The organism is Sphingobacterium psychroaquaticum, assembly GCF_004421025.1.
Classification (GTDB): Bacteria; Bacteroidota; Bacteroidia; order Sphingobacteriales; family Sphingobacteriaceae; genus Sphingobacterium; species Sphingobacterium psychroaquaticum.
Map to the genome: position 1 here is coordinate 1 of NZ_CP038029.1, position 57,671 is coordinate 57,671.

Genomic DNA, 57,671 nt, shown 5'->3' on the forward strand with positions numbered 1-57,671 from the left:
GTTTTTTAACTCGGAATTTTTTGTCATCTTCGTCTTGAGAGAAAGTTATAAACAATTTTTTTGTCGAATATTGGTTTTCAAGTTATTAACAATTTAGGAATGGAAAAAACGTGTACAAGTGTTTGGAATAGCTGTCTGCAGATAATCAAAGACAATATACCGGCGCAGAGTTTCAAGACCTGGTTTGAGCCAGTAAAAGCAGTCGGTCTTAATGGAAGCGTTTTAACTATTCAGGTACCTTCAGTTTTCTTTTACGAATGGCTTGAAGAACATTATGTTGGAATATTACGTAAAACGATAAAGAAATTTTTAGGTGAACAAGGGCGTTTAGAGTATAATATCATTGTCGATAAATCATCAGCAAATACACCATATACTACTAATATTCCATCTAACGGAAATGGTGCAGAAGGAAAAAAACAGTCGATCCCTGTACCTGTAGCATTAAATAAAAATATCAAGAATCCATTTGTGATTCCTGGGTTGAAGAAGTTGCAAGTAGATCCACAGTTGAACCATCATTATACATTTGAAAACTTTATTGAAGGAGAATGTAACAGGTTAGCGCGATCTGCAGGTTTTGCTGTAGCAAATAAGCCCGGAGGGACATCGTTCAACCCGTTGATGATTTATGGTGATGTAGGATTGGGAAAGACACACCTTGCGCAGGCAATAGGTAATGAAATTAAAAAGAATCTATCGGATAAGTTGGTGATCTATGTTTCTTGTGAGAAATTCTGTCAGCAGTTTGTAGATTCTTTGAAGAACAACACCATTAATGATTTTGTGAACTTCTATCAAGCGATGGATGTGATCATAATGGACGACGTGCACAACTTCGCTGGAAAAGAAAAGACACAGGATATCTTTTTCCATATTTTTAACCACCTGCATCAGTCTGGAAAACAAATTATCTTAACATCGGATAAAGCGCCTAAAGATTTATCAGGATTGGAAGAACGCCTTCTTAGTCGTTTTAAATGGGGCTTATCGGCAGATATCCAAGCACCAGATTTGGAAACAAGAATGGCTATCCTTAAAAAGAAGATGTATTCTGATGGTATTGAACTACCCGAAAATGTGGTGGAGTATGTGGCGACACAAATCGACAATAGCGTTCGTGAATTAGAGGGGGCAATGGTGTCTTTATTGGCACAATCGACCTTGAACAAGAAGGATATTGATTTGAACCTGGCTAAGTCCATGCTGAAGAACTTTGTGAAAAATACACACAAAGAGATATCGATGGAATATATACAGAAATTGGTTTGTGAATATTTTGAAGTTCCTGTCGAGATGGTTAAATCTAAGGTGCGCAAAAGAGAAATCGTTCAAGCACGTCAGATATCCATGTATCTTGCAAAGAATCATACGAAATCGTCTTTAAAATCTATTGGGAACTTCTTTGGCGGAAGGGATCACTCCACAGTTATCTATGCGTGTCAAACAGTAGAAGACTTAATAGAGACAGATAAAAAATTTAAAACCTACGTACAGGATATACAAAAGAAACTTAAGACTTCTTAAGCAACAGCTGTTGCTTAAATTTTTGAATGTGTAAAGAGCGAAATCATATTGATTTCGCTCTTTTTTATTGTCGATCTTAATCTTCTTCGTTTCCTTTTGAACAAAGTCACACTGGTTGCCTGTTGCCTTCCTGCTCGCGCGAGCCTTCGGCTCGTGTGCTCTTAGATAGTAAATAGTGATAAGTCCGAGCTTGAAGCTCGAACTAACGTGGAGGCCCCTCTTGATTTCCTTGCTGGCGCGAGCCTTTGGCTCGTGTCCTTTCGTAGGAAGGTAAAAGGTACGAGCTTCAAGCTTGCCTACCGCAGGCCGGGTTGAATTAACATAGAAAACCTAAGGCATAAAAAAGGCGGAATCAAATGCTGATTCCGCCGATTTTACTTACTAAATGTTCCTACGGGTAGATGATATTTTTATCAAATTTACAATGTAGAAGATTCTTCTTGTTGTTGTTCCTGTTCTTCAGTTTGTGCTGGAGCTGCTGGAGCCTCTTCTTTTGGTCTTTCAGATACAATCTTTGCAAAGATCTCTCTTTGTTCGTCAGAAAGCTTCTCTGCTACTTGTGTATCTACATTAGCTTGTACTTTAGTTAAAGCTTCTACACAAGCTTCAGGAGAAAGGGTTGCATCAGCACGTAATGTTGCTTTTGCTGTTTCGCCTTGGAGTACCAAATCAAACACGGTTTTTTGTTGATCTTCGGTCAATGTTAATTTTTCAGTCAACGTAACGGTTTCCTGTTTTGCTTTTTCTTCAGGTTTTACTTCTTGTGCAAATGTTAAAGTAGCGGCAAATAATAAACTGATTCCTGTTAAAAATAATTTTTTCATGACTTTGAATTTTAAATGTTAAACCTTTTTGTAATAAATTCTTTACACTAATAACTCTGAAATAGATCAGTTTATTGTTTTTATTGTATCAAGTATGTTACATTTTAACATTCCTTAACAGAATGATTTTCTATAAATCTGTTTGTTTTTATTGTTAAATAATTGATTTTAAGATTGTTAATATTGTATTGTTTATTTATTCTGTTTTTTAGCCTATTGATACAATTAGAAGAGACTTGATACAAGAAAGGGAGGTCCTGTGTGTTAGACAGGACCTCCCTATAGCGTGTTTACTTTTTTATAAGCTCAATAAAGATCTTACTGGCGAGCTTCTGGACGACGACGTTCCCCTGGTTTCTCTAGCTTATCATACTTTTCTTTCTGTTCGTTAGTAAGAAACGATTTGATTTTCGCTTCATGTTCTGCACGATAAGCCTGCATTTCTTTTCGCATTGCTTCGCGATCTTTATTTTCTTTAGAACGATCAAATCGATTTTTTTGTTGTTCGGCTTGTCGTAATGTGTAATTGTAGATAGAGTCTTGCTGGCTCTGACTCAGGTTTAATTCTTTGTGTAACCTTTCTACGGTGTTCTTGGCGCGCGTGGCAGGCGTTATATCACGCATTCCTCCAGCAGGTCTTTGTTGCGCATAGCTGATGCTAATCCCTAGGAATAAGATCGTAGCTAAGATTTTGAAATTTCTCATAATCAATACTATTTATGTTTATACAAATCTATGTTATATAAACGTAAGTATTTCATAGTCATTGTGTTATTTAGTGTATATTAACATCAATTTATACTAATTAACACTTCAGTCTGTTACGAAAGATCGGAGGATAAGCGTATTAAATACATCGCTTTGGTTAAAAGCAATTTCTTGTGTAATGGGGATATAATAAATAGGATATGCGAGGATGAAGGACTGTGGTAGTCGTTGCATATCTTTCTCTGTTGTCAATATGATTTTCTTCGAATTCAGGATGTTATTAAAAGTACGAACAACACGATTAATATCCGTATCCGTAAAGGCGTGGTGATCTGGAAAGGAGATATGCTCCATTTGTATACAACGTGGTTTCAGATACGCATATAAAGGTATAGGGTTGGCTATTCCGGTTAATAGGAGAACAGCCGTATCTTGTAATAGACTTGTATCAAAGAACTGCTGGTTTTTGTCGATGATGGATTGATAAGCTATCCGTGAGAAAAAAACAGGTGCTTTTGTATATTTTAAGAAACGGGTTTCGATAGCAAATCTTTCCTCACTATGTATGACCTCTGGGCTTTTTGTGACGACGATAACGTCTGCTCTTCGACTTTCCTGTAAGAGATCCCTGAAATTACCTGTAGGAAGGCTTAAAATAGGTTCCTGCAGCGATTGATAATCGAAAAGAAGAATGGAGAAGCTTGGGGTTAATTTACGATGTTGGAAGGCATCGTCTAAAAGTATGGCATCATGTTTATCCTTTAGTTTTTCAACACCTATACATCGATTTTCTGAGACAGCAACGGTATTATCTGGAAACTTACGTTTAATTTGTAACGGTTCATCCCCAACATCACGCGCATCAGATGTAGATTCGACATAGTAAAAACCTTTGGTCCGACGGCCATAGCCGCGACTGAGGACAGCAACACGATATTTGTCCTTTACGAGACGAAGAACATATTCTGTCATGGGGCTTTTTCCTGTACCTCCAACGGCAAGGTTGCCAATAACGATTACTGGAAGATTGTAGCTTGTACTTTTGAGTATACCATAGTCATATAAGCGATTTCTGAACCAAACGATTACGGTATATAAGAGGGTAATAGGGAGTAAGAACCAGCGTAGGATCTTCATAAGCATTAGGGCTTTTTAATAAGCTTAATACCTATGTCAGCAATATGTTTTAATGGATTTTCCCGCATGTTCTGTTCCACGGAAAAATGGTATAGACCGGTATCCGGGAAGGTAAAATCTTTTTTGACCAAGACTTCGTTACTATATAGGCTTCCTGCATTCTTACCCATCCAACGGCCATCAAGTTCCGCAAATTTTACTTCATACCGATAGGCGGTATCCTGTACTTTTGGACCTTTCTCATGGAGAAGAAAGAATAGGTTGGAGTAATTATAATCACCCGTATGACGCACATGGATGTAAACATCATAATGGGCTTTGTTGTCATCAATCTTAACATCGAAGGTGGGCATACTATTGTATGCCCACGAACGGTTAAGAATGGGTTTATTTACTTCATAAAAGTTCTGCTGCTCACACGCGGTAGCGAAAAGTAGAAGAAAAGAAAATGCTGTAAATACGATCTTTCTCATACGGAAATTGCTTTGTTTTGTGTCCTAACTTTTGGGACCATTATTGTCCGTAGATTTTCCTTTATTTTTATTCTTATTGCGATTGAAGCGTTTTTTCGGTTTGTTTTCGCCGTTTTGTTTTTCTTCTGTATTTTTCGCAACAGGAGCGCCACCCGTATTTACAGGAGCTTTTTCGTTCTTAGTTGTTTCTGCTTTTACCGGTGCCGGTTTTTTATTTTCAGTTGCTCCGGCAGGAGTATCCTTACGTCCTTTTGTCGATTTCTTACGTTTCTTCTTCTTGTTTTTATCGTCTAGGCGGGTCAAAGAATCCTGTCCTACCACATTTTCGTAATCGTGTGAAATAGGCTTTTGTACTTCTTCGATCTCGATGGTCGTGAACAGCTGGGCCGGTTTTTTGCCGTTTCTATTCATCTCGGAATATTCCTTAACTGTCGTTACTTCCAAAGGAATCCAATTTTCGGCACCAGGAAACGAATACCACATGATTTTTTTGAAAATATCCGTTTTCTGTAGATACGCGACACCGCTCTCGGTCTCGATACGATCCACATTGTTTGGTATATTTTTCAATGCATCCATATAGCTATCCAACTCGAAGTTGAGACAACATTTTAGCTTACCACATTGTCCAGCTAATTTAAGTGTATTGAGCGATAAGTTTTGATAACGTGCAGCGGAAGTAGAAACCGTCTTAAAGTCGGTCAGCCACGTGGAACAACAAAGCTCACGCCCACATGAACCAATACCGCCCAAGCGGCTCGCTTCTTGGCGCATCCCGATCTGTCGCATTTCAATACGAATCCGGAATGCTTCGGCCATCCGTTTGATCAACTCCCGAAAATCTACACGCCCTTCAGCAGTATAGTAGAAAGTCGCCTTTGTTTTATCACCTTGATAATCGACATCCGATATCTTCATGGATAAACCGAGCTCCAAAGCCAAATTCCTGGCACGGTGCATCGTTTCCCATTCTAAATCTTTTGCTGCATTAAATTTGACAAAATCAGATTCGCTTGCTTTGCGATAAACTTTCTTGAGAACACTCTCCGGGTCTACATTATTTTTCTTCAGTTGTAAGCGAACCAACTCTCCGGTAAGCGATACGTGGCCAATGTCATACCCTCCCGTAGAAGGTTCAACAGCCACCATTTCGCCCATCTCCAAGTATAGGTTGTCTGTATTGATATAAAAATCTTTACGAGAGCCTTTGAAGCGAATCTCTACAATGTTGAATGGTTTATAATTTGAAGGCAAATCCATATCGGAAAGCCAATCGTATACATCTAATTTATTACATCCGCTGGTCATGCATGAGCCATTATTCTGGCATCCTGCAGGTGTTGTTCCTACGGTATTGCTACCACAACCTCCTCCGGACGAGCAACTGCCACATCCCATATTTTTTTCGTTATATATATTGAGTCCCTTGCGGGATCGTTTTGTACTTAAATATTAATACTAATTGCAAAGATAAATCTAAAAATAATATTTTAGGGTTAGCGTTGCGTTCTACTTTATAATGTGTCTTTTCCAAGAGTTCGATCGCTGCCTCCAGCTGCTCCAGCTGAAAATTGTCACTAAACTTCTTGACAAAGTCTAATTCTTGTCCCTGTATGAGGACCAAATCGTGAAGCCCTTGTTGTAAGAGCACAATTTGGCGCAACATATTGATGGCATAAATTAGGAAATTTTTTTGATTTTCACGGCCTAATTTTGAGAGGTCTTCTTCACTGGTTCTAATCAGTTGTAAGCCCGCATCTGTAACAACGAAACGGAGCCAATTAATCAATAAATTGAAGTATGGATTCGTGTCTTCTTCAAGTAAATCTATAGCCGTTTGAATATTGCCGTCTGCGATGAAGGCAATTTCATGTGCACGCTCTTCGGAAAGGCCTTTATCTGCGATGAGGAAGCTTTTGACATCCTGATGCCCCAGTTTAAAGATCTTAACCAATTGGGTGCGCGATATAATGGTATTGAGTATTTTATCCTGATTTTCCGCCACTAATAAAAAAAGTGTTTTGGCTGGTGGTTCTTCGATAAGCTTTAGTAAAGCGTTTCCTTGTACATCAAGATATTCGGGAAGCCACATAATCAAAACTTTGTATTCCGCCTCGAAAGATTTGAGGCTTAGTTTTTTGATGATGTCATGCGCTTCAGCGATATTTATATTTGCTTGTTTATTGCCGGCGTCTAATTGGTTTCGCCAGTTTGTAAGGCCTAGATAGGGGTTTTCCAGAAATGCTTTACGCCATTCTTCAACATAAACTGTTGCCACATCTTTCTCGCCACTAGCAAAGAAAGGATAAGAAAAATGAAGATCCGGATGGATAAGTTTTTGGTACTTTAAGCAAGCGCTACACTGTCCGCAACTGTCTGTTGGCGAAGGATTCTCACAGTTGATATATTGCGCATAGGCTAAGGCAAGGGCGAGGCTTCCCGACCCCTCCGGACCCAAGAAAAGCTGTGCATGGCTTACGCGGTTATCCTGAACGGTTTGTAGAAGATGATCCTTGACCTGTTGATGGCCTATTATTTCTTTAAAGTGCATAGTTAATTTGTACAAACATACGAATTAATTGAGTTGTGATAAGAATTAACAGCCCTCCAGTTTATAAAATGTAGATTCTTTTCTGTAATATTGCATATAAAAATCTATAAAATTCAGGAAATGAGATTTATTGTATCCACGTCAATTTTATTAAAACAATTACAGGCAATTAGCGGTGCTTCAAGCAGCAGTACTGTACTCCCGATTCTAGAGAATTTCTTATTCGAGATCAAAGATAATTTGTTGACCATCTCGGCAACAGACCTTCAGACGAGTATGGTAACCTCCTTACAAATTGAAGCGAAAGAAGAAGGACGAGTGGCCATGCCTTCGAAAATTTTAATCGAGACACTAAAAACTCTTCCTGATCAACCCGTTGCTTTCTCGGTTGATACCAAAACCTTAGCAATAGAAATTAGTGCCGGAGATGGTAAATACAAATTAAGTGGCGAAAATGCAGACGATTTCCCGAAGATACCGGTGGTAGATAATGGGTCGACCGTTAGTATAGGCACATCTGTATTATCGGAAGCAATCAATAAGACGATTTTTGCCGTTAGTAACGACGAGCTAAGACCAGCGATGTCAGGTGTATTGGTTCAGTTGGCAGAGCAGTCGGTTACGTTTGTAGCAACCGATGCCCATAAATTGGTAAGATACCGCAGAACGGATATTGGATCGGATAAACCAACGTCTTTGATCCTACCTAAAAAAGCACTTAACTTATTGAAGTCGTCCTTGCCTTCTGATGATAGCAGCGTTTCGATCGAGTACAACAACACAAATGCTTTTTTCAAGTTTGGAAATATTCATTTAATCTGTCGTTTGATCGATGAGCGTTATCCCGATTATGAAGCCGTTATTCCGCAAGTTAACCCGAATAAATTGACGGTTGATAGACTTCTTTTTTTAAATACACTTCGTCGCGTGGTAATCTTCGCAAACAAAACAACACACCAAGTGCGGTTGAAGATTTCTGGAAGTGAATTACATATTTCGGCGGAAGATCTGGACTTCTCTAACGAAGCACACGAACGGTTGAGTTGTCAGTTTGAAGGTCAGGATATGGAGATTGGATTTAACGCTAAGTTTTTGGTAGAGATGCTGAATAATTTAGATTCTTCGGAGGTTGTGATTGAAATGAGTACACCAAATAGAGCAGGCCTTTTAATTCCGGCAATTAAGGAAGAAAACGAGGATGTTTTGATGTTGGTGATGCCTGTTATGTTAAATAATATTTAAGAGCCCGCGTTTTGGAGTGGATATATAGCCTTATTGATTTTGTTTTGCATATTGATAAGCATTTGGTAGAAATAGTAAATAACTATCAAACGTGGACGTACCTTATTCTTTTTCTGATCATTTTCGTAGAAACAGGTGTGGTGGTTATGCCTTTCTTGCCGGGGGATTCATTGCTTTTTGCTGCAGGGATGCTTGCGGCGCAACCTAATGATTTGAATATATGGTTAATGGTTTTTCTATTGCTTATAGCTGCAATTACGGGAGACTCACTCAACTATTCTATCGGAAAACGATTTGGAATGGGGATAACCCGATTCAAAATTTTTGGTAAGCAGGTGGTTAAACCGGAGCAGATCGAAAAGACACACGCTTTTTATGAGAAATATGGGAGTAAAACAATTGTTATTGCGCGTTTTGTGCCGATTGTAAGAACGTTAGCTCCTTTTGTAGGTGGAATAGGTAAAATGCATTACGGCACTTTTTTAACCTATAATGTCGTGGGAGCTTTCCTTTGGGTCGTAGGTATTACATTCGCAGGGTATTTCTTGGGAAATATTCCTTTAATAAGAGACAATTTCTCTAAAGTCGTCCTATTGATTATCGTTATTTCCGTTTTGCCGATTGTTTTCGAGGTCGTAAAGGAAAAGCTAAAAAGTAAAAAAGAAAACGCTTAGATTTTAAACGATAGCGTGTTATATAAAATTAGAGGAGAAACCCATGATAAAAGGTTTCTCCTTTTTCTTTTTTGGTTCAATTTGTGTTATTGAAAAATATGCAAAATCTTTACATGACGTCCATTTTTAAAGCATGATGATACGACCGCTCTATATTTTTCTTTTTTTTATTCTTCCCCTTACATGCGTGGCGCAACGTAAGGGTATTCATGTAAATAAGGCCGAAGCACAGGCTGCCTTTGAATATTTAAAAAGCGTTCGGGAGAACCCGGCTAAATTTATGAAAAGTTTGGGTGTTCGCTTTGACGCTAAACAGGTATCCAAACTGAAATTGAACTGGAACGAACAATTGGCGGAAACAGCAGAATTTCGGGCCTATGACATGGCTAATAGAGGGTATTTTGACCATGTAACACCAGAGGGAATTGGTCCTAACTATTATATAAATAAATACGGATATACATTAAATGGTGACTGGTTAAAGAAAATTTCAACGAATAATTTTGAATCTATAGCGGCAAATCATGCTTCGGCAGTAGATGGAATTAAAGCATTTATTATTGGTAAAGGCTCGCCTGGTTTTATGCATCGTAAGCATGTATTGGGTATGGATAAGTGGAACGGCTCGCTGTATGATATTGGAATTGGTTTTGTACAGCTGGAAAAAGGCAATCCTTATAAAAGCTATTTATGTGTAATTATTGCTAAACACGACTGGTAAGACACTTTATGAAAGGTTTTTATTAAATTTCGAGTTTTACTTTTGTAAATTTTCTACCTTTGCATATGATAAAATCAATGACAGGGTATGGTATTGGTTCTCAGGAAAATGGGAAAGTAAAATATACCGTTGAATTAAAATCCCTGAACTCTAAATTTCTCGAACTTAGTTTACGGCTTCCCAAAGCTGTGTCGGATAAAGAATTGGCGCTACGTTCGGAGGCTGGTAAGCTGATTGAACGAGGCAAAGTGAATATGATGGTTACGGTTGAGTATGCTGATCAGACTGCTAAGGCCTCCACAATCAATGCGGAACTTCTTGGTAAATATTATAAACAATTACAGGAAATAGCAACACAATTGGGGGATACGGATGCTTCTTTATTTGCCTTAGCATTAGATATGCCTGAAGTGGTAACAGCAAAAGATGATACCGTGGATGAGGAAGAAGGACGTGTTTTAATGGATGCTTTCTATGCTGCAATTGCGAAGTTCAATAAGTTTAGAGAAGATGAAGGCGAAATCTTAAAAAACGATGTTGAAGGTCGTGTAAATATGATTTTGACTTATCTTACTGAGGTGGAGAGTGTGGAAGGAAGTCGGATACCGTTGATTCGTGAAAGACTATCTCACTATTTGGATGAAGCTGTAGGAAAAGAAAATGTAGATATGAATCGATTCGAACAGGAGATTATCTATTATATTGATAAGCTAGATGTAACGGAAGAAAAAGTTCGCTTACGCAGTCATTGTAATTATTTTATCAAAGCATTGAGCGCTTCAGATTCTAACGGAAAGAAATTAGGTTTTATCTCGCAAGAGATGGGGCGTGAAATTAATACGTTGGGTTCGAAGGCGAATGATGCCGGAATACAACAGATTGTTGTACGGATGAAAGAGGAGCTCGAGAAAATCAAAGAACAACTGTTAAACGTTTTATAGCTAATGGGTGGTAAACTAATTATATTCTCTGCCCCATCTGGCGCAGGAAAAACGACTATTGTTAAACGCTTGTTAGAAAAGCACAGTGATAAATTGGCCTTTTCTATTTCGGCGAGCACCCGGGAACCACGGACAGGCGAGGTTGATGGAAAGGATTATTATTTTGTGTCGAAGGAAGATTTCTTACACAAGATTGCAAAACAAGAGTTTATTGAGTTTGAGGAGGTTTACGCGGGAACATTCTATGGTACTTTGCGTAAAGAGGTAGAACGCATTTGGGCAATGGGCAAATCGGTTATCTTTGATATCGATGTGGTAGGCGGGTTACGCTTGAAGTCTAAATTCCCAGAAGAGGCGTTGGCGATTTTCGTTAATCCGCCATCATTTGACGTGTTGAAAGAGCGCTTACGAGGTCGAGGTACAGATTCCGAAGAGAAGCTGCAGGAACGTTTTGCAAAAGCAGAACTAGAACTCAGCTACGCGGATAAGTTTGATGTAGTCCTCAATAATTTTGAACTAGAAGTGGCCTGTGCTGAAGCAGAGGAAATGGTTTTGACATTTTTAGAAAAATAATGGCAAATAAAGTCGGTCTTTTTTTTGGGTCCTTTAACCCAATACATATTGGTCATCTTATTATTGCAAACTACATGGCCAATTATACAACATTGGACGAGGTGTGGTTTGTGGTATCTCCTCAAAATCCATTTAAGGAGAAAAAGAGCTTGGGCAATATGTATGACCGATTGGAGATGGTTAATTTAGCGATTCATGAAAGTGAATCGCTGCGCAGCTCCAATATCGAATTTTCCTTACCTCAACCTTCGTATACGATCGATACGCTGATACACCTAGCGGAAAAATACCCGAATAAATCATTTTCTCTTATTATGGGAGAAGATAATCTTGCGGGGCTTCCCAAATGGAAAAATTACGAAGTCATCTTGCGAGATTATCCAATATATGTATATCCGAGACCAGGATACGATGGTGGCGTACTAAAAGAGCATCCATCGATTACTATGACAGAAACGCCATTAATGGAGCTGTCATCCACCTTTATTCGTCAATCGGTTAAAGAAGGAAAAAATATTCATTTCTTTACGCCGGACAAGGTTATCGAGTTTATTGATAAAAAAGGATTATATCAGTAATTGCTCGAAAAGAATTCCCTTTTTTGTAAAAACCATTATTTCAGCTAGATTTGAGGTTTAGCTATGAAAATCATGAATCCGTTACAACAGCTGAACCAACCCACAGGACGGTTTATACACCATAATGATCGGCCATATTTGTTTTTTGGGGGAACAGCTTATTTAAGCTTGTTGGTGGAACCCAATTATATTGATATATATAAGGAAGGGATTGATCGGTATGGTTTGAATAATGGTACCTCGCGCAGTAATAATATACAATTAGGTATTTATGCGGAAGCGGAAGCTAATATGGCCGCACGATTTGGTTTCGAAGAGGCAACGTTACTATCGAGTGGGTATCTCGCCGCTCAATTAGCTGTTCGGCAATTGCAGGCTAAAGGTGAAATGATTTATGCACCAGGAACACATCCCGCCTTATGGTTGAATGGCGCAACGACGACAGAGGAGAAGACTTTTGAGGACTGGGCGCAGGATACGGTATCTTATATCAATCGTTCTACAGCGAATAGTTTTGTTGTCATAGCGAATAGCATGGATAATTTGCGGCCAACACAATATGATTTTTCTGCTTTTCGGGAAATAGACTCCAGAAATAAGGTATACCTTTTATTAGATGATTCGCATGGAATCGGCGTGCGAGAGGCGAATCGTTGTTTTGTTGATATACGAGATATACAAGAAAATATGCCGGTAGAATTGATTGTGGTGGCGTCCTTAGCGAAGGGAATGGGAACAGATGCTGGAATTTTGCTTTCATCGAAGGAGATGGCTTCATTTTTTAAGCAATCTCCGTTTTTTATGGGAGCATCGCCGGCGAGCCCAGCAGCAATGTACGCCTTGGTTTATGGTGAAGCTATATATAAAGCACAGGTCGAAAAGATGCAAAAGAACGTTACATATATGCAAGAGAACGTGGGTGAAGGCATTAACCATATTGATCGTTTTCCTGTGTTTACCGTAAACAAGCTAGGGGCATTTGAGAAGCTGTTGGCAAAGGAAATTTTGATCTCAAGTTTCCCATATCCATTACCCACGGATCAACCGCTGAATCGAATTGTAGTGGCTGCACATCACACGGAAAATGATATGAATGTGCTGAAGACCGCCTTGTTATCCGTCTAGTAAAATGTTGAGAATTAGTTATCTAGTTAATTACATCGAGCGAGTGTCATAAGCACACATTTGGTTATTCTTGGATAAGATGTTGATACAGAAAAGTTTCGCTTTGGTCATCTTTGGTAAAAAAACATAAATAAATTTTTAAACATCATAAAAAAAAGATACTTTTGCATCCCCAAACAACACATGCGTTAAGGGTTGAGAAATAAATAATTACAGTAAAAATAGATATGACTAAAGCAGAAATTATTGCGGAGATCTCTAACAAAACAGGCTTAGAGAAGGTAGATGTTCAAGAAACAGTTGAGGCATTTTTCAAAGTTGTAAAAAATGCAATGATTAGCGGCGAGAATGTGTACGTTAGAGGTTTTGGTAGCTTCGTGGTTAAGAAAAGAGCAGAGAAAACAGCTCGTAACATTTCAAAAAACACAGCTATAATTATCCCGGCGCACTTTGTACCAAGCTTCAAACCAGCAAAAGTTTTTGTTGAGAAAGTAAAACAAGGGAACAAATAAAACTAAAAAACTATGTTAAATACCAAGCAAATTGTCGTTGTAGTGTTAGTGGTGGCTCTTATGGGTGTATTATTGGCACGGCCTATCAAAGGCTTGGTAAATGAAAATAAAGAAAGCGCGACTTCAGCAACCGCGGAAGCTTCGTCTACCTATAACTTTAAGAGCGTTTCTGATGTTTCCAAACAAGGCGTAGATGCCGGTTTGACGCAGGAGATCACTGCTTTAGAAGAAAAGGTTGCTAAGGCGGATGGTGAGGAAAAGATTTCTTTGTTAGGGCAATTAGCCCAAAAATGGGATGATTTAGCTAAATATGCTCCTCAGGGATTTATTTATGAGGAAATGGCAAAAATTTCTCCTAAATTTGAATATTGGTTGAAGTCTGGCGACGCTTTTCGCTCTGCATACACAAATTTGCAGGATACAGCGATGGCAAAGGAATTGAATCGATTGGCTATTCAATCGTATGAAAAGGCTACAGCGCTAGACGAAAACAACTTGGATGCAAAGACAGGTTTAGGGGCAGCAATGGTAACAGGAACAAACAACCCGATGTCGGGAATCGCGATCTTGAGAGAAGTTGTAGCAAAGGACCCTAAAAATATTCAGGCAAACAAAACACTGGGATTGTTTTCTTTACAGTCTCGTCAATTCGATAAAGCTGTTGACCGTTTTAAAACAGTTGTCGAATTGAAGCCTGATGCTGAATCATATTTTTATTTAGCGACAGGATACGAAAACATGGGGTTAAAGAATGAAGCAATTGCTGCTTTTCAGAAAAGTAAGGAATTGGCATCTGACCCGACGCTTTCACAGTTCATCGACAGACGTGTAGAAGAACTAAGCAAGTAATTAACTTATTTTTTATAATCATTTAAAAACATTAAAGCTATGCCAAGCGGAAAAAAAAGAAAAAGACATAAAATGGCTACGCACAAGCGTAAAAAACGTTTAAGAAAAAATAGACACAAGAAGAAATAAGCTTGTTTGTCTTTTAGGCTTTAGCCACTAAAGACTACATACAATCTATGGTTTTACTACGGTAGAATCATAGATTGTATTTTTTCATTAACGAGTTTTTATGTTGTATCAGGTTTGTAATTGCTTTACAAATCTTAAATGTGTAGCTGTTGGTAAAGGAACTAATTATCGATTCAACTCCCGAAAAAGGAGTGACTATTGCTTTACTACAGGACAAACAGCTTGTTGAGCTGAACAGGGAACAGGCCGATAATAATTTTGCCGTAGGTGATATTTATCTGGGTAGAATCAAAAAGATTATGCCAGGCCTGAATGCCGCTTTCGTAGACGTTGGATACGAAAAAGATGCGTTCTTACATTATTTGGATTTAGGACCTCAGGTTCAGTCATTACTCAAGCTCACGCGAATAGTAAAGAATGGCAGCTATCAGGAGATGCTGCTCAGTAGTTTAAAGCTTGAAAAGGACATCGATAAAGCAGGAAAAATTTCGGACATCTTAAGCCGTAATTTGCTTTTACCGGTACAAATTGCCAAAGAGCCCATTTCTACCAAAGGACCCCGATTAAGTTCGGATTTGTCTATTGCAGGTAGATTTGTTGTATTGGTGCCGTTTTCAAGTACGGTTTCCATATCCAAGAGAATTAAAGGCAATGCTGAACGTACACGCCTCAAGAAGATTGTAGAAAGTATTAAACCTGCAAACTTTGGTGTGATTATACGTACGGTATCCGAAGGAAAGGGAGTCGAAGAATTACAAAAAGACTTGCTAGACTTAATCTCGAAATGGGAACTGTTTACCAAACGCCTTAGGACTGCTGAACCGCCTCAAAAAGTATTGGGCGAAATGGATAGAGCTTCTACCATTTTACGCGATATTTTGACGGACGAGTTCACGCATATACATGTCAATGATAATGCCTTGTATGAAGAAGTAAAATCTTACGTACAGGAAATTTCTCCCGATTTGGAAAAAATTGTAAAGCTCTATAAACACAAAGAGCCTATTTTTGATCACTTCGGCATTGAAAAACAAATTAAGGCGTCTTTCGGCAAGACGGTGAATTTGCAAGGTGGTGCTTATCTTGTGATTGAGCATACCGAAGCACTCCATGTAGTGGATGTGAACAGCGGAAACCGAATTGCTAGTAAAGAAAACCAAGAGGAAAATGCGCTTCTGGTAAACAAAGAAGCAGCAAAAGAAATCGCAAGGCAATTGCGCCTGCGTGATATGGGAGGTATTGTTGTAATCGATTTTATCGATATGCACAAACCGGCCAATCGGAAAGAGCTTTATGGTTATCTAAAGGAATGTATGGCGAATGATCGCGCAAAACATACCATATTGCCACCAAGTAAATTTGGATTGGTACAGATAACCAGACAACGCGTAAGACCAGAGATGAGTGTGGTGACAAGTGAAAAATGTCCCGCATGTGAAGGAACTGGCGAAATACGATCCAGCATTGTTTTGCTAGATGATATTGAAAACAATTTGAGCTTTATTCTTCAAGAGCAAAATGAAAAAGATGTAACGCTTTGTGTACATCCATATATCGCGGCTTACATTAAGTCGGGATTGATCTCGAGAAGACTTAAATGGTTTTTCAAATATGGGAAATGGATTAAGATTAAAACTGTCTCCTCGTATTACCTCACACAATTTCGATTCTTTAATAGCAAAGAGGAAGAAATTAAGTTATAAAATTGAAAAGGGATAGCGACGGCTATCCCTTTTTTGATTTTATGTGTTGAAGAATTTCAGCGACTTGATCACTCGTGTCGATACTGTCCAGCCAATGGATATGGACACCATCTTTTTCCATCTTTCGGAAGAATGTCATTTGCCTCTTAGCATAACGATGTATTTCTGTTTCTAATTTCGTTTTAAAATAAATCTCGTCGATTTCACCAGCAAGGAATAATGAACCGTATTTATACTCTAATCCATAATATTGTAGATCTGTATGCGTGACGCCTTGTTCAAGGAGCGATTCTATTTCATCAAGGAGGCCTTGTTCTATGCGCTGTGAAAGCCGAATCGAGATATTTTCTCTTCGTTTTTCTAATGCTGGATTCAGTCCAAAAACGAGGTATGGATAGGGAGGCGTTGTGCTCTTTTGCAGAGGTTCCGGGTTTTGATGCAACCAGGAAAGAATTTCTATAGCACGAATTAGTCTTTTGTGCGAGCTTTTGTCAATTGTATAATCAGAAGGAATAGTAAAGTTATGAAGCAAATCTATAAGCTCTTCTTTCGATTGTTTTAGTAGCGTTTCACGTAAAACAAGATCTATCGGAACATCAATATAAGGTTGTGATTGAAAAAGAGCCTGAAAATACATTCCGGTGCCACCACAGGCAATCACTTGCTTCTTTCGAGAGATGATGTCGGTGTATGCCCTTTCAAAATCGGTCGTAAATTGCCAAACATTGTATTTTTCACCAGGGTTTAAGATATCGATAAGGTGATAGGGAATGGATCCGTACTCCCGGAGATCCTTACCCGTACCAATATCCATTTGTTTATACACTTGCCTAGAGTCTACACTGATGATCTCCCCCACGAGATGTTCGGCAAGGGCAACGGCTAGTTTTGTTTTGCCGGATGCTGTAGGCCCCAATATTGTTAATAACAAATCGGGCGGAAGATCAACCTCCGCCCGATTTGGTAATATGTTATTTGACGTTGTTATCACAACACAAATTTAGTCCATTTTTCATTGCTTTCATTACTCTGTACTACATTTTGAACAAATGCCATACCGCGGACACCATCATCGACAGAAGGGAAGTCTAGTTGCTCTGGCGTAGGTACACGACCTTCTTTTTTAGCGCTTACCGTTGCTGCGAAATTGCGATAGATATTGGCAAATGATTCAAGTAAACCTTCAGGATGTCCTGCCGGAACTCGTGTATTGTGCGTCGCAAATGAGCTTAATGTAAATGGTGCAGCATATGCATTTCCAGTACGGTATATCTGGCGCGGTTGGTCGAGCATTTTGATGATCAAATTGTTCGGATCTTCATTGGCCCACTCCAATCCTCCCTCTTCACCATAGATGCGGATGCGAACTGCATTTTCCTCTCCGGCGGAAATCTGTGAGGCCATTAACACCCCTTTAGCACCTTGCTCAAAACGAAGTAAAACAGAACCGTCGTCATCTAGTTGACGTCCCTCGACAAAAGTAGTTAGGTCAGCACATAGTTCCGTAATTCGTAGTCCCGATACATATTCTGCTAGGTGTGCCGCATGTGTACCAATATCACCCATAACCAACGACAATCCTGATTTTTTCGGGTCGGCACGCCATGCTGCTCCAGCATTGCCTTCACGTTCTGATAAACGACTTAACCACCCTTGCGGATATTCGACGACAATTTTTCTGATTTTACCGAAATGACCGGCTTTAATCATAGCTTTCGCCTGCTTGATCATCGGATAGCCCGAGTAAGTGTGTGTCAAGCACAATGTACGACCAGTCTTCTCAACGATTTCTTTTAGCTCCTTTGCTTCATCAAGGCTTACCGTCATCGGCTTTTCAATGACAACGTCAAAGCCGTTTTCTAAAGCCATTTTTGCAGGAGCAAAATGTAAAAAATTAGGTGTTACAATGGTCAAAAAATCCATACGCTCTCCTTCTGGAAGTTGCGACTCTTTTTCAATCATTTGTCCATACGATTCGTAAACACGACTTGGGTCTACAAAAAGTTCTTCACCCGATTCTTTTGATATTTGGGGATCGATACTGAAAGCCCCACAAACTAATTCTATTTTGCCATCCATAAAGGCAGCAATACGATGTACGGCACCAATAAAGGCATCCTTGCCTCCACCGACCATGCCCATCCTTAATTTTCGCTTCATGTTAATCTGTTAAGTTTAAGGTTTTTTTTTGATGGTTAAATATACGGAACCGTTCCCGATTTTCATAATGTTAATACCAGCTTGGTACTACCACTATTGTATTTACTGTATTCTCCTTTTATGGGCAAAGTAGATGTGGCGGTTTGCTGGGATATATTCTGAAAGTGTAATGCCTGTGGAGGAAGAGTTCCTGTAGGAAGAAAGCCGATGGTCTTTAAACTGGAGTCTTGGGACCAGTCGTTGTCCACATAGGTCATAATATCTCCAGGCGTAAAATCTTTTGCAAAGGCACGAATTAATCGCGATAACCCACCAACCACACGAAGTCCCGATTTGTGACAAAACCGGATAAGCTCAAAAGAACGGTAGTTAGTCGGTTTATCCTTCATTTTACGGCCACCACTAAAAACAGCAAGGGAAACGAGATCTCCGCGGTAAAAAAGACCGTATCTATATTTTCCAGGAAAGGCAGTGTTAAGATGGTGCTCTTCTAAAAATTGCATACTTATGCGCTTATCCACCCGGGCAATAACAGTTTCTCGGGCATAAATAGTTTGTCCCTTACTGTACAGCGAGGCGATACGCTGAAGGACTTTTTCTTCGTTTTTCCTTAAATACTCCTCATCAAGGTGGATAACCCGAGCACTCGTTACTGTTTTTAAACGATTTTTTGCAGCAGGACTGTAGATCACGATACTAACATCTAAATCTTCTGAGGTTAAAATGGTAAACGCCAGGGTTTGATGTGTCACGAATATCGTATCGAGAAGCAGAGCGAGTTGTTGCGAAAATGCTGTGTTATGATTTTGTTCATCCATCCACCACAAAGTTAGTACATTCTAAATAGGTATAAATTTTTATTAATACCTTTGCACGGAAATTCATCATTTAGGACGTAGAAAGGATTAACTTTTCTTGTTTAATAGAGTCTAAATGAAAGAATACTTAATAATATTGTAAGCGTATGAAGTTACCTATTGTAGCGTATGGAGATCCTGTTTTAAGAAAGAAAGCAGAAGAGATAGAAGAGGATTATCCGAATTTAAAGCAATTGATTGATGATATGTTTGAAACGATGTATGGCGCCCATGGTGTTGGTTTAGCTGCACCGCAGATTGGTTTGTCGATTCGTTTGTTTGTTATCGATGGCTCTCCCTTTGCGGAGGATGATGAGGATGGTGAAGGAGATGCTACATTAAAGGATTTTAAGAAGGTGTTTATTAATCCGATCATCGTAGAAGAAAGTGGCGAGAAATGGGGATTCAGTGAAGGGTGTTTGAGTATACCAGATATCTCAGAAGAAGTGATGCGCCCATCGAATGTCGTAATCAACTATCTGGATGAGAATTTTGAAGAACAAGAAATCTCTTTGTCAGGATTGGCCGCGCGTATTGTACAACACGAATACGATCATATTGATGGAAAGTTGTTTACGGATAAACTTGGTCCTTTGAAGAAAGCTATGCTAAAGGGAAAGCTCGACTCTATATCTAAAGGAATGGTTCGGGTGGGATATAAGATGAGGTTTCCAAATCAGAAAAAAGGGAGGTAAGTAGATTACTTCCCTTTTTTGTTAACCACCAACAACCGGCAGTGAAAACTTATATTTTACCGCGAGTATACGGATGATAAATATTACAGAAGCGGAAAGGAATGTGTTTACACCAGGGTCTACATTTAGTGACCCTAACGCTACATATAAGATCGCGCCAGAGAGACAGGCGGTAGCATAAATTTCCTTACGAAATATTAACGGCGTCTCATTCATTAAGGTGTCCCGAATTACACCGCCCATTACAGAAGAGAACATGCCCAAAATCACTGCGGCAGGAACCGAACTGTCGTGTAATAAGGATTTTTGAACACCCACGATACAAAAAAAGCCGATACCGATGGCATCAAAGAATGTGAGCGTTCGTGCTAAACGATCGAGTCTTTTGTTCGCAACAATAGATATAAAAACACCAATTAGAATAGCAATAAGATAATTTCCATCATCGACCCAAATCGGCCGTAGGTTTAAAAAGACATCGCGTAGGGAACCACCCCCAATGGCCGTGACAAAGCCCGTGAAAGTTGCCCCAAATACATCAATACCCTTTCGGTTGGCAGCCATTGCTCCAGATATGGCAAATACCATAGTTCCCAATAAGTCGATCGAGTAGATTATATCCATATGTATAGTTGCTACATTACAATATTACAAAAAAAAGAGAGTATCAGTATTGATACCCTCTAATTAAACAGGCATATAGCATGGAATTACTGAATGCTGTTTTTATCTTAGTTAATGTTATTTTTCGCTGGTGCGATCTTTCTTTTTTGGAGGAACAGGAAGGCCGTCCATATTGATGTTAAAGTTCTTAAGATCCAAAGATTCTAGCACATCTGTAGTGATTGTAATACTCTTTGCAGTAATGTCATTTATTTTCGCCTCCCATTCCGGAGAATTATAGTAAATTTCTATTTTTTTTGCGGCTGCTTCGGCTTGGCGCGCCGCATTTTCTTCTATCTTGGTCACTTTGCTTTTCCATTCCGGACTGCTGTAGTAGAATGAAATGTGTTTAGCTGCCGCTTCAGCGTGACGCGTTGCGTTTTCTTCTATTTTGGCTATTTTCGCTTTCCATTCCGGAGAATTGTAGTATGCTTCAATTTCTTTTCCCCGAGCTTTGACATCACGTGCTTTTTCTTCTATTTTAGCTATTTTCGCTTTCCATTCCGGAGAGTTGTAGTACGCTTCAATTTCTCTTCCCCGAGCCTCGGCGTCACGTGCTTTTTCTTCTATCTTGGTTATTTTTGCTTTCCACTCGGGTGAGTTATAGTAGGCTTCGATTTTCTGTGCCTGGCTATCGGTCAGTTTATTTAGACGTTCCGCTAGTTCGGGCGAGATAATATGAAGGCTGTCGTTTTTTATGATTTTTTCTTTAGTTGTGTCTTGCACGAAAACCTCCGTACGAGTTGTATTTGTCGTGGTATCTGCGGACAGAATAGTATCATTCGATTTTACGGTAGTACTATCATTGCAACATTCTTTCAATAAATCCGTATGTGGATTTTTCTCCGGGGCAATCCAAGCGATTGTTGTGAAAGCTAAGGTACTGAGTCCTAGAGCAACGAGATGTTGTCTAATATTGGTATATTTCTTTTCCATTTTTGTAATGCGTTTAATACGGTGTAATAAATGTTGTTGCTGTTTACCCGTTGCCGCCATAGCATAAGAGGCAGCAATTGGTTCTTTTAACGTTTGTAGCGAAAAAAGTGCTTGCGCATACGTGATAGGAGAGGAGATGTGTGTAACAACAACATCATCACAAGCATGTTCACGCTCTGTTTGTATATGTTTCGTTAACAACCATACGAAGGGGTTGAAAAACAAAAGGGTTTCGATAACGACATTTACCAGGTTGTATAAGTAGTCATTTCTTTTAATATGTGCCAGTTCGTGTAATAAAATCGCTTCTACTTGTTGTAGGTCCATTTGATTTGCTAACGCAAAAGGAAAAAGGACAATAGGCTTAAAATGCCCGATCGTGAGTGGAACAGATATTTTAGTAGAGAGAAATAAACCAACATCTTTCTGGATAGAAAGCGAACTTTTGATTTTTTCAAAGGCGATGGTCCAAGCGATAGGCGTGTCCGATAAACCTTTACGACGAAGATAGGTCATCCTGGAATAGCCGTTCGAAAAAACAACTAACTGGATCAACAGTCCGATTATATACAAAGAGGTAAACCAAGGAAACAAGATCTCAAAAGTGTGTCGGACATTTTGGCTATCTGTAAGGTATGGAGCAAGAGCGATGTAGGTCTCTAAATCCTCCTTTTTCATGAATAAGGCCGGGATATTGATGTAGTACAAAAAGGTGCTTATGAACAACCCTAAAAGAATAACCTGACCAAGAAATGAAGCATTATACTTGTGTCGTGCGGATAGGTTAGGGGTCATCATGAAGGTTATACGTAAGATCGTATAAAGTGCCGCCCCCTGCCAGAGCGAGTGTAAGATTGACCACCCGATGGCCGTCGTGAAATTGTTTAAGAGCTGTTCCATAGCTTACGAATTTTCAAGGTTCTCTAAATACTGTTTGATTGCATTTAGCTCCTCTTTGCTTGTTCGATTATTTCCTAATGCTTGCATCACTAATCTAGATGTTGATCCATTATATACGGTGTCGATCATTTTGTCCAAAAAATTATGCTGCGTTTGTTCTTCGTTTATAAGCGCTTTATATATATGTGTTTTGGCGCTAGTATCCCGGTCCACCATTTTTTTGTCTAGCATTATCTGCATAAGCTTTAAAATCGTGGTATAACCAACGGCTTTGCTATCCAGGCACTCATATACTTCTCTAACACTACAGTGCCCCTTTTTCCAAAGAACCTGTAGGATTTCCATTTCACTATCTGTTGGTTTCATATTCATCTACGAATGTTTTCGTATTCAAATCTACGAAGCTTTTCGTAATATCAAAATTTTTTTAACTTTTTTTCTTTATTTCATCTTAGATATTCTAAAAAGGAGTAGAGAATGGTTCATTGATAGAATGCGTTTAGATAGTAGTTGGTAAGGATTAGTTTGTGATTGGTAGTTTATAGAGAGGAGAGTATGTTGTTGATGGTTTATAGTTGATAGGGATTAATTTGTGATTGGTAGGGGGTAGATTATAGTTGGTGGTCGTCATCCCGGCGCTAGGAGGGATCTAAGTACTATATCAAAAAAGAACCTATTCAGATGCATTTAATCATACATAGAGAGTGGACTTGTTGCTAATAAGATTGACAATCCGCTGGCGCGAGCTTTTAGCTCGTGTCCCAATCAAAAAGCCGAGCTATAAGTGCCTGCGGTAGGCAGGTTCGAACTAGCGAGGTGTGTCATTGACATGAGGTAGTCTGCGATAAGCAGGTTTGTAACGCGCGCATAACAAGTGATCGTCATCCCGACGCTAGGAGGGATCCACGGACTATATCAAAAAAGAACCTATTCAGATGCATTTAATCATACATAGAGAGTGGACTTGTTGCTAATAAGATTGACAATCCGCTGGCGCGAGCTTTTAGCTCGTGTCCCAATCAAAAAGCCGAGCTATAAGTGCCTGCGGTAGGCAGGTTCGAACTAGCGAGGTGTGTCATTGACATGAGGTAGTCTGCGATAAGCAGGTTTGTAACGCGCGCATAACAAGTGATCGTCATCCCGACGCTAGGAGGGATCCACGGACTATATCATTAAGAACTATCCAGATGCATTTAATTATACATAAAGACTAGACTTGCTACGAATAAGATTGCCAATTCGCTGGCGCGAGCTTTTAGCTCGTGTCCAAATCAAAAAGCCGAGCTACAAGTGCCTGCGGTAGGCAGGTTCGAACTAGCGAGCTGTGTCATTGCCATGAGGCTATCTGCTATAGACAGGTTTGTAACGCGCGCATAACAAGTGGTCGTCATCCCGACGCTAAGAGGGGTCCACGGACTATATCAATAAGAACGATCCAGATCTATTAATCAGACATAAAGATTATACTTGCTGTGAATAAGATTGCCAATTCGCTGGCGCGAGCTTTTAGCTCGTGTCCCAATCAAAAGGCCGAGCTACAAGCGCCTGCGGTAGGCAGGTTCGAACGAGCGAGGTGTGTCATTGCCATGAGGCAGTCTGCGATAAGCAGGTTTGTAACGCGCGCATAACAAGTGATCGTCATCCCGACGCTAGGAGGGATCTAAGTACTATATCAATAAGAACGATGTAGATCTATTAATCATACCTAAAGACTAGACTAGTTGCTGATAAGATTGCCACAGCTTCGTAATGGTGTGGTAAAACTGATTGTCCTCGCGCGCAGGCACAACGCGACAACCCTTATTAGGATCCTTTTAATATTTCTCCAACCTTTTGTCCTTATTCTTTTCTAAATACTCTCTTCCTTTAAAACTATTATCCATGAACGTCCCCCTATATTCCCATGCCCCTTTCTACAATCATAAACTACGATCTACGAACCATACTCTACGAACTACTTTCTACAAACTACCTACTACGAACCACCAACTACAAAAATATCCACCACGCTTACAGCGCGTTATGCAGCATCTCAAAAAAAGACCCAACAAAGTCTTGGAAGGAATAGGTAAAGTTTTCTACCTTTGCACCACTCCGCAAGGGAGGAACGATTGAAATAGAGGTCAAAAACGAGGTTACCGAGCACATAGAGCGAGGTTTTACCGAATTTTTGGAAAGCGGGAAGGTCAAAATAAAAATCATTTTTATTTTGGTAATCCAAAAAGCTTTTCTACCTTTGCAGTCCCAACCGATAGGAAGGGTATCCCAACCGAAACTTACCGACTCCGGTAAGCCGAAAACAAGGAACACAAACAAGATAGGTCAAGCCTGAAAAGGCAAGATATAGAAGCCAAAGCGCGACGCGGCGGCGAGAGCAGTTCTTTAAGAAAATGATATCATGTAGCGTAACGAGTAGTTGAATTTTTGTTCAGCGAAAGTTAACAAAAAACAAAATCAACCTTAGTCAATTCGGATTAGATATTAATACAAGACAATTCTAATTATTTTGATAAATAGTTAGGTGTCGAACAATTCATTTTTACAATGGAGAGTTTGATCCTGGCTCAGGATGAACGCTAGCGGCAGGCCTAATACATGCAAGTCGAACGGGATCCAGGGTGAAGCTTGCTTCATTCTGGTGAGAGTGGCGCACGGGTGCGTAACGCGTGAGCAACCTACCCATATCAGGGGGATAGCCCGGCGAAAGTCGGATTAACACCGCATAACAATGTTTGATCGCATGGTCGGACATTTAAATATTTATAGGATATGGATGGGCTCGCGTGACATTAGCTAGTTGGTAAGGTAACGGCTTACCAAGGCGACGATGTCTAGGGGCTCTGAGAGGAGAATCCCCCACACTGGTACTGAGACACGGACCAGACTCCTACGGGAGGCAGCAGTAAGGAATATTGGTCAATGGAGGGAACTCTGAACCAGCCATGCCGCGTGCAGGATGACTGCCCTATGGGTTGTAAACTGCTTTTGTCGAGGAATAAACCTACTTACGTGTAAGTAGCTGAATGTACTCGAAGAATAAGGATCGGCTAACTCCGTGCCAGCAGCCGCGGTAATACGGAGGATCCGAGCGTTATCCGGATTTATTGGGTTTAAAGGGTGCGTAGGCGGCCCATTAAGTCAGGAGTGAAAGACGGCAGCTCAACTGTCGCAGTGCTCTTGATACTGATGGGCTTGAATGTCGCTGAAGATGGCGGAATGAGACAAGTAGCGGTGAAATGCATAGATATGTCTCAGAACTCCGATTGCGAAGGCAGCTATCTAAACGATAATTGACGCTGATGCACGAAAGCGTGGGGATCAAACAGGATTAGATACCCTGGTAGTCCACGCCCTAAACGATGATAACTCGATGTTTGCGATATACAGTAAGCGTCCCAGCGAAAGCGTTAAGTTATCCACCTGGGGAGTACGCCCGCAAGGGTGAAACTCAAAGGAATTGACGGGGGCCCGCACAAGCGGAGGAGCATGTGGTTTAATTCGATGATACGCGAGGAACCTTACCCGGGCTTGAAAGTTAGTGACGGATGCAGAGACGCATCCTTCCTTCGGGACACGAAACTAGGTGCTGCATGGCTGTCGTCAGCTCGTGCCGTGAGGTGTTGGGTTAAGTCCCGCAACGAGCGCAACCCCTATGTTTAGTTGCCAGCATGTAATGGTGGGGACTCTAAACAGACTGCCTGCGCAAGCAGTGAGGAAGGCGGGGACGACGTCAAGTCATCATGGCCCTTACGTCCGGGGCTACACACGTGCTACAATGGATGGTACAGCGGGCAGCTACACAGCAATGTGATGCTAATCTCTAAAAGCCATTCACAGTTCGGATCGGGGTCTGCAACTCGACCCCGTGAAGTTGGATTCGCTAGTAATCGCGTATCAGCAATGACGCGGTGAATACGTTCCCGGGCCTTGTACACACCGCCCGTCAAGCCATGAAAGTTGGGGGTGCCTAAAGCATGTAACCGCAAGGAGCGTGTTAGGGCAAAACCGATAATTGGGGCTAAGTCGTAACAAGGTAGCCGTACCGGAAGGTGCGGCTGGAATACCTCCTTTCTAGAGTATCCGGAATGATGCTCGTTACGCCACACATGATTCATAGGAAAGAAACACATTAAGAAGAAAGTGCCCATCCCTAAGGGGTTTCGGTCACCGAGAGAAAGATGAGAAGTAATAGCTAGTCCCGTAGCTCAGTTGGTTAGAGCACTACACTGATAATGTAGGGGTCAGCAGTTCAAATCTGCTCGGGACTACCATCACACGGGGAATTAGCTCAGCTGGCTAGAGCACCTGCCTTGCACGCAGGGGGTCAACGGTTCGAATCCGTTATTCTCCACTATCTTTGGACGCTGTTTGTACATATATAGTATATAGGTACAGATGGACTGTTCGAAAAGAAAAGTTCTTTGACATATTGGAAGAAAGAAGACACAAGAGAAAACAACAGTAGTGTCCGTTATTAACTAATCGTAGAGGTTAGCTAGGGCGGCACGAAAAGCAACTCATGCTTAGCAAAAGGAGCATGGGTGAAGAAAGTAAATAAGGGCACACGGGGGATGCCTAGGCTCTCAGAGGCGATGAAGGACGTGATAAGCTGCGATAAGCTTCGGGGATTGGCAAATGCGATTTGATCCGAAGATTTCCGAATGGGGCAACCTAACATACTGAAGGTATGTTGTATAATACGCGAACGCGCCGAACTGAAACATCTAAGTAAGCGTAGGAGAAGAAAATAATAATGATTTCCCAAGTAGTGGCGAGCGAACGGGAAAGAGCCCAAACCGGTATTGTTACGGCAATACCGGGGTTGTAGGACCACGATATTGTATTGTCGCTATGAACTGGAAGCAGGTGGGAAACTGCGCGATATGGGTGACAGCCCCGTACAGGTAAAGAATGACAGCATAGTGGTATCCTGAGTACCGCGGGACCGGAGAAATCCTGTGGGAATCCACCAGCACCATCTGGTAAGGCTAAATACTCCTGAGAGACCGATAGTGAACCAGTACCGTGAGGGAAAGGTGAAAAGAACCTCGAACAGAGGAGTGAAAAGAACCTGAAACCGTGTGCTTACAAGCGGTCGGAGCTGGCAGGTCCAGTGACGGCGTGCCTTTTGCATAATGAGCCTACGAGTTACTCTTTACTGGCAAGGTTAAGTGGTTCAGCCACGCAGCCGAAGCGAAAGCGAGTCTGAATAGGGCGCATAGTCAGTAGAGGTAGACGCGAAACCTTGTGATCTACCCTTGGGCAGGTTGAAGTTGCAGTAACATGTAATGGAGGACCGAACCGATAAACGTTGAAAAGTTTCCGGATGACCTGAGGGTAGGGGTGAAAGGCCAATCAAACTGGGAAATAGCTCGTACTCCCCGAAATGTTTTTAGGAACAGCGTGGATATAAAGTCTAGCAGAGGTAGAGCTACCGATTGGGTGCGGGGGAGTCAAATCCTACCAAATCCAGACGAACTCCGAATGCTGTTAGATATGATCTGCAGTGAGGCTTTGGGTGCTAAGGTCCAAGGCCGAGAGGGAAAGAACCCAGACCATCAGCTAAGGTCCCCAAATGTAGTCTAAGTTGAACTAACGAGGTCCGGTTGCCCAGACAGCTAGGATGTTGGCTTGGAAGCAGCCATTCATTTAAAGAGTGCGTAACAGCTCACTAGTCGAGCGGCCGGGCGTGGATAATAAACGGGCATCAAGATTACTACCGAAGCTATGGATTTGTAACATTGGTTACATCTGGTAGGGGAGCATTCTATGGTGGGTGAAGCAGCATGGTAATGTGCTGTGGACAGCATAGAAAAGCAAATGTAGGCATAAGTAACGATAAGGCGGGTGAGAAACCCGCCCACCGAAAGACTAAGGTTTCCTGATCAACGCTAATCGGATCAGGGTTAGTCGGGGCCTAAGGCGCATCCGAAAGGAGGTAGCCGATGGACAACTGGTTAATATTCCAGTACTTTTTATAACTGCGATGTGGTGACGGAGTAGTGACACTGCCGCGAACTGACGGAATAGTTCGTTGAAAGGCGTAGGTATAGGGACGGTAGGCAAATCCGCCGACCCTGCTGAAACCCAATAGTACAGCAAAGCTTCGGTGGCGCTGATAGAGCAGGTAAACAGACTTCCAAGAAAACCCGCTAAGCTTCAGGTTATAAAAACCCGTACCGTAAACCGACACAGGTAGTCGAGGAGAGAATCCTAAGGTGCTCGAGTGAATCATGGCTAAGGAACTCGGCAAAATGGCCCTGTAACTTCGGGAGAAGGGGCGCTTCCTCTAGAGATAGAGAAGCCGCAGTGAAAAGGCCCAGGCGACTGTTTAGCAAAAACATATGGCTTTGCGAAATCGAAAGATGAAGTATAAGGCCTGACACCTGCCCGGTGCTGGAAGGTTAAGAGGGGATGTCATCGCAAGAGAAGCATTGAATCGAAGCCCCAGTAAACGGCGGCCGTAACTATAACGGTCCTAAGGTAGCGAAATTCCTTGTCGGGTAAGTTCCGACCTGCACGAATGGTGTAACGATCTGGGCGCTGTCTCAGCCATGAGCTCGGTGAAATTGTGGTATCGGTGAAGACGCCGGTTACCCGCAACGGGACGGAAAGACCCCATGCACCTTCACTATAGCTTAACATTGGAATTGGGTACAGGATGTGTAGGATAGGCGGGAGATGTTGAAGCGGCTTCGCTAGGAGTCGTGGAATCAACCTTGAAATACCGCCCTTTCTGTATTCGGTTTCTAACTCGATCTTATCGAGGACATTGTTTGGTGGGTAGTTTGACTGGGGTGGTCGCCTCCAAAAAGGTAACGGAGGCTTTCAAAGGTAAGCTCAGTACGCTTGGTAACCGTACGTGGAGTGCAATGGCATAAGCTTGCTTGACTGTGAGACCAACAAGTCGACCAGGGTCGAAAGACGGACATAGTGATCCGGTGGTTCTGTATGGAAGGGCCATCGCTCAAAGGATAAAAGGTACGCTGGGGATAACAGGCTGATCTCCCCCAAGAGCTCATATCGACGGGGAGGTTTGGCACCTCGATGTCGGCTCGTCACATCCTGGGGCTGGAGAAGGTCCCAAGGGTTGGGCTGTTCGCCCATTAAAGTGGCACGCGAGCTGGGTTCAGAACGTCGCGAGACAGTTCGGTCCCTATCTGTTGTGGGCGTTGGAAGTTTGAGTGGATCTGACCTTAGTACGAGAGGACCGGGTTGGACAGACCGCTGGTGAACCTGTTATGCCGCCAGGTGTACGGCAGGGTAGCTACGTCTGGAATAGATAAGCGCTGAAAGCATCTAAGTGCGAAACTAGCCACGAGATGAGACTTCCTTATAGGGTCGTTGGAGATGACAACGTTGATAGGCTATAGGTGTAAAGGTTGAGAGACCAAAGCCGAGTAGTACTAATAGCCCGAAGCTTTCTACAGCGATAGAAACACTGTTGTTTTCTTACTTGTTTCCCTTCTTTCTTCCTGATATGTTATTTGGTTGTTTGTTTAAATTTTATAGCAAGCACATAAAGATATTCAGGTGCCTATATCGGCGGTGTCTACCTCTTCCCATTCCGAACAGAGAAGTCAAGCCCGCCAGAGCCGATGGTATTGCCGTAACAGGTGGGAGAGTAGGTCGGCGCCTAATTTTATACGAAAGCCCCTTCAGGAAACTGGAGGGGCTTTTTTGGTTGCTAGTGGGTAGATCGTAGATTGTAGAAAGTAGTTCATAGATAGTAGTTCTTAGGCTTTGGTTTATGGAAAGTAGTTCGTAGTTCATAGCAGTATAGCCTGTAAAGAACCAACCATAAACTACGATCTAACAACTACCTCCGACTATGATCCAACAACTATCAACTACGAACTACCCCCAACTACAGACGATCAATTAGCAACGTCAGGGATGTTCGTTGATCGTAAGGGTTAGGTTGATCTAAAATTAAGGCATTTGGACCTAAGGCAATCGCTATCCTGTCATCCCGACACTAGGAGGGTCCACGGACTATATCAATAAGAACGATGTAGATCTATTAATTATACATAAAGACTAGACTTGTTGCTAATAAGATTGCCAATTCGCTGGCGCGAGCTTTTAGCTCGTGTCCAGATCAAAAAGCCGAGCTACAAGTGCCTGCGGTAGGCAGGTTCGAACTAGCGAGGTGTGTCATTGACATGAGGCTATCTGCTATAGACAGGTTTGTAACGCGCGCATAACAAGTGGTCGTCATCCCGACGCTAAGAGGGGTCCACGGACTATATCAATAAGAACGATCCAGATCTATTAATCAGACATAAAGATTATACTTGCTGTGAATAAGATTGCCAATTCGCTGGCGCGAGCTTTTAGCTCGTGTCCCAATCAAAAGGCCGAGCTACAAGCGCCTGCGGTAGGCAGGTTCGAACGAGCGAGGTGTGTCATTGCCATGAGGCAGTCTGCGATAAGCAGGTTTGTAACGCGCGCATAACAAGTGATCGTCATCCCGACGCTAGGAGGGATCTAAGTACTATATCAATAAGAACGATGTAGATCTATTAATCATACCTAAAGACTAGACTAGTTGCTGATAAGATTGCCACAGCTTCGTAATGGTGTGGTAAAACTGATTGTCCTCGCGCGCAGGCACAACGCGACAACCCTTATTAGGATCCTTTTAATATTTCTCCAACCTTTTGTCCTTATTCTTTTCTAAATACTCTCTTCCTTTAAAACTATTATCCATGAACGTCCCCCTATATTCCCATGCCCCTTTCTACAATCATAAACTACGATCTACGAACCATACTCTACGAACTACTTTCTACAAACTACCTACTACGAACCACCAACTACAAAAATATCCACCACGCTTACAGCGCGTTATGCAGCATCTCAAAAAAAGACCCAACAAAGTCTTGGAAGGAATAGGTAAAGTTTTCTACCTTTGCACCACTCCGCAAGGGAGGAACGATTGAAATAGAGGTCAAAAACGAGGTTACCGAGCACATAGAGCGAGGTTTTACCGAATTTTTGGAAAGCGGGAAGGTCAAAATAAAAATCATTTTTATTTTGGTAATCCAAAAAGCTTTTCTACCTTTGCAGTCCCAACCGATAGGAAGGGTATCCCAACCGAAACTTACCGACTCCGGTAAGCCGAAAACAAGGAACACAAACAAGATAGGTCAAGCCTGAAAAGGCAAGATATAGAAGCCAAAGCGCGACGCGGCGGCGAGAGCAGTTCTTTAAGAAAATGATATCATGTAGCGTAACGAGTAGTTGAATTTTTGTTCAGCGAAAGTTAACAAAAAACAAAATCAACCTTAGTCAATTCGGATTAGATATTAATACAAGACAATTCTAATTATTTTGATAAATAGTTAGGTGTCGAACAATTCATTTTTACAATGGAGAGTTTGATCCTGGCTCAGGATGAACGCTAGCGGCAGGCCTAATACATGCAAGTCGAACGGGATCCAGGGTGAAGCTTGCTTCATTCTGGTGAGAGTGGCGCACGGGTGCGTAACGCGTGAGCAACCTACCCATATCAGGGGGATAGCCCGGCGAAAGTCGGATTAACACCGCATAACAATGTTTGATCGCATGGTCGGACATTTAAATATTTATAGGATATGGATGGGCTCGCGTGACATTAGCTAGTTGGTAAGGTAACGGCTTACCAAGGCGACGATGTCTAGGGGCTCTGAGAGGAGAATCCCCCACACTGGTACTGAGACACGGACCAGACTCCTACGGGAGGCAGCAGTAAGGAATATTGGTCAATGGAGGGAACTCTGAACCAGCCATGCCGCGTGCAGGATGACTGCCCTATGGGTTGTAAACTGCTTTTGTCGAGGAATAAACCTACTTACGTGTAAGTAGCTGAATGTACTCGAAGAATAAGGATCGGCTAACTCCGTGCCAGCAGCCGCGGTAATACGGAGGATCCGAGCGTTATCCGGATTTATTGGGTTTAAAGGGTGCGTAGGCGGCCCATTAAGTCAGGAGTGAAAGACGGCAGCTCAACTGTCGCAGTGCTCTTGATACTGATGGGCTTGAATGTCGCTGAAGATGGCGGAATGAGACAAGTAGCGGTGAAATGCATAGATATGTCTCAGAACTCCGATTGCGAAGGCAGCTATCTAAACGATAATTGACGCTGATGCACGAAAGCGTGGGGATCAAACAGGATTAGATACCCTGGTAGTCCACGCCCTAAACGATGATAACTCGATGTTTGCGATATACAGTAAGCGTCCCAGCGAAAGCGTTAAGTTATCCACCTGGGGAGTACGCCCGCAAGGGTGAAACTCAAAGGAATTGACGGGGGCCCGCACAAGCGGAGGAGCATGTGGTTTAATTCGATGATACGCGAGGAACCTTACCCGGGCTTGAAAGTTAGTGACGGATGCAGAGACGCATCCTTCCTTCGGGACACGAAACTAGGTGCTGCATGGCTGTCGTCAGCTCGTGCCGTGAGGTGTTGGGTTAAGTCCCGCAACGAGCGCAACCCCTATGTTTAGTTGCCAGCATGTAATGGTGGGGACTCTAAACAGACTGCCTGCGCAAGCAGTGAGGAAGGCGGGGACGACGTCAAGTCATCATGGCCCTTACGTCCGGGGCTACACACGTGCTACAATGGATGGTACAGCGGGCAGCTACACAGCAATGTGATGCTAATCTCTAAAAGCCATTCACAGTTCGGATCGGGGTCTGCAACTCGACCCCGTGAAGTTGGATTCGCTAGTAATCGCGTATCAGCAATGACGCGGTGAATACGTTCCCGGGCCTTGTACACACCGCCCGTCAAGCCATGAAAGTTGGGGGTGCCTAAAGCATGTAACCGCAAGGAGCGTGTTAGGGCAAAACCGATAATTGGGGCTAAGTCGTAACAAGGTAGCCGTACCGGAAGGTGCGGCTGGAATACCTCCTTTCTAGAGTATCCGGAATGATGCTCGTTACGCCACACATGATTCATAGGAAAGAAACACATTAAGAAGAAAGTGCCCATCCCTAAGGGGTTTCGGTCACCGAGAGAAAGATGAGAAGTAATAGCTAGTCCCGTAGCTCAGTTGGTTAGAGCACTACACTGATAATGTAGGGGTCAGCAGTTCAAATCTGCTCGGGACTACCATCACACGGGGAATTAGCTCAGCTGGCTAGAGCACCTGCCTTGCACGCAGGGGGTCAACGGTTCGAATCCGTTATTCTCCACTATCTTTGGACGCTGTTTGTACATATATAGTATATAGGTACAGATGGACTGTTCGAAAAGAAAAGTTCTTTGACATATTGGAAGAAAGAAGACACAAGAGAAAACAACAGTAGTGTCCGTTATTAACTAATCGTAGAGGTTAGCTAGGGCGGCACGAAAAGCAACTCATGCTTAGCAAAAGGAGCATGGGTGAAGAAAGTAAATAAGGGCACACGGGGGATGCCTAGGCTCTCAGAGGCGATGAAGGACGTGATAAGCTGCGATAAGCTTCGGGGATTGGCAAATGCGATTTGATCCGAAGATTTCCGAATGGGGCAACCTAACATACTGAAGGTATGTTGTATAATACGCGAACGCGCCGAACTGAAACATCTAAGTAAGCGTAGGAGAAGAAAATAATAATGATTTCCCAAGTAGTGGCGAGCGAACGGGAAAGAGCCCAAACCGGTATTGTTACGGCAATACCGGGGTTGTAGGACCACGATATTGTATTGTCGCTATGAACTGGAAGCAGGTGGGAAACTGCGCGATATGGGTGACAGCCCCGTACAGGTAAAGAATGACAGCATAGTGGTATCCTGAGTACCGCGGGACCGGAGAAATCCTGTGGGAATCCACCAGCACCATCTGGTAAGGCTAAATACTCCTGAGAGACCGATAGTGAACCAGTACCGTGAGGGAAAGGTGAAAAGAACCTCGAACAGAGGAGTGAAAAGAACCTGAAACCGTGTGCTTACAAGCGGTCGGAGCTGGCAGGTCCAGTGACGGCGTGCCTTTTGCATAATGAGCCTACGAGTTACTCTTTACTGGCAAGGTTAAGTGGTTCAGCCACGCAGCCGAAGCGAAAGCGAGTCTGAATAGGGCGCATAGTCAGTAGAGGTAGACGCGAAACCTTGTGATCTACCCTTGGGCAGGTTGAAGTTGCAGTAACATGTAATGGAGGACCGAACCGATAAACGTTGAAAAGTTTCCGGATGACCTGAGGGTAGGGGTGAAAGGCCAATCAAACTGGGAAATAGCTCGTACTCCCCGAAATGTTTTTAGGAACAGCGTGGATATAAAGTCTAGCAGAGGTAGAGCTACCGATTGGGTGCGGGGGAGTCAAATCCTACCAAATCCAGACGAACTCCGAATGCTGTTAGATATGATCTGCAGTGAGGCTTTGGGTGCTAAGGTCCAAGGCCGAGAGGGAAAGAACCCAGACCATCAGCTAAGGTCCCCAAATGTAGTCTAAGTTGAACTAACGAGGTCCGGTTGCCCAGACAGCTAGGATGTTGGCTTGGAAGCAGCCATTCATTTAAAGAGTGCGTAACAGCTCACTAGTCGAGCGGCCGGGCGTGGATAATAAACGGGCATCAAGATTACTACCGAAGCTATGGATTTGTAACATTGGTTACATCTGGTAGGGGAGCATTCTATGGTGGGTGAAGCAGCATGGTAATGTGCTGTGGACAGCATAGAAAAGCAAATGTAGGCATAAGTAACGATAAGGCGGGTGAGAAACCCGCCCACCGAAAGACTAAGGTTTCCTGATCAACGCTAATCGGATCAGGGTTAGTCGGGGCCTAAGGCGCATCCGAAAGGAGGTAGCCGATGGACAACTGGTTAATATTCCAGTACTTTTTATAACTGCGATGTGGTGACGGAGTAGTGACACTGCCGCGAACTGACGGAATAGTTCGTTGAAAGGCGTAGGTATAGGGACGGTAGGCAAATCCGCCGACCCTGCTGAAACCCAATAGTACAGCAAAGCTTCGGTGGCGCTGATAGAGCAGGTAAACAGACTTCCAAGAAAACCCGCTAAGCTTCAGGTTATAAAAACCCGTACCGTAAACCGACACAGGTAGTCGAGGAGAGAATCCTAAGGTGCTCGAGTGAATCATGGCTAAGGAACTCGGCAAAATGGCCCTGTAACTTCGGGAGAAGGGGCGCTTCCTCTAGAGATAGAGAAGCCGCAGTGAAAAGGCCCAGGCGACTGTTTAGCAAAAACATATGGCTTTGCGAAATCGAAAGATGAAGTATAAGGCCTGACACCTGCCCGGTGCTGGAAGGTTAAGAGGGGATGTCATCGCAAGAGAAGCATTGAATCGAAGCCCCAGTAAACGGCGGCCGTAACTATAACGGTCCTAAGGTAGCGAAATTCCTTGTCGGGTAAGTTCCGACCTGCACGAATGGTGTAACGATCTGGGCGCTGTCTCAGCCATGAGCTCGGTGAAATTGTGGTATCGGTGAAGACGCCGGTTACCCGCAACGGGACGGAAAGACCCCATGCACCTTCACTATAGCTTAACATTGGAATTGGGTACAGGATGTGTAGGATAGGCGGGAGATGTTGAAGCGGCTTCGCTAGGAGTCGTGGAATCAACCTTGAAATACCGCCCTTTCTGTATTCGGTTTCTAACTCGATCTTATCGAGGACATTGTTTGGTGGGTAGTTTGACTGGGGTGGTCGCCTCCAAAAAGGTAACGGAGGCTTTCAAAGGTAAGCTCAGTACGCTTGGTAACCGTACGTGGAGTGCAATGGCATAAGCTTGCTTGACTGTGAGACCAACAAGTCGACCAGGGTCGAAAGACGGACATAGTGATCCGGTGGTTCTGTATGGAAGGGCCATCGCTCAAAGGATAAAAGGTACGCTGGGGATAACAGGCTGATCTCCCCCAAGAGCTCATATCGACGGGGAGGTTTGGCACCTCGATGTCGGCTCGTCACATCCTGGGGCTGGAGAAGGTCCCAAGGGTTGGGCTGTTCGCCCATTAAAGTGGCACGCGAGCTGGGTTCAGAACGTCGCGAGACAGTTCGGTCCCTATCTGTTGTGGGCGTTGGAAGTTTGAGTGGATCTGACCTTAGTACGAGAGGACCGGGTTGGACAGACCGCTGGTGAACCTGTTATGCCGCCAGGTGTACGGCAGGGTAGCTACGTCTGGAATAGATAAGCGCTGAAAGCATCTAAGTGCGAAACTAGCCACGAGATGAGACTTCCTTATAGGGTCGTTGGAGATGACAACGTTGATAGGCTATAGGTGTAAAGGTTGAGAGACCAAAGCCGAGTAGTACTAATAGCCCGAAGCTTTCTACAGCGATAGAAACACTGTTGTTTTCTTACTTGTTTCCCTTCTTTCTTCCTGATATGTTATTTGGTTGTTTGTTTAAATTTTATAGCAAGCACATAAAGATATTCAGGTGCCTATATCGGCGGTGTCTACCTCTTCCCATTCCGAACAGAGAAGTCAAGCCCGCCAGAGCCGATGGTATTGCCGTAACAGGTGGGAGAGTAGGTCGGCGCCTAATTTTATACGAAAGCCCCTTCAGGAAACTGGAGGGGCTTTTTTGGTTGCTAGTGGGTAGATCGTAGATTGTAGAAAGTAGTTCATAGATAGTAGTTCTTAGGCTTTGGTTTATGGAAAGTAGTTCGTAGTTCATAGCAGTATAGCCTGTAAAGAACCAACCATAAACTACGATCTAACAACTACCTCCGACTATGATCCAACAACTATCAACAACGAACTACCCCAACTACAGACGATTAATTAACAACGTCAATTACTCTTCTTCGTAAAACTCTAATAGACTCGCGATATAAGTTTCCTCCCAACCGGCTGTGATATCATCAAAGGCCTCATCTGGAATATTCGTATGGTTTATTTCGAACGATGTACCTTTTTTATGCTCATGAAGTTTCAATGTAACTATAGATGGTTCCTCTTGATCGCCGAAATACCATTGTTGTACGATCTTTTTATATGGTTCTAGTGTTATAAAGCGTCCCTCTATTCCTCCGTCCCATAACGAGAATTCACCCCCTTCTTGCGGGTCTATCGATACAACATCACCAGTCCATAAACGAGCTGTTATTTCGGTAGTCAATGCTTTATAAATGTCCTCCGGTGGAGCAGGAATAATACAATATTTTTTAAAATCTTTCATTTTTTTGTTTTGCTATTTCTGGATTATGGTAAATTTACGGAGAATTATAGATATAGCATGGGTAATTTTCTACCAAACGAACTAATAGAGCGTTTAAGGAGCCGTACAGACTTCGATAGTGAGGCTTTTGCTGAAATACATCAACGGGGAGACAAAGTGACCTCTGTGCGCTTAAATCCTGCAAAACCGGCTAAGCTTGATTTAGCCCTCTCAGAAACTATTCCTTGGTGTAAGGAAGGATATTATTTAACGGACAGGCCTGTTTTTACCTTGGATCCCTTGTATCATGCAGGAACGTACTATGTGCAAGAGGCCTCTTCCATGTTTGTTTCATATATAATACGAGCGCTTGGATTGGATCACAAAGAAGATGTCCGGGCATTAGATCTATGTGCCGCGCCAGGAGGTAAATCTACCCTGTTGAATAGCGTCTTGAACAACTCGTCATTATTGGTCTCCAATGAAGTTATAAAAAGTAGAGCACTGATTTTGGTTGACAACCTGGTTCGCTGGGGAAACCCAAATGTTGTGGTAACAAATAACGATCCATCTGCTTTTAGCCGTTTACCTGGTTACTTTGATGTAATGGTTGTGGATGCTCCATGTTCTGGTTCTGGAATGTTCCGGAAAGATCCGGGAGCGATTGATGAATGGTCTTTAGCAAATGTTAAACTTTGTAGTGATCGTCAGAGACGTATTTTAGCTGATGCACAAGCCTGTTTGAAGACCGATGGCTATTTAATCTATTCCACATGTTCGTATTCGGAAGAAGAGAATGAAGATATAGTGGATTGGCTTATCACTACGCACGGATTCGAATCTGTCTCGGTTGATATTGAAGATTCCTGGGGAATTACTAAAACCAGGAGTCGAGGAAAACAGGGCGTGGGATATCGTTTTTATCCACACCAAGTGAAGGGAGAAGGTTTCTTTTTATCGGTGTTACGGAAAAAGACTTCTGAGGAAACTTTTTCACGGAGAAAGATAAAGAAGGAGAAAAGTGACGTACCAAAGGGATCTATTGATAAATGGGTTAAGGATCCTTCTTTATTTTATACATTTATGCAAGGCGATAATATTCATATCGTTCCGAAGGAAATGGAGGAAGACCTTGCTATTATACGCAGTGTACTTTATCTCAAAAATGCAGGAACTAATGTTGGGAAATGGTCTGGCAGAGAATTGATTCCGGCACATGATCTAGCGCTAAGTAACCATATTAATATGGGGGTTGAAGCGCAAGAGGTTGACCTGGATAGTGCATTAAACTTTTTGCGGAAGGAAACGATTGATATTGATTTGTTTTCAAATACTAAAAACGGTTGGTGTCTTGTACGCTATCGAGGTATTAACTTGGGCTGGGTGAAAGTGCTTTCAAATCGGATAAATAATTATTATCCGAAGGAAATTCGGATTATGAATTTATAGATTGTTGGTGCTCCACAATAATAGTGGCTAGGTCACTCGCTACTTCTGTCTTATCCTTTAGCGGAAAGGTTGAAGTATGTCCCGATTTGCTAATTATCGTTACTTTATTTGTATCGTGTGCGAAACCAGCGCCCTCATCCTCCATTGTATTGAGAACAATAAAGTCTAAGTTTTTACGTGAAAGCTTACTTTTTGCGTTTTCTATGGCATTGTTTGTTTCCAAAGCAAAGCCCACTAACGTTTGTTTAACACTCTTTTTTTGTCCTAATGTAGCCAGGATATCTGTTGTCTTCGTTAAGTCGATCTGAAAACTGTTTTCTTTTTTCTTGATCTTTTGCGTTGCAACTTCCACAGGTGTATAGTCAGCTACAGCAGCGCTCATAACGATAATGTCGGCGAGCTCAAAATACGCATTACAAGCGTTAAGCATATCGCTCGCAGAGGTTACATCTACTCTAGTAACACCTTTTGGAGTCTCTAGAGCTGTTGGGCCACTTACTAAAACAACATCAGCGCCTAGAGCAGAAAGCGTATTGGCGATTGCATAGCCCATTTTCCCACTCGAGTGATTGCCGATAAAACGAACCGGGTCGATCGCTTCATAGGTTGGGCCTGCGGACACCAGGGCTTTCTTACCCTTTAAAGGAAGTACTTCATTAAAAAGCTGTTGAATTTTTTCTACGATTTCTTCCGGCTCTGCCAGGCGTCCCTGACCAATTAAGCCACTGGCGAGCTCGCCATCGGTCGGTTCTATCAAGATGTTTCCGTCGCGCTGTAGGAACTCGATGTTACGCTGTGTCGCTGGGTGCTTCCACATATCTAAATCCATGGCAGGAGCAAACATTACTGGGCACCTTGCAGAAAGGTATGTCGCGAGCAAAAGATTATCACAAATACCGTTTGCCATTTTGCTTAAGGTGTTGGCCGAAGCAGGAGCAACGAGTAGTAGGTCTGCTTGCAAGCCAAGCGCTACATGATTGTGCCATTGACCCGATTGTGAATCGAAATAAGCAGAAAGGACCGGATTTTTTGATAAAGTCGCTAGGGTAAGCGGGGTAATGAAGTTCTGTGCATCAGGGGTCATTATTACCTGCACCTGGGCATTCTCTTTAACCAATAGGCGAATCAGAGATGCAATTTTGTATGCGGCAATACTGCCGCATACACCAATTACAATATTTTTGCCCTGTAAAGACATCTGTCTCGTTTATTCTTGCTCTTTAGATGGGTTTCTAAAGTAAATTTTGTCATTAAGAAACTCGTCAACAGCGATCAACGATGACTTAGGCATACGCTCGTAGTGTTTAGAAATTTCAATTTGTTCACGGTTTTCAAATACCTCTTCCAAATTGTCATTGTTACTTGCAAACTCAGCAAGCTTACCATTTAGTTCTTCTTTGATGTCAACAGCAATTTGATTTGCACGCTTTGAAATCACAACAATAGACTCGTAAATATTCTCAGTCCCTTTGTCCAATTGTCTTAAATCACGTGTTACTGTTGAATTTGGAACAGAAGTGTTTTTATTTTGACTCATTTTAAAATGTATTATGAATTTCTAATTTATTCTTTTGCTGAAGCTTTTTCTTTCGCTTCTGCCTCTTCTTTGGTGATACCCAATTCTCGTTGCTGATCTTCGCGTATCTTATTAATTTCGTTCATGCGTTTTACGACATAAGCGATTTGTTTTTCTGCACTCGACCTAAGATCGTCAGCTTCTTTTTTGTATTTGCTATTCGGATAGTGCTCTACAAAAGACTGGTAATAGTCAATCGCTTCATTGTATCTCACTTCTTGACGGAAAGGCATACTGTTTTGTGCAAACAAATATTGAGCCTTAACGATTAAAAATTCGATCTCCTCTGCATATTTCGTGTCCGGATATTCGCGAAGCATGTTTTCAAAAGCGATAACAGCGGCGCGGTAATCATCCGGCTGTCCCATATCGAAATACAATTTCGCATTAGCAAAAGCCTTTTGCTCTAGTTTGTCGCGAAGCCCTTGTATTAAATCTCCCGCTTCCTTTGCTTTTGCTCCGTCCGGATATAAGTTGATAAACAACTGCAATTCGTCGATAGCTTTTCTCGTGTTCTCCTGGTCTAACGATGAGCGAGGAGAGTCCAAGTAAAAGCAGTAAGCAGACATGAAACGACATTCTTCTGCGCGGGGACTATTTGGATACGTGCTCGCAAAGTTCTTGAAGGAGAAACGTGCCGAAGTATAATCTCGAAGACGGTAGTTCGTATAAGCCGTATAATAATATAGATCTTCCGCTTCGGATTGCCCTCTATATTTTATCATAAGGTCATCAAAAAGAACCAAAGCTTTGGTATATTTTTTCTTCTCGTACAACTTGACGGCTTCTTGATACTTCATTGCAATATTATTGCTTGCACGAAGTTTCTCAAACTTGCTCTTGCAGCTTGAAACAGAAACAACAATGGCAACGCCTGCCAATAACGATACTATACGTCTATTTAAAAACATTTTACAAAGATACGTGAAATTCAAATAAGATTCAATTAATTTTTAGAGGGGAAAGATACAGGTATTATAAACCTAAACCTACTCGTTTGGAGTGCTTTAACATTCTTTAACCCTGTTTAAGGGAGGTGTGTCAATGGAATGTTGAAATTGCGCCCTATTGTTTAGGTCAAACCGCATTTTTTTAATAAATTGATTATCTTTACAAAGAATTTATTTTATATAGAAAAATGACATTACACGAGCGAGTAGAACAAGCATTGGATACGATTCGTCCCTATTTAGAGACGGATGGTGGTAACGTAAGTATTGAGGAAATTACTCCAGATAATGTAGTTCGGTTAAAATTGCTGGGAACATGTGCGAGTTGTTCGATGAGCATAATGACTTTCAAGGCGGGATTAGAGCAAGCGATTAAGAAAGCAGTGCCAGAGATTACAGGTGTTGAAGCGATCAACTTAACAGACATGAACGATCCCAACGCGATTACACCAGGGCAAATCTAGTAAGGTTAACACAATTTAACAGCCTTCTTTATAGGAGATTGTATAATTTTGGAGCATGACAGGACGATTAGTTATTCTCTTCATGGTGGTTTTCTTTTTAAGTGCTATTCATGCGCAAGGACAAGAAAAGAAAATTTTGCAGTTCAGTGGACTTATAAGTTCAGTTGGAGGAGAACTCCCTGTTCCTTTTGTAACGGTTACTAACGTCAGCTACAATAACCAGGCGCATGCTGCGAACAATGAAGGTTTCTTTTCTTTTGTTGCTCATGCTGGTGATACGATTCGTTTTACATCTGTTGGTTTTGATCCATTAGAATATGTAATTCCGTTTACAAACTCAGATAAATATACAGCAAGAATTAGTATGAAAAGTCTCGTTATTGAACTTCCTGCTGTCATGCCTTACCCCTGGGCAAGTATCGAAGAGTTTAATATTGCTTTCTTAGCGTTGAATGTAAATGACGACGATGCTTCTCGTATAAAAAGAAACCTTTGTCCAGAAGCGCTTGCCGCTCTTGCCGCTACAGTTCCGCGTAGCGCAGAAGAAATTCAAACATTTAACTCCATGCAGCGTCATATTAATATGACGAATAAAAACATCAATCAACGCTATGCAAACCCGTTATTGAGTCCTTTTGCATGGGGATCGTTCATCAACTCTATCGTTAAAGGAGACTACAGTAGAAAGCGCTTGCAGTATTAGTCCTGATAGCCTCGTTTTCCTATACCCTATATTTTCGTGTCGTTTTTGATTTCGCGCACGCTCAAATGAGCCGCGAGATAAGAGACAAATGTTGCGACCACCATAACGGTAATAAATACAATGACAAAGTCCATAGTTCGAATGTCCACGGGGTAGACATCCATAATCGCATTCGCGCCTTCTCCAGTCGTAATAAAACCATATTTTTCTTGAAACAAGCAAAAGAGTAAACCCAAGGCAATACCTATTACTCCCCCAAGAAATGCGATCATGACGCCTTCGTAAAAGAAGATCCGCTGTATGAGGTTTTTGTTTGCGCCGAGGCTTTGTAAAACCAGCATATCTTCTTTTTTGTCGATAACGAGCATGGTAAGAGAACCAATAATATTGAAGATGGCAATAATGCCAATAATGGTAAGGATAAAGAAAACGATCCATTTCTCGGAACGGACAGTTTTGTATAATAACGGGTTTTGTTGCTCTCGATCCTTCACCTTAAATGTGTCGCCAAGTGCCGTCTGTATCTCTTTCTTTAAGCCTTGTACCGTAGAGGAGTCTTTTGTGTAGATCTCTATAGCCGACACATTTTTGTGCTCATTGAGTAGGTCTCGGGCAAAGGGAAGCGGTGTGATAATAAGATTATCGTACCCTTGTTGATATTGTAGTACGCCACGAGGCGAAATGCTTCTGATATTGATCTCATCCATAGGGTTAACACTACTGCCCGCCTGGACACCTTTGCGCGGAGAGAAAAGCTGTATGGTATTGTCAATCCCTTCTATCGGGACACGAAGGTTGGATTGAATCTGAGCACCTATTATGGCATACGGAATGCTATCCGGATAAATATCAAAGTCGCCGGCATAGAGCATGTTTTCATGGTCAACAGCCAATAAGCTTGCCGGTTCGACCCCCTTTACCTGTGCTATGAATTGATGGTTATCATACTGGATCAGTATTTTGTCTTCAAGGACCTCCGTATAACTTTGAATCTTATTATTTTTGCGCAGATCGTCGAAAAAAGGCTGTTTGGTCGAAAAAACTTTCCCTTCCGCAGGCTCAATACGTAACTCTGGCGCAAAAGTACTGTAGAGCGATAAGATGAGCTTCTCCATCCCATTGTAAAAGGAGAGTACGATAACCAACGCTGCGCTACTAACAAGTACTCCAATAACACTGATGGAGGAAATGATATTAATAGCATTGACTGATTTTTTAGAAAACAGGTAGCGTATGGCAAAGAAAAAAGGAAGCTTCATATCGTTTGTTTAACCTCTAACAAAAGGGTTTGTTTCTTTTTCGTATCCTACTGTTGTTGTTGGGCCATGACCAGGGTACACGACCGTGTTGTCAGGAAGTGTATAAACTTCTTTTTTTATACTATCCAGAAGTAGTTGATGGTTTCCTCCTGGTAAATCAGTCCTTCCAATACTGTTTCTGAACAATACGTCGCCACCAATTAAAAAACCATAATCCGCAGAATAGAAACATAAGTGAGCGGGGGAGTGCCCCGGAACAAATAATGTTTTTAAAATATGGCTACCGATGGTAATTTCAGATCCTTCTTGCAGAAATGCTTCTGGAATGGGAGAAACTTCATAACGGATACCATACATCGGCGCATAGTTTTGTACGGCAACTAAAGTGGGCACCTCGCCCTCATGGAGTTGTGGCATTAGTCCATATTGTTCAAAAATAAAACGATTTCCTAGAACATGGTCTACATGACAATGGGTATTTACGAGCGCAACAGGTGTTAACTTTTGATCGGTGATAAACTGAGTAAGCTCTTGTTCTTCCTGCGTAGAAGATGTCCCCGGATCAAATATAGCGCAGTTGCCGATTTCGTCATACACGATATACGTGTTTTCTTGAAACGGATTAAACGTAAATGTTTGTATTTTTAACATATATCAAAGATACTGAGATAAATTTAAACTTAAGGATTCACGTACCTCGACGCTTACTTCCATGTAATGGTATTTACCATGCGCTCTATATCCGCTTGTATAAATTCGAGCACGGGAGCAATGGAGTCCATATTAGGTTTCTCATTGAAGTAAAGAGCCGCGCGGAGATAATGCGTTGTGCTATCAGATACAAAAAACTGTAAGTTTGAAGCCGTATTACCTTTAATGTAGTACGTTAAGCCATATACTGCATCTTCAGGCCGATTGATCCTACGTTGGTCAATAGCGGATGCTTTGGCGGTATGTTTAAAAGCAAAGGTGCGTGCATCTTCTGTTAAGGCACTAAATGGTGCCTGTGGTGAGATCTTAAAGTAGCTGATGTGTAAACGCGCATTATAAGCGGGGAAGTCGAGGTTTTTCCAGCACGGTTGTGCGCCAGCAGAACGGTCATCACGCAGGACACTGTAGGACGGAATGTCCATAGTAAAAGGACAGCCTGTTTTAGCCTCTTGATAGGTTTTCTCGGGAAAGCTGATTCGAAAGAAGCCTCTAGGTTTCGGACTATAGTCTGATGTATTGGTGCAGCTTATAATCGTTCCCAAAATTATGACGAAGAAAATAATAGAGGTTTTAATCTTTTGCATTCCAGATCTCCCAATTACGCTCCGCCTGTAGTAGTAACATTTCGTATCCATTTTTTATCATCGCTCCATTTTCTTTGCCACGACGTAAGAATAATGTTTCTTCAGGATTGTAGATTAAATCATACAATAGATGTTGTTTACCAATAAACTCATAGGGAATATCAGGCGCTTCATCTATATTCGGAAACGTGCCTAAAGGCGAACAGTTTATAATTATTGGATGAGAATCCATAATCTCCTTATTAAGTTCAGAATAGGTAATATCTCCATTTGTATGGGATCTACTTACTATTTTATAAGATATTCCAAGCTTTTTCAAGCTGTAAAAGACAGCTTTTGCCGCACCACCGTTTCCAAGCACGAGTGCTCGTGTGTGGTGCAGGGCCAATAGGGGGCGAATTGAATTTTCAAAGCCGTATGCATCGGTGTTATATCCTTTTAGGCGAACGGCCCCATCATTGTACTTTATTGTAATGCAGTTTACTGCATCCATTTCTTGCGCCTCTTCAGAGAGCTCATTTAGAAATGAAACAACGGACTGCTTATATGGAATGGTAACATTAAAACCATAAAAGGAGCTGTCGTTTGCGAAAAGATCAGGGAAGTTACCAATATCAACGATAGGGTATAAATCGTAGTCTATGTCTTTGATATGTTCTTTCGCAAACTTTTCGGTATAATATTTTTTAGAGAAGGAATGCCCTAAAGGATATCCTATCAAACCCAATTTTTTCATTTATTTTTCTTCTGTATATTTTTTGATAATATCCACGATCACCTGGTTTCCTTGTAATTGTGGTAAATAGTCAAACAAGATATAGAATTTTTCGGGGTTTGTTGCCAATCCAAGTTCTAGAAAGTTCAGCGCGTCGTTATATTGTCCATTCGCAAACAGATAAGCGACAATTCTGTAATAGAGTTCCGAAGCCTCCGGATTGGTTCGGATAGCGTCTGCCATAACATCAATCGCCTCTGTATATTTTTTTTGCTCAAAATATATGGATGAATAATCCAACCAAGCTTCAATATCAGTAGGATTTAATTCTACGACTTTTTGATATGCTTTTTCAGACTCTTCAAACTGATTTAGTTTATAGCGCGCATCAGCAATAGCAAACCAATAGTCGGGGTTTGTATCATCTAAATCCAGCGCTTTTTTATAGAAGTGTAAAGACTCGAAAAAACGATCCTCGAAGTCCAGTGTAACCCCAATCCCAAACCAGCCGTCTGCTAAATTTGGATCTAATTTTACGGCCTTTCTGTAATGTGCGCGAGCATCGTCCATCTGTTCCAGCTTTTCAAAACATTCGCCAATTGCACAGTAAACATCGGCCGAGGGAGTTTCATACTCAAAACTCTCTTTATAAACGTCTATTGCTTCTTTGTATTTTTGCAAGCTTACTAGGGCATTGCCCTTATTAAAGTAAGCGGGAACAAAAGACTCGTTGATTAGAATTGCATAATCATATGCGTCTATAGCTTCTTCGAATTGCTCGAGCTTGTCGTATACAATACCCAGGTTAAACCAAGCTGCATACGAGTAAGGTTCATTATCGATATAGTTTTTATAGAACGCAATAGATTCTTCGGTACGATCTAAAACTTCATAGCAAAACGATAGTGCGTTAAGGGCATCATCGTTTTCCATATTCTGTTCCAGAGATTTTTTTAAGTAGATAATTGCGGTCTCATAATCTCCTTTAAGCTGATACAACTCACTGAGTTGGTAATAAGCTTCGGGAGCATCATCTTCGAGTGCTATGGCTTGAAGAAAGAGCGATTCAGAAGCATCGAGGTCACCCGTTGCTAGGTATACTGTTCCTTTTAGGAGTAGAATGTCAACGCTATTCGGTTCGAGTATTTCTGCTTTGGACAATTCTTCTAAGGCCCGGTCATATTGTTGTATTCGGGCGAAAAGATGTGCTTTTTTTAGCAAGAAAACGGCTTCATAAGGATGCTGACTAGTCGCATAATCGGCGACTTGGAGCGCCTTGACGGGGTCGTTTTTATCGATGTAATATTCGATAATCCCTTCGAAAGCTTTGGCGTCAAAAAAATACTGATCCTGATTGCGGATCATTTCTTCGTAACGATCTACCGATAGTTTTTGTTCTTCTGGCGAACCATATTCGAATTCTTCTTCCATTACCCCTCCTTGTTATATTATTTTAGAGCAACCATGATAAGTCTACTCTAGAAGAAAATTAAAAAGAAAATGTGATACTTAGTCACAATTCTTTTCCACATGTTAACATACGACAGCACAAAGATACGTTAAAATATTGATTATAAGCAGAAAGGCCTGTTTGCAGAGCAAACAGGCCTTTCAAATCTTTATAATGTATACTTACGTATAATTATTTTTTGATTTCAACACGACGGTTTTGGATACGTCCTTCCTCAGTAGCGTTAGAAGCAACTGGGTTAGCCTCACCGTAACCATTAGCTGATACGCTTGATGCAGTTACTCCAGCGTTAACTAAGTATTGTTTTACTGCATTAGCACGGTCTTTAGAAAGGTTCAAGTTATAAGCTTCAGAACCTTCTGAAGAAGCGTAACCATCTAATTTAACAGATGATTTGTTGTCACGCAATTCTTTCGCTAATTTATCTAAAGTTGAGTATGAAGAAGTTTTCAATACTGAACTATCGAATTCGAATTGGATAGGAGAATAGTACGCACCAGTAGTAGCGTTATTTCCTTGTTGAACTTGTTGCTCAGGGAATTTGATTGGACAACCAGCACCATCTACTGCAGTACCTGCAGGTGTACCTGGACATTTGTCAAATTTATCAGAAACACCGTCACCATCAGAGTCTTTGCTTAATGCATCAACAGTTCCTTCTAAAGAAGATACACGTTGTTTTAAAGCTTCAACTTCGTTTTTCAAAGATGGATCTCTCAATTCATCGTACAATGTAGCAACTGGGTTAGCAAAAGTTAAGTTCGCTTTGTCGCGTGAACCTAAAGTGAATTCTAAACCACCGTATACATTAGAGAATTTACCTTTGTAGTCAGCTCTAGCTGGACCGTACAATAAGTTATCATCAGTGAAGTTCATCGTGTAACCTAAGTTCAAGGCAACAACTTCAGATAATTTGAATTTAACACCAACACCTACAGGGATGAAAGCTGTTAAACGGTTGTCTCTATCTCCAACTGACTCACGGTCACCGAAGATTTCTTCACCCCATTTACCTTTGTTGTTGTAAACTTCAGTACCTGTGAAATCATTGTTTAAGAATTGTACAGGGTTGTGAGCCATAACACCCAAACCTACTTTAGCGTAGAAGTTAACAGCGTTTTCTCTTCTTAAGAAGTCAACAGTACCTAATTGGAAAACTCCGTTTAAGCTACCTGCCCAGTTAACAGAAGTTTCAACAGATTTTGCGCCTAATCCATTTTCAGCAACAGGACCAGAAGTATTGTGGTTGTAAGATTTGATACGACCACGGTTACCTTCTAATTCTAAACCGAATAGGTGAGAGAATTGTTTGCGGATAGTCAAACCATAGTACTCACCAACTTTGTTTTGGAAGTAACCAACCTTTTGACCAAATGCATTTGATCCACCAACAAGTGCGTTAGGCGTAGTAATACCACCTTGAACACCGATAGACCAAGTTCTGTATTGTGATCTACCACCAAATACAGTTGGAGTTTGAGCTTGAGCAGTCTCAGCGAAACCTAAAGCGGCCACTAAAGAAGCTGCAACAGCTGTTTTTTTAATTGTAGAATAGTTCATACTCTTGTTTTTAAGGTTATTAAAATTTTTAATTGTTTTCACGTTTTACAATGTATTTAACAAAACTTAACAATAACGATGCCAAAAAGTAATTTTGGCCAGTAAGTTTATATAAACATCCAAATTTGTTGATTGCCAACAAATTTGGATGCGTAAAAGTATATATATTCTTTAAGATGACCAAATTTTTGGTCAATAATTTAACGTTTATCGTGGTAAACCTTTGTTAGTGTAGTTAAAACACCACGCTTAAAGAATGTAGTGAATTATTGCGAGAGTTAAGCCGCCTAAGACCGCACTAACAGGAATGGTCAGGATCCATGCCCATAATAAACTTATGGTTACGCCCCAACGTACGGCAGACACGCGCTTAACGACGCCGACTCCAATAATCGAGCCTGTGATAGTGTGTGTTGTGGATGCTGGAATTCCGAAGTGTTCCGTGATCCCTAATGTTACAGCACCTGCCGCTTCGGCTGCGACACCTTCTAAAGGCGTTACTTTGGTGATCTTCGTACCCATTGTTTTTACAATTTTCCATCCACCACTCATTGTTCCCGCAGCAATAGCAGCGTAACAGGATAATGGAACCCATGCAGGCATCGCCTCGAAATTAGGAATTATTTGTTCTGCAATCAAAGCAGTCGCAATAATACCCATTACTTTTTGGGCGTCGTTACCACCATGCGCAAAACTTAATGCTGCAGATGAAATGAGCTGACAGATTTTGAACCATTTCTCGGCAACGGCAGGGCGCGATTTCTTGGCGATGTTCATAATGATCAACGTAATGATGATCGCCATAAGCATACCTAGGATTGGTGCAAGAACAATAAAGGATACTGTTTTTAAAATGGCGCTTTGGTTTACAGCAGTAATAGGGTTAGCGCCCATGATCCATGCGTAGGCCATTCCTGAACCCGCAAAACCACCAATTAAGGTATGAGAAGAGCTGGACGGGATACCGTAGTACCATGTAAATAAATTCCAGGAAATTGCGGCAACTAAACCAGCAAAGATTACTTCCAGTGTAATATATTCGTCGATAACGGTTTTGGCAATGGTATTGGCCACTTTATGGTCTGTAAAGTAAAAATAAGCTGCAAAGTTGAATATTGCAGCCCATAGGACAGCCATAAATGGGGTAAGTACTTTTGTTGAGACAATGGTTGCAATAGAGTTGGCTGCATCGTGGAAACCATTGATGTAGTCAAAAGCAATTGCAAGTATTACAACAACAATTAATAATGTTGAAATTACCATGATTTTTTATGCTTTCTGAATGCTTAGATTATGCATTCTTAATTAAAATACTTTCTAATACGTTCGCCACGTCTTCACATTTATCTGTCGCATCTTCCATCGCTGAAAGTACTTCTTTGTTTTTGATAAGTGTAATTGCGTCTTTCTCGTATTCGAATAGTTCACCAACAGCTTTGTCAAAGATGTAATCGGCTTTGTTTTCAACACTATTAATGCGCACACAAGAGTCCGTGATGTTACGGATGTTTTTCAGATCTTTTAACTCATTAATGGCCGTTGCAACATGCTCAGTCGCCTCAACGATTAGATCAGTGATCTCTTTCATTGGCTGTGTAATCGTAATTACTTTGTATAGCTCGATACGGTTTGAAGCACCTTGAATAAAGTCTGCTACATCATCTAGAGAGCTTGCTAACGCGTGAATATCCTCTCTGTCGAATGGTGTAATAAAGTTCTTACCCAGCTCTAGGTGAATCTGATGTGTAATGTTGTCGCCCTTGTGTTCAAGGTCTTCTAGCTTTTTATTTATTTCGGCGCGTTTTGCTAAATCAGTGGAGTAAACTGTTTCTTGTAGCAGTTTGGCCATTTCAATAAGGTTGGCACCTGCTTGTTCAAACAAAGGGAAAAATTTCTTGTCCTTTGGAACGAAATACTGAAAAATACTATTTAAAGCCATAATTATGAATTTTGTGCAAAATTATAAATGGAATGTTAAGTTAATGTTAAGTTTACAATCTATTATGTCAGAACAAAATAATTTAATGCGCTGAGGCACGTGCCAATGTGAACCCAAACGTGGTTCCAATGCCTTCTGTGCTGCGTACATTCACATTTTGTTGATGTGCTTCCACAATGTGTTTTACTATAGATAAACCCAGTCCTGACCCACCAATATCTCGGGATCGACTCTTGTCGGTACGGAAAAAGCGCTCGAAAACACGTGGAAGATTTTTTTCTTCAATGCCGTAACCATCATCCGTTACCTCTACCAGTATCTGATCAAACAACGAAAAGGTTGAAATTGTTGTCTTCCCAGACTGTTTTCCATATTTTATAGAGTTGTCAATTAGGTTGACCAGAACCTGTTGTATTCGTTTTCGGTCTGCTTTTACAAAAAGAGGTTGAGTACTTTTTCCTTTGAATACGAGCTTTATATTGCTTTTTTCGGCCTTACTTTCTAGATCCTCAATACACTCTTTAATCAAGGCGTGGATGTCGAAGCGTTCGATAATAAGACTCACCGTGCCAGTCTCTAGTTTCGAAATCTCATCCAAGTCATGGATGAGGTAGCCTAATCGGTCAATATTTCGAGAGGCCTTATCTAAAAAATTCTTTGCTAAATCAGGGTCTTCATCTATTAAACCATCCTGGAGGGTCTCTATATAGCCCTGCGTTGCAAAAAGTGGCGTTTTAAACTCGTGAGAAATGTTAGATAAAAATTCTTTCCGAAATTGTGCTTGCTCTTGAAGGGTGTGGATTTCGGATGCTTTTTGCTTCGCCCAGTCACGAACTTCGCGCTCAGCGTCCGCGATCGGATCATCAGAGATGTGATCGCCAAGGGCGTCTTTTAAGTCTTTTCCCAGTTTCAGGTTGTGAATAAGCTTGTACACGTTCTTGATACGATTATTTACATAACGCTCAAATAGATTTTGTAATACAATGAAGCAAATCGTCGTGGAAAGAGCAAACAACAACAGCGGAATCATCAGGGTTTGGCGATGCAAAAAATCGGTAAGAGCCAAGGCAATACCTACCGTAGCTGAAATCAGGAAAGTAATGGTTCTAAAATTCATGTTTTATTCGAACGAATACCTCATTAAAAAAGGCTTCGATATCGAAGCCTAATTTACACATAGTTATGTTAATTTTTTATTAAATTCTTGCGATAATGGTTTTTCCGCCCACCACTTTATCATCAATATTTACGTCTACTTGGGTGCCGATAGGTAAAAACAAGTCAACACGGGAACCAAATTTTATAAAACCAAACTCATCCCCTTGCTTTACTTGATCATTTTCTTTTACGTACCATACAATACGGCGAGCTAAAGCGCCTGCAATCTGACGGAATAGAACTTCAACCCCAGCTTGATTTTGTACAACGACTGTCGTTCGTTCGTTATCCGTAGATGATTTTGGGTGCCAGGCAACCAAAAATTTTCCAGGGTGATATTTGAAATAGTTTACGACTCCGCTAATTGGATTACGATTTACATGGACATTGGTAGGCGACATGAAAATCGAAACCTGTAGACGTTTATCTTTGAAATACTCCGTCTCTTGGGTTTCCTCAATAACCACAACTTTTCCATCCGCAGGGCATAGAACAACGCCTTCATTTGGAATAATGTGTTTAATCGGGCTGCGAAAGAACTGAACGATTACGATAAATAGAAATGCCGAAATAGCATATAAAAACCACTTTAGATACGTTGGAGCATCGTAATAGTTTGCTACTGCGTTTATTACGAAGATAAATAAAATAACTAAAGCGAGACTGGTATACCCTTCTTTGTGAAATTTCATGATTAATATTTTTGCAAACTTATATAATTTTAGATAAAATTCATCTATTAGCGTTCGATTTACGCTGTATTGGGTTTTTATCTATTCTGCAGAAGCTTGTTTTTCTCTCTTGATGGATATGCTGTGAAAATTTAATTTGCCAGAGGTCGTTAACATCATTTTACCCGATATGGTCAATTTATCTTCGATTGGAGCTCCATTTGCATCTAATGACGGAAAATAGAAAGGGATTCTCTTCAATACCTGTTCTAAATACTGATTCAATTTACTGTCCTTTAATTCTTTTTCCACTTTTAACATCTGAGGAATTCCTTCTTTATCCAAACGTATTGTATACGTAAAATCGTCGGACTCTGCTTGTGGAGTTGGGATCGAATTGAAAGCTTCTTCGAGCTTCGCCGATAGATAGGCATTAAAACCACTGAAGTCATCAAAATTACACTGCTTATATGTAAGGGATTCAGCTATAGGGAAATACTCTGTAGGTACCCATGTAATCGGTGAGGTATAGTCATCATCAAGAAATAGATTATAAGCGGAAGTCAGGCGTCCGTTACTATCGTATGTCTCTTCGGTAAAGAGCGTTCTACGGTTTTTTTCATCCATCACATTGGTTATCCAATATCCTGTGGGAAGACCATTTTTGAGCTTTCCGCGTCGTTCATAGAAAGGATAACCGTATTCATTGTAAAAGTCGAAGGGCATCTTAAATTCATAATTGCCATTACCTTGCTCTACACGTTGGCGTCCTAATGAATCCCAAAAAGAAACGATACGATATTTTCCGTTACTATAGTTTAACGTTAACATAGGCTTACCGTCGGGGTAGTAATAGTTGGCATCACCTATTGGAAAATTATCCTTGAAGGTCATTTCCCATTTCAATTGTCCATTCGGATGGTACGCTTTAAAATTCCCTTCTTTTATTCCCTCGATATAAGTTCCGGTTAATACTAATCGACCATTTGGATCAAAATCCTTGAATTCTCCATGAAAAACATTTTTTGAAACGATAAATTGTGATAAACGCTCAATAGACTTGAAAGGACAGTTTTTATCGACTAAATAATAATGCTTATCAAAATGAAAACGAACGAGTCCATTAGATGCATTTTCAAAAAACACCTCTTTTTTAGCTTCCTGCTGCGCAGTAGCTGAAAGCGCAAAAAAAAGAAAAATATAAAAAATGTATGACTTCATGTTGTATTTAATGAGCTTCTAACCAATTACTACCTAGTCCTACTTCAACTTCGATGGGTACTTGTAGCTTGATCGCATTCTTCATGCGATCAATGATGATCGTCTTAAAACGGTCCGCTTCCTCTTGTGGAACATCAAAAACAAGTTCATCATGAACCTGCATGATCATTTTCCCTTTTAGGGAGCTATTGATAATATCGTCTTGGATATCGATCATCGCAATTTTTATTAAATCTGCTGCAGAGCCTTGAATGGGCGCATTGATCGCATTTCGTTCCGCAAAGCCACGTACCGTCATATTTGCCGAATTAATGTCTCTTAAATAACGGCGACGCTTTAAAATTGTTTCAACGTAACCCTTCTCCTTAGCCGATTCTATTGTACTTGTCATATACTGACGGATGCCGGTATATTGACTAAAATATTGGTCGATAATATCGGATGCGTCTTTTCTGGAGATTCCTAGGTTCTGTGAAAGACCGAAAGCTGATTGACCGTAGATAATTCCAAAATTCACGGCTTTCGCATTTCGACGTTGGTCAGATGTTACTTCCTCTAGCGGAACACCATAAACACGTGCGGCTGTGGCACGGTGAATATCGTGTCCTGCAGCAAAGGCTTCCAGCATATTTTTATCCTGACTAAGCTCTGCAATTAAACGCAGCTCGATCTGCGAGTAGTCGGCAGATAATAGAACATTTCCGGTAGACCGAGGAATAAACGCTTTTCGCACTTCGCGTCCTTTTTCCGTTCGAATGGGAATGTTCTGTAAGTTCGGATTTGTGGAACTTAACCTTCCTGTGGCTGCGACCGCTTGGTTATAGGATGTATGAATCAGTCCAGTTTCTTTGTTTATTAAACCTGGGAGTGCGTCAACATAGGTCGACTTTAACTTCTGTAACTGACGGAAATCAAGGATATCTTGTACAATGTCAGATTTATTGGCTAAGGCCAAAAGCACATCCTCTCCGGTTTTATATTGGCCCGTTTTTGTTTTCTTTGCTTTCGGGTCTAACTGTAATTTGTCGAAAAGAACTTCCCCCAGTTGTTTCGGTGAAGCAATATTGAATGTAACACCCGTTTTCTCATAGATGGTTTGTTCCAATCGTTTGACGTCCTCTTCTAAGCTTTTGGAGAAGACTTTTAGGGTGTCGACATCGATCTTCACACCATTTCTCTCTATATCAGCCAATACATACACGAGTGGAAATTCGACCTTTTCCGCGAGTTCCAGTGTTTGCGTTTCAATCAGTAAGGGCTTAAATATTTCGTGGAGCTGCCACGTGATATCGGCATCTTCTGCCGCATACTCCGTTACTTTGGTAATTTCAACATCACGCATGGTCAGCTGATTTTTACCGCGTGGTCCAATCAATTCTGTGATGGAGACGGGGGTATATCCTAAGTAGATTTCTGCCAGGACATCCATCCCGTGTCTTGTGTCAGGATCAATGAGGTAATGCGCGATCATGGTGTCGAACAAAGGTCCTTGAACACGCACACCATAGCGCGATAGCAATAGAATATCATATTTAATATTCTGGCCGATTTTCTCTATCGTAGCATTTTCAAGCACAGGCTTAAAGAGAGACACAATGTTTTCAGCTTCTTCACGGTCACTCGGTGTTGGTACATAATATGCTTTGCCCTTTTCCCATGAAAAAGATAAACCGACAATCTCCGCCTCTAGTGCCTCTACAGATGTCGATTCGGTATCGAAACAAAAGCTTTGAAGGGTAGCCAACTTCTCGGCCAGCTTTTGTTGATCTTCGGCCGTGTTTACCAATATATAGTTGTGCGGGGTATTGTTTATGTTTAAGCTTGGAACAACTGGAACGACGGGATCCGGGGAACTGTCGGTTGACGAGGCTGCGCTCGCAAAAAGATCCATCTGGCCCGAGGTAGGTGCGCTTGCACTTTCCACAATGTTAAAGTCATCTCCAAAGACACGTTTGCCCAGTGTTCGAAATTCCAGGTCCGCAAAGAGCGGCTCCAAGCGTTCTCGGTCTGGTTTCTCCAACTCAAGAGCTTTTTCGTCCAATTCAATGGGAACGTCCAACTGGATCGTTGCTAGTTTTTTAGAGATACGACCTTGCTCGGCGTAGTTCTCAACATTTTCTTTGAGCTTGCCTTTAAGCTGGTGTGAATTTTCGATTATACCTTCAACGGAATGATATTCTTGGATTAGTTTTTTTGCCGTTTTCTCACCAATTCCAGGAATACCAGGGATATTGTCAACAGCGTCACCCCAAAGGCCTAAAATATCAATTACTTGGGAAACCTCGGTGATTTCCCATTTTTCTAAGATCTCTGGAACACCAAGCGTTTCGGCGCCGTTACCCATACGCGCCGGTTTGTAAATAAAAATATGATCAGACACCAATTGACCAAAATCCTTGTCAGGGGTCATACAATACACATCAAACCCTTCCTTTTCCGCTTTTTTCGCAAGGGTTCCGATAATGTCATCGGCCTCATACCCGTCCATCGTTATGATAGGAATATTAAATCCTTCAATTAGTCTAAAGATATAAGGGATAGAAGCCGATAGGTCTTCTGGCATTTTTTCGCGATGCGCTTTATATTCCGGGAATTCTAGGTGACGATTCGTTGGTGCGGACGTATCAAAAACGACAGCGATATGTGTGGGCTTTTGTTTGTTTAATAGCTCCAGCAACGTATTGGTAAAACCCATGATCGCCCCAGTGTTTAAACCGTAGGAGGTTAAACGAGGAACTTTACTTAAAGCGAAATAGGCTCTATAGATGAGCGCCATTCCATCAAGGAGAAATAGTTTTTTCACTGACATGTTTTTTTATCGTCCATCACAAAGTTAATAAAATCGGTAAACCCAAGTACCATTAACCCATAATCGGCTTAAAAATTGTTTTCTTTGTTGAGGCATTTCACTATTCATCATTTTATGCAAGAGAACAGATTAGGGTATATTAGCTATTTACGGGTTTTAGCAACCTGTTGTGTGCTTATTATTCATGCTTCCACGGGTTATTTGAATGTTTTCGATCCGAAAGGTTTTGATTGGAACTACGCGAACCTTCTTCATAGCTTTACGCGGTTCAGTGTGCCTTTGTTTGTCATGATCTCAGGAGCGCTTCTTCTGCCGAAACAGGAGGCTCTTTCCTCTTTTTATCAAAAGCGCGTCACGCGGGTTCTCTGGCCCTTCTTGTTCTGGTTGGTTGTTTACCTTGTTTATTATTTTTATCGGTACACAAATTTTGAAGAGCTTCCTTTTTCTCGTGTGCTTGAAGTGTCGTTAGACAAACTCCTGCATGGTTCTAGTGCACATCTGTGGTACCTGTATATGATTATTGGACTTTATCTCACTATTCCGTTCTTGCAGCACCTCGTTCGTGCCCTTGGCGATAAAGAGATGCTTGTTTTCTTGGGGATTTGGTTTTTATCGCTTATTTTTTTGAATAAGCGGCTGGTGACGTATACACCCGATTTTGATTTGACTTTTTTTTCGGGTTATGTCGGCTACCTTATTTTAGGCTATTGGTTGTCGCGGATCTCTCGAAATAGAGGGCTGTGGTTATGGGCACTTGTCTTTGTGGCGTTAGCCGGGATCACCACATGGGGAACATTTTTGTTGAGCCAAAAAGCAGGGCGGTATGACACCTTACTTTACGGCTATCTTTTTCCGAATAATGCACTC

The 57,671-nt window shown here is 41.6% G+C and carries 44 protein-coding genes, 4 tRNA genes and 6 rRNA genes (1 of these 54 running past the window's edge); 26 read left to right on the forward strand and 28 right to left on the reverse strand.

Annotated elements, in window-relative coordinates; all coding sequences use genetic code 11:
• The first annotated feature begins 99 nt into the window (after window positions 1-99).
• Window positions 100-1,527, forward strand: a complete 1,428-nt coding sequence (gene dnaA, locus E2P86_RS00005; RefSeq protein WP_085473419.1) for a chromosomal replication initiator protein DnaA — start codon at window positions 100-102, stop codon at window positions 1,525-1,527.
• Window positions 1,528-1,946: 419 nt separating this feature from the next.
• Here dnaA and E2P86_RS00010 read toward each other — a convergent pair whose 3' ends face one another.
• The 6 genes from E2P86_RS00010 to E2P86_RS00035 all read right to left on the reverse strand — a co-directional run bounded on the left by E2P86_RS00010 (window position 1,947) and on the right by E2P86_RS00035 (window position 7,220).
• Window positions 1,947-2,351, reverse strand: coding sequence for a hypothetical protein (locus E2P86_RS00010; protein WP_085473418.1), 405 nt, complete (start codon window positions 2,349-2,351; stop codon window positions 1,947-1,949).
• 318 nt (window positions 2,352-2,669) lie between these two features.
• The gene (locus tag E2P86_RS00015) at window positions 2,670-3,056 is read right to left on the reverse strand and encodes a hypothetical protein (protein ID WP_085473417.1); all 387 of its coding nucleotides are present in this window, start codon (window positions 3,054-3,056) and stop codon (window positions 2,670-2,672) included.
• A gap of 108 nt (window positions 3,057-3,164) precedes the next feature.
• The gene (gene lpxK / locus E2P86_RS00020; protein WP_134429916.1) at window positions 3,165-4,196 is read right to left on the reverse strand and encodes a tetraacyldisaccharide 4'-kinase; all 1,032 of its coding nucleotides are present in this window, start codon (window positions 4,194-4,196) and stop codon (window positions 3,165-3,167) included.
• A gap of 5 nt (window positions 4,197-4,201) precedes the next feature.
• On the reverse strand, window positions 4,202-4,669 hold the full coding sequence (locus E2P86_RS00025; RefSeq protein ID WP_085473416.1) for a gliding motility lipoprotein GldH: 468 nt from the start codon (window positions 4,667-4,669) through the stop codon (window positions 4,202-4,204).
• A gap of 24 nt (window positions 4,670-4,693) precedes the next feature.
• On the reverse strand, window positions 4,694-6,067 hold the full coding sequence (locus E2P86_RS00030; RefSeq protein ID WP_206367983.1) for a PSP1 domain-containing protein: 1,374 nt from the start codon (window positions 6,065-6,067) through the stop codon (window positions 4,694-4,696).
• Between the two features lie 10 nt (window positions 6,068-6,077).
• Window positions 6,078-7,220 (reverse strand): DNA polymerase III subunit, encoded by a 1,143-nt coding sequence (locus E2P86_RS00035; protein ID WP_134429922.1) that lies wholly within the window; start codon window positions 7,218-7,220, stop codon window positions 6,078-6,080.
• 120 nt (window positions 7,221-7,340) lie between these two features.
• Here E2P86_RS00035 and dnaN point away from each other — a divergent pair, with 120 nt between their 5' ends.
• The 10 genes from dnaN to E2P86_RS00085 all read left to right on the forward strand — a co-directional run bounded on the left by dnaN (window position 7,341) and on the right by E2P86_RS00085 (window position 16,267).
• Window positions 7,341-8,462, forward strand: coding sequence for a DNA polymerase III subunit beta (dnaN, locus tag E2P86_RS00040; protein ID WP_085473413.1), 1,122 nt, complete (start codon window positions 7,341-7,343; stop codon window positions 8,460-8,462).
• 11 nt (window positions 8,463-8,473) lie between these two features.
• Complete coding sequence (locus E2P86_RS00045; RefSeq protein WP_085473412.1) at window positions 8,474-9,136, forward strand: DedA family protein; 663 nt, start codon at window positions 8,474-8,476, stop codon at window positions 9,134-9,136.
• Between the two features lie 133 nt (window positions 9,137-9,269).
• Window positions 9,270-9,857: a CAP domain-containing protein gene (locus E2P86_RS00050; protein ID WP_134429924.1), complete on the forward strand. Its 588-nt coding sequence runs from the start codon at window positions 9,270-9,272 to the stop codon at window positions 9,855-9,857.
• A 65-nt stretch (window positions 9,858-9,922) separates the two neighbouring features.
• Entirely contained in the window at window positions 9,923-10,798 is an 876-nt protein-coding gene (locus E2P86_RS00055) for a YicC/YloC family endoribonuclease (RefSeq protein WP_134429927.1), read from the forward strand.
• Window positions 10,799-10,801: 3 nt separating this feature from the next.
• Complete coding sequence (gmk, locus tag E2P86_RS00060; RefSeq protein ID WP_085473409.1) at window positions 10,802-11,371, forward strand: guanylate kinase; 570 nt, start codon at window positions 10,802-10,804, stop codon at window positions 11,369-11,371.
• Window positions 11,371-11,949 (forward strand): nicotinate (nicotinamide) nucleotide adenylyltransferase, encoded by a 579-nt coding sequence (nadD, locus tag E2P86_RS00065; RefSeq protein WP_134429930.1) that lies wholly within the window; start codon window positions 11,371-11,373, stop codon window positions 11,947-11,949. Before gmk ends, nadD begins: the two co-directional genes overlap by 1 nt.
• Window positions 11,950-12,012: 63 nt before the next feature.
• Window positions 12,013-13,074: an aminotransferase class I/II-fold pyridoxal phosphate-dependent enzyme gene (locus E2P86_RS00070; protein WP_240775544.1), complete on the forward strand. Its 1,062-nt coding sequence runs from the start codon at window positions 12,013-12,015 to the stop codon at window positions 13,072-13,074.
• 227 nt (window positions 13,075-13,301) lie between these two features.
• On the forward strand, window positions 13,302-13,586 hold the full coding sequence (locus tag E2P86_RS00075) for an HU family DNA-binding protein (protein ID WP_085473406.1): 285 nt from the start codon (window positions 13,302-13,304) through the stop codon (window positions 13,584-13,586).
• Window positions 13,587-13,598: 12 nt separating this feature from the next.
• Complete coding sequence (locus E2P86_RS00080; protein WP_134429933.1) at window positions 13,599-14,435, forward strand: tetratricopeptide repeat protein; 837 nt, start codon at window positions 13,599-13,601, stop codon at window positions 14,433-14,435.
• 278 nt (window positions 14,436-14,713) lie between these two features.
• The gene (locus E2P86_RS00085; protein ID WP_085473404.1) at window positions 14,714-16,267 is read left to right on the forward strand and encodes an Rne/Rng family ribonuclease; all 1,554 of its coding nucleotides are present in this window, start codon (window positions 14,714-14,716) and stop codon (window positions 16,265-16,267) included.
• Between the two features lie 22 nt (window positions 16,268-16,289).
• Here the strand turns inward: E2P86_RS00085 and miaA are convergent, their stop codons facing one another.
• From miaA to E2P86_RS00100, 3 genes are all read right to left on the reverse strand, one after another.
• Window positions 16,290-17,258: a tRNA (adenosine(37)-N6)-dimethylallyltransferase MiaA gene (miaA, locus tag E2P86_RS00090; protein ID WP_240775545.1), complete on the reverse strand. Its 969-nt coding sequence runs from the start codon at window positions 17,256-17,258 to the stop codon at window positions 16,290-16,292.
• Complete coding sequence (locus E2P86_RS00095; protein WP_085473402.1) at window positions 17,255-18,427, reverse strand: Gfo/Idh/MocA family protein; 1,173 nt, start codon at window positions 18,425-18,427, stop codon at window positions 17,255-17,257. Before E2P86_RS00095 ends, miaA begins: the two co-directional genes overlap by 4 nt.
• 62 nt (window positions 18,428-18,489) lie before the next feature.
• The gene (locus E2P86_RS00100) at window positions 18,490-19,245 is read right to left on the reverse strand and encodes a hypothetical protein (RefSeq protein WP_134429936.1); all 756 of its coding nucleotides are present in this window, start codon (window positions 19,243-19,245) and stop codon (window positions 18,490-18,492) included.
• A 146-nt stretch (window positions 19,246-19,391) separates the two neighbouring features.
• Here E2P86_RS00100 and def point away from each other — a divergent pair, with 146 nt between their 5' ends.
• Complete coding sequence (def, locus tag E2P86_RS00105; protein ID WP_085473400.1) at window positions 19,392-19,979, forward strand: peptide deformylase; 588 nt, start codon at window positions 19,392-19,394, stop codon at window positions 19,977-19,979.
• Window positions 19,980-20,000: 21 nt separating this feature from the next.
• Here def and E2P86_RS00110 read toward each other — a convergent pair whose 3' ends face one another.
• From E2P86_RS00110 to E2P86_RS00120, 3 genes are all read right to left on the reverse strand, one after another.
• Entirely contained in the window at window positions 20,001-20,603 is a 603-nt protein-coding gene (locus E2P86_RS00110; protein ID WP_085473399.1) for a trimeric intracellular cation channel family protein, read from the reverse strand.
• Between the two features lie 117 nt (window positions 20,604-20,720).
• Window positions 20,721-22,478, reverse strand: a complete 1,758-nt coding sequence (locus E2P86_RS00115) for a M56 family metallopeptidase (RefSeq protein ID WP_134429939.1) — start codon at window positions 22,476-22,478, stop codon at window positions 20,721-20,723.
• A 3-nt stretch (window positions 22,479-22,481) separates the two neighbouring features.
• Window positions 22,482-22,844 carry a BlaI/MecI/CopY family transcriptional regulator gene (locus E2P86_RS00120; protein WP_317128137.1) on the reverse strand — a complete coding sequence of 121 codons (363 nt, stop codon included), beginning with the start codon at window positions 22,842-22,844 and terminating at the stop codon, window positions 22,482-22,484.
• Between the two features lie 2,175 nt (window positions 22,845-25,019).
• Between E2P86_RS00120 and E2P86_RS00125 the strand changes: the two genes are divergently transcribed.
• The 10 genes from E2P86_RS00125 (at window position 25,020) to rrf (E2P86_RS00170) (ending at window position 36,949) form a co-directional block, all read left to right on the forward strand.
• Window positions 25,020-26,549, forward strand: a 16S ribosomal RNA gene (locus tag E2P86_RS00125).
• Window positions 26,550-26,672: 123 nt separating this feature from the next.
• Window positions 26,673-26,749 (forward strand) — tRNA-Ile (locus E2P86_RS00130).
• A 6-nt stretch (window positions 26,750-26,755) separates the two neighbouring features.
• Window positions 26,756-26,829 (forward strand) — tRNA-Ala (locus E2P86_RS00135).
• A 193-nt stretch (window positions 26,830-27,022) separates the two neighbouring features.
• Window positions 27,023-29,907: ribosomal RNA gene (locus tag E2P86_RS00140) — 23S ribosomal RNA — on the forward strand.
• A 100-nt stretch (window positions 29,908-30,007) separates the two neighbouring features.
• Window positions 30,008-30,119, forward strand: a 5S ribosomal RNA gene (gene rrf / locus E2P86_RS00145).
• 1,730 nt (window positions 30,120-31,849) lie between these two features.
• Window positions 31,850-33,379: ribosomal RNA gene (locus tag E2P86_RS00150) — 16S ribosomal RNA — on the forward strand.
• A gap of 123 nt (window positions 33,380-33,502) precedes the next feature.
• Window positions 33,503-33,579 (forward strand) — tRNA-Ile (locus E2P86_RS00155).
• 6 nt (window positions 33,580-33,585) lie between these two features.
• Window positions 33,586-33,659, forward strand: a tRNA-Ala gene (locus E2P86_RS00160).
• A 193-nt stretch (window positions 33,660-33,852) separates the two neighbouring features.
• Window positions 33,853-36,737: ribosomal RNA gene (locus E2P86_RS00165) — 23S ribosomal RNA — on the forward strand.
• A gap of 100 nt (window positions 36,738-36,837) precedes the next feature.
• Window positions 36,838-36,949 (forward strand): 5S ribosomal RNA (gene rrf, locus E2P86_RS00170).
• Together the 16S, 23S and 5S rRNA genes with 4 tRNA genes alongside form the textbook arrangement of a ribosomal RNA operon.
• A 252-nt stretch (window positions 36,950-37,201) precedes the next feature.
• On the opposite strand, the gene E2P86_RS00175 is transcribed toward rrf (E2P86_RS00170), so the two are convergent.
• Window positions 37,202-37,585 (reverse strand): SRPBCC domain-containing protein, encoded by a 384-nt coding sequence (locus tag E2P86_RS00175; RefSeq protein WP_134429945.1) that lies wholly within the window; start codon window positions 37,583-37,585, stop codon window positions 37,202-37,204.
• A 57-nt stretch (window positions 37,586-37,642) separates the two neighbouring features.
• Between E2P86_RS00175 and E2P86_RS00180 the strand changes: the two genes are divergently transcribed.
• Entirely contained in the window at window positions 37,643-39,013 is a 1,371-nt protein-coding gene (locus E2P86_RS00180) for a methyltransferase RsmF C-terminal domain-like protein (protein ID WP_134429948.1), read from the forward strand.
• On the opposite strand, the gene coaBC is transcribed toward E2P86_RS00180, so the two are convergent.
• Genes coaBC through E2P86_RS00195 form a run of 3 tightly spaced genes read right to left on the reverse strand, consistent with a single transcriptional unit; the run spans window position 39,000 to window position 41,500 of the window.
• Window positions 39,000-40,211, reverse strand: coding sequence for a bifunctional phosphopantothenoylcysteine decarboxylase/phosphopantothenate--cysteine ligase CoaBC (coaBC, locus tag E2P86_RS00185; protein ID WP_085473963.1), 1,212 nt, complete (start codon window positions 40,209-40,211; stop codon window positions 39,000-39,002). The genes E2P86_RS00180 and coaBC overlap by 14 nt on opposite strands.
• A gap of 9 nt (window positions 40,212-40,220) precedes the next feature.
• Window positions 40,221-40,550 carry a DNA-directed RNA polymerase subunit omega gene (locus E2P86_RS00190; protein WP_085473964.1) on the reverse strand — a complete coding sequence of 110 codons (330 nt, stop codon included), beginning with the start codon at window positions 40,548-40,550 and terminating at the stop codon, window positions 40,221-40,223.
• Between the two features lie 26 nt (window positions 40,551-40,576).
• Window positions 40,577-41,500: an outer membrane protein assembly factor BamD gene (locus E2P86_RS00195; RefSeq protein ID WP_085473965.1), complete on the reverse strand. Its 924-nt coding sequence runs from the start codon at window positions 41,498-41,500 to the stop codon at window positions 40,577-40,579.
• 227 nt (window positions 41,501-41,727) lie between these two features.
• Between E2P86_RS00195 and E2P86_RS00200 the strand changes: the two genes are divergently transcribed.
• Complete coding sequence (locus E2P86_RS00200; protein ID WP_085473966.1) at window positions 41,728-42,003, forward strand: NifU family protein; 276 nt, start codon at window positions 41,728-41,730, stop codon at window positions 42,001-42,003.
• A 55-nt stretch (window positions 42,004-42,058) separates the two neighbouring features.
• Entirely contained in the window at window positions 42,059-42,706 is a 648-nt protein-coding gene (locus E2P86_RS00205) for a peptidase associated/transthyretin-like domain-containing protein (RefSeq protein ID WP_134429951.1), read from the forward strand.
• A gap of 26 nt (window positions 42,707-42,732) precedes the next feature.
• Here the strand turns inward: E2P86_RS00205 and E2P86_RS00210 are convergent, their stop codons facing one another.
• The 12 genes from E2P86_RS00210 to polA form a co-directional block, all read right to left on the reverse strand.
• The gene (locus tag E2P86_RS00210) at window positions 42,733-43,965 is read right to left on the reverse strand and encodes an FtsX-like permease family protein (protein ID WP_134429954.1); all 1,233 of its coding nucleotides are present in this window, start codon (window positions 43,963-43,965) and stop codon (window positions 42,733-42,735) included.
• A 9-nt stretch (window positions 43,966-43,974) separates the two neighbouring features.
• The gene (locus tag E2P86_RS00215; protein ID WP_085473969.1) at window positions 43,975-44,616 is read right to left on the reverse strand and encodes an MBL fold metallo-hydrolase; all 642 of its coding nucleotides are present in this window, start codon (window positions 44,614-44,616) and stop codon (window positions 43,975-43,977) included.
• A 53-nt stretch (window positions 44,617-44,669) separates the two neighbouring features.
• The gene (gene gldD / locus E2P86_RS00220; RefSeq protein ID WP_449448550.1) at window positions 44,670-45,251 is read right to left on the reverse strand and encodes a gliding motility lipoprotein GldD; all 582 of its coding nucleotides are present in this window, start codon (window positions 45,249-45,251) and stop codon (window positions 44,670-44,672) included.
• Window positions 45,247-45,996 (reverse strand): shikimate dehydrogenase family protein, encoded by a 750-nt coding sequence (locus tag E2P86_RS00225; RefSeq protein ID WP_134429957.1) that lies wholly within the window; start codon window positions 45,994-45,996, stop codon window positions 45,247-45,249. Before E2P86_RS00225 ends, gldD begins: the two co-directional genes overlap by 5 nt.
• Window positions 45,997-47,406 (reverse strand): tetratricopeptide repeat protein, encoded by a 1,410-nt coding sequence (locus E2P86_RS00230; protein WP_085473972.1) that lies wholly within the window; start codon window positions 47,404-47,406, stop codon window positions 45,997-45,999.
• Between the two features lie 211 nt (window positions 47,407-47,617).
• A complete protein-coding gene (locus E2P86_RS00235; RefSeq protein WP_085474196.1) occupies window positions 47,618-49,006 on the reverse strand; it encodes an OmpA family protein in 1,389 nt (462 codons plus the stop codon).
• Between the two features lie 249 nt (window positions 49,007-49,255).
• A complete protein-coding gene (locus E2P86_RS00240) occupies window positions 49,256-50,269 on the reverse strand; it encodes an inorganic phosphate transporter (protein WP_085473973.1) in 1,014 nt (337 codons plus the stop codon).
• 28 nt (window positions 50,270-50,297) lie between these two features.
• The gene (locus E2P86_RS00245) at window positions 50,298-50,945 is read right to left on the reverse strand and encodes a DUF47 domain-containing protein (RefSeq protein ID WP_085473974.1); all 648 of its coding nucleotides are present in this window, start codon (window positions 50,943-50,945) and stop codon (window positions 50,298-50,300) included.
• Window positions 50,946-51,027: 82 nt separating this feature from the next.
• On the reverse strand, window positions 51,028-52,062 hold the full coding sequence (locus E2P86_RS00250) for a sensor histidine kinase (protein ID WP_085473975.1): 1,035 nt from the start codon (window positions 52,060-52,062) through the stop codon (window positions 51,028-51,030).
• Between the two features lie 79 nt (window positions 52,063-52,141).
• On the reverse strand, window positions 52,142-52,795 hold the full coding sequence (locus E2P86_RS00255) for a phosphatidylserine decarboxylase family protein (protein WP_085473976.1): 654 nt from the start codon (window positions 52,793-52,795) through the stop codon (window positions 52,142-52,144).
• 81 nt (window positions 52,796-52,876) lie between these two features.
• Window positions 52,877-53,995 (reverse strand): toxin-antitoxin system YwqK family antitoxin, encoded by a 1,119-nt coding sequence (locus tag E2P86_RS00260; RefSeq protein WP_085473977.1) that lies wholly within the window; start codon window positions 53,993-53,995, stop codon window positions 52,877-52,879.
• A 7-nt stretch (window positions 53,996-54,002) separates the two neighbouring features.
• A complete protein-coding gene (gene polA / locus E2P86_RS00265; protein ID WP_085474197.1) occupies window positions 54,003-56,798 on the reverse strand; it encodes a DNA polymerase I in 2,796 nt (931 codons plus the stop codon).
• 120 nt (window positions 56,799-56,918) lie between these two features.
• On the opposite strand from polA, the gene E2P86_RS00270 reads away from it, so the two are divergent.
• Window positions 56,919-57,671, forward strand: the 5' portion of a protein-coding gene (locus E2P86_RS00270) for an acyltransferase (protein ID WP_134429960.1). 255 nt of this gene lie beyond the right edge of the window; 753 of the gene's 1,008 nt are visible here — the first part of the coding sequence; the start codon lies at window positions 56,919-56,921; its stop codon lies off the right edge, out of view.

Excerpts from the sequence above, each read along its gene's own strand:
- E2P86_RS00260 (WP_085473977.1), bottom strand. The coding sequence starts at position 53,995 with ATGAAGTCATACATTTTTTATATTTTTCTTTTTTTTGCGCTTTCAGCT.
- def (WP_085473400.1), top strand. The coding sequence starts at position 19,392 with ATGAAGTTACCTATTGTAGCGTATGGAGATCCTGTTTTAAGAAAGAAA.
- E2P86_RS00030 (WP_206367983.1), bottom strand. The coding sequence starts at position 6,067 with ATGGGATGTGGCAGTTGCTCGTCCGGAGGAGGTTGTGGTAGCAATACC.
- E2P86_RS00215 (WP_085473969.1), bottom strand. The coding sequence starts at position 44,616 with ATGTTAAAAATACAAACATTTACGTTTAATCCGTTTCAAGAAAACACG.
- E2P86_RS00245 (WP_085473974.1), bottom strand. The coding sequence starts at position 50,945 with ATGGCTTTAAATAGTATTTTTCAGTATTTCGTTCCAAAGGACAAGAAA.
- dnaA (WP_085473419.1), top strand. The coding sequence starts at position 100 with ATGGAAAAAACGTGTACAAGTGTTTGGAATAGCTGTCTGCAGATAATC.
- E2P86_RS00250 (WP_085473975.1), bottom strand. The coding sequence starts at position 52,062 with ATGAATTTTAGAACCATTACTTTCCTGATTTCAGCTACGGTAGGTATT.
- E2P86_RS00175 (WP_134429945.1), bottom strand. The coding sequence starts at position 37,585 with ATGAAAGATTTTAAAAAATATTGTATTATTCCTGCTCCACCGGAGGAC.
- E2P86_RS00035 (WP_134429922.1), bottom strand. The coding sequence starts at position 7,220 with ATGCACTTTAAAGAAATAATAGGCCATCAACAGGTCAAGGATCATCTT.
- E2P86_RS00025 (WP_085473416.1), bottom strand. The coding sequence starts at position 4,669 with ATGAGAAAGATCGTATTTACAGCATTTTCTTTTCTTCTACTTTTCGCT.
- dnaN (WP_085473413.1), top strand. The coding sequence starts at position 7,341 with ATGAGATTTATTGTATCCACGTCAATTTTATTAAAACAATTACAGGCA.
- E2P86_RS00095 (WP_085473402.1), bottom strand. The coding sequence starts at position 18,427 with ATGAAGCGAAAATTAAGGATGGGCATGGTCGGTGGAGGCAAGGATGCC.
- E2P86_RS00200 (WP_085473966.1), top strand. The coding sequence starts at position 41,728 with ATGACATTACACGAGCGAGTAGAACAAGCATTGGATACGATTCGTCCC.
- coaBC (WP_085473963.1), bottom strand. The coding sequence starts at position 40,211 with ATGTCTTTACAGGGCAAAAATATTGTAATTGGTGTATGCGGCAGTATT.
- E2P86_RS00240 (WP_085473973.1), bottom strand. The coding sequence starts at position 50,269 with ATGGTAATTTCAACATTATTAATTGTTGTTGTAATACTTGCAATTGCT.
- E2P86_RS00255 (WP_085473976.1), bottom strand. The coding sequence starts at position 52,795 with ATGAAATTTCACAAAGAAGGGTATACCAGTCTCGCTTTAGTTATTTTA.
- gmk (WP_085473409.1), top strand. The coding sequence starts at position 10,802 with ATGGGTGGTAAACTAATTATATTCTCTGCCCCATCTGGCGCAGGAAAA.
- E2P86_RS00110 (WP_085473399.1), bottom strand. The coding sequence starts at position 20,603 with ATGGATATAATCTACTCGATCGACTTATTGGGAACTATGGTATTTGCC.
- E2P86_RS00100 (WP_134429936.1), bottom strand. The coding sequence starts at position 19,245 with ATGGATGAACAAAATCATAACACAGCATTTTCGCAACAACTCGCTCTG.
- E2P86_RS00235 (WP_085474196.1), bottom strand. The coding sequence starts at position 49,006 with ATGAACTATTCTACAATTAAAAAAACAGCTGTTGCAGCTTCTTTAGTG.
- E2P86_RS00080 (WP_134429933.1), top strand. The coding sequence starts at position 13,599 with ATGTTAAATACCAAGCAAATTGTCGTTGTAGTGTTAGTGGTGGCTCTT.
- E2P86_RS00195 (WP_085473965.1), bottom strand. The coding sequence starts at position 41,500 with ATGTTTTTAAATAGACGTATAGTATCGTTATTGGCAGGCGTTGCCATT.
- E2P86_RS00015 (WP_085473417.1), bottom strand. The coding sequence starts at position 3,056 with ATGAGAAATTTCAAAATCTTAGCTACGATCTTATTCCTAGGGATTAGC.
- E2P86_RS00050 (WP_134429924.1), top strand. The coding sequence starts at position 9,270 with ATGATGATACGACCGCTCTATATTTTTCTTTTTTTTATTCTTCCCCTT.
- E2P86_RS00075 (WP_085473406.1), top strand. The coding sequence starts at position 13,302 with ATGACTAAAGCAGAAATTATTGCGGAGATCTCTAACAAAACAGGCTTA.
- E2P86_RS00230 (WP_085473972.1), bottom strand. The coding sequence starts at position 47,406 with ATGGAAGAAGAATTCGAATATGGTTCGCCAGAAGAACAAAAACTATCG.
- E2P86_RS00120 (WP_317128137.1), bottom strand. The coding sequence starts at position 22,844 with ATGAAACCAACAGATAGTGAAATGGAAATCCTACAGGTTCTTTGGAAA.
- E2P86_RS00190 (WP_085473964.1), bottom strand. The coding sequence starts at position 40,550 with ATGAGTCAAAATAAAAACACTTCTGTTCCAAATTCAACAGTAACACGT.
- E2P86_RS00210 (WP_134429954.1), bottom strand. The coding sequence starts at position 43,965 with ATGAAGCTTCCTTTTTTCTTTGCCATACGCTACCTGTTTTCTAAAAAA.
- E2P86_RS00205 (WP_134429951.1), top strand. The coding sequence starts at position 42,059 with ATGACAGGACGATTAGTTATTCTCTTCATGGTGGTTTTCTTTTTAAGT.
- E2P86_RS00225 (WP_134429957.1), bottom strand. The coding sequence starts at position 45,996 with ATGAAAAAATTGGGTTTGATAGGATATCCTTTAGGGCATTCCTTCTCT.
- lpxK (WP_134429916.1), bottom strand. The coding sequence starts at position 4,196 with ATGAAGATCCTACGCTGGTTCTTACTCCCTATTACCCTCTTATATACC.
- E2P86_RS00055 (WP_134429927.1), top strand. The coding sequence starts at position 9,923 with ATGATAAAATCAATGACAGGGTATGGTATTGGTTCTCAGGAAAATGGG.
- nadD (WP_134429930.1), top strand. The coding sequence starts at position 11,371 with ATGGCAAATAAAGTCGGTCTTTTTTTTGGGTCCTTTAACCCAATACAT.
- E2P86_RS00180 (WP_134429948.1), top strand. The coding sequence starts at position 37,643 with ATGGGTAATTTTCTACCAAACGAACTAATAGAGCGTTTAAGGAGCCGT.
- E2P86_RS00010 (WP_085473418.1), bottom strand. The coding sequence starts at position 2,351 with ATGAAAAAATTATTTTTAACAGGAATCAGTTTATTATTTGCCGCTACT.
- E2P86_RS00070 (WP_240775544.1), top strand. The coding sequence starts at position 12,013 with ATGAAAATCATGAATCCGTTACAACAGCTGAACCAACCCACAGGACGG.
- E2P86_RS00115 (WP_134429939.1), bottom strand. The coding sequence starts at position 22,478 with ATGGAACAGCTCTTAAACAATTTCACGACGGCCATCGGGTGGTCAATC.